A 57671-nucleotide genomic window follows, 5' to 3' on the forward strand; every position below is an offset into this window, starting at 1 on the left:
CCGTCCGGAAATTCTGGAAGCCGATCTGGCCGATTTTGTGCTGGCAACAGCACTATGGGCAGATAGCGTGGGGGAAAATGATGCCCCCCTCCCTCTGCCCGATCAGCCTTCGGGCAGCGCCGTAGCGACCGCGCGCGAACTGCTCACTATGCTTGGTGCATTGGATGACGCCGGTAAAATCACCCAACTTGGGCACAACATGGCCGCGTTGGGCACTCACCCACGTCTGGCCGCCATGATGCTGGCGGCCAACACGGAAGAAGAAGCCGCACTGGCGGCTGACCTCGCCGCCTTGCTGGAAGAACGGGACCCGCTGCGTCCGCGCGCTGCTGGTCGATCTGGGCCGCCTCCCATCCCACCGGCGGATATTTCTCTGCGGCTGGACCTGATAGCGGGGGGAGATCATCCCGATGCAGACCGAGGAGCCTTGGCCCGTATTCGGCAGGCCGCATCCCGCTTCCGCCTTCGGCTGGGATTGAAGGCCCGGCATCCGGCGGGCGGAGACCCTGCCGCCCTGCTGGCTGCTGGCTTTCCTGACCGTATTGCGCTCTCGCGCGGGGAAGCTGGAAATTTCCGCCTTTCCAGCGGCACCAACGCCCGCCTGCGCCGTGATGACCCATTGGCAGAAAAAAAACTGCTGGCCGTGGCTGGCCTGCACCTCCGCACCTCTGCCGAAATCCGGCTGGCCGCTCCGCTTGATCTCAACGCCCTGCCTCCGGCGCTGCTGGATCGCACAAAGGAGCAGGTTGAAACCTCGCTTGATTCCGTATCAGGCAATATTCTGGCCCGCCGCCGCACCCGTATTGGCTGCCTTGTCCTGCGGGACCGTACAGAAAAAGTGCAGAGTGGAGATGCCTCCGCCCTGCTTCTGGCCCAAGCCAAAGCAACCCCCGATACCGCATTGGAATGGAGCGATGCCGCGCGCCAGCTTCAGGCCCGTGTAGAACTGGCCCGCACGCTGCCCGGCGGTACCCATGGCGTGGAAGACGGTTGGCCGGTTTTCTCAACCCCGGCACTGGCCGACAGCATGGAAGACTGGCTGGCCCCGTGGCTAGAGGGGCTCTCTTCCCTCACGGACCTCAAGGAGCTGGATCTCACCACACTGCTCCGCAACCATCTGGGCTATGCCCGCACAAATTGGCTGGATACGCATCTGCCCGCCAGCCTGCCTTTCCCCGGTGGCACCGCCAAAGTGGATTACACGCAGCCTGTGCCGGTTGCAGAAGCACGGGCACAGGTGTTTTACGGCACGGATAAAACGCCCCAGCTTGCCGGTGGGCGGGTGCCTCTCCGGCTGGCTCTCCTCTCCCCCGCAGGCAGACCGCAGGCCATTACGGCGGATCTTGCAGGTTTCTGGCAAGGGGGCTGGGCGGATATGCGGCGGGACATGCGCGGCCGTTATCCCCGGCACGAATGGCCTGAAAACCCAGCCCTCGCCCCTGCAAAACCACGGGCCTCCCGCCGTTAAGGCGTTGGGTAAAGCGTGATGTTTTCATGACATTCCGCCCTGTAATGTTACAACAAGGACACATCACCATTGCGCCAGAGCAGGAAACAAGGGCAGAAGTGACCATGATTGGAAACCTGACCACGGCCCGATGAAGACACTCCTGCGCAGCCTGCCTGTTGTTGCTGCCGCCTGCCTGTCCGCAACCCAGAGCACAGCAGGCGCTGCTCAAGCGCAACCGCTGCCTACCTTTGCCCCTGCGGTCCCGTTGGTCGCCCCACCCGGCCCTACATCCTTCGCGCCATTGGTGCGCAAGGTGGTGCCCGCCGTTGTCAACATTGCCGTGACGCGGGATTCCGATTCTGACAAACGAAAAAAACTACCTTCCGCCGTAAAAGGCACCCCACTGGAACGCCGCTTCCGGGAACGGATGCGCAAACATGGCGATGAAGTTCTGGGCGCGGGCTCGGGCTTTATTCTTGATCCATCCGGCGTGATTGTCACTAACGGGCATGTGGTGGAGGATGCTGACAAAATCACCGTCGCATTGGTGGACGGTAAGGAATACACCGCCCAGCTTCTCGGCATTGACCCTCTGACAGACATTGCCGTTATCAAAATTCAGAGCAACACCCCTCTGCCTTACGTGCAATGGGGGGACAGCCGCCTTGTGCAGGTTGGAGACTGGATTGTGGCAGCGGGAAACCCCTTCGGGCTGGGGTCCTCCGTTACGGTAGGCATTGTCTCTGCTCGCGGGCGGGATATTGGCACTGGCCCGTTTGATGATTTCCTTCAGCTTGATGCCCCCATCAACCCCGGTAACTCCGGCGGCCCCACCTTCAATCTGGCAGGACAGGTGATTGCGCTGAACACCGCCATTGTCTCCCCCACCGGTGGTTCTGTGGGGCTTGGGTTTTCCATCCCGTCCGAGATTGTCATCCCCATTGTCAATTCCCTATGGCATGATGGGCATCTTGACCGGGGCTGGCTGGGCGCCACTCTGGAAGACATCATCACCCACAATGGCGCCCTTGTGGCGGAAGTGGACCGTAACGGCCCAGCTGCGCGCGGCGGTCTGAAAAAAGGCGACATCATTACGGCCATGGCAGGCGAACACATGGACACGGCCCGCAGCATGATCCGCGCCATTGCCGCCGCCCGCCCCAACACGGATTTACAAGTCACCGTGCAGCGGAAGAACCAGCCTCTGGTCTTGACCGTTCATATCGGCCGCCGCCCCCGCTCGGAAGACTGACGCGCCCCATTCCGCTTTGCATCATCGTCCGGATTCTCTGGGGGCTTCCACAATCGCCAACGCCTGGCTTGCTGGGGATGATGCCGCTCTGCCCAGTGGCGTAAGCGTAACACCGGACCAGATTGATACCCAGAACCCCGGAGGGCAGCTTCGCCCCTATATGGTGAACCTTGGCTATGTGAACACCAAAAGCCTGATGACAGATGGTGTGGACTTCAAAATCAACGCCAACACCCGTCTGCCCGGCGTCCTGCGCAATATCCGGCTGATCAGCATTGGTCAGGCCACGTATGTTCACTCTTTCAACTTGACCATGCCTAATGGGCAGGTACAGCACTGGGCTGGCACACTGGCCCCGTACAACGCCGTTGCCGCCTCTGGCACGCCGCGCTGGCGTGCAAACTGGTCCAACACGTTTATCTGGAAGAACCTGGCCGTTACACCGACTGTGTATTACACCAGCGGTTACAAGAACGTTGCTGAAGACACCAACGGTCCCGGCACCCGCAGTTGCTCGGATAGCGCCAATCTGCTGGCCGGCAGTGCTGCTGCCCCCACAACACAGTGCCATATTCGCAACTGGTGGGATGTTGACCTGAACGTGAGCTACAACATCAACCAGAAATGGCGCCTCTATGCCACGGTTTACAACCTGCTCGGGTTCCGCTCCCCGTACGATTTCGGGACTTACGGTTCCTACCTCTACAACTCTTCCTGGTCTCAGAAAGGGGCTGTTGTTCGTTCCTTCCAGTTTGGTGTGAACGTCACCCTGTAATCCTGGCAGCACGGTTTATCGCTCATGGCTAAGCCTGAACCGTGCTTTCTTCAAACCGGATTTCGGCAAAAGCCCACTTCATAAAAGAAGTGGGCTTTTGTTTTACGTCCGCTCACTCCAAGGGAAGGCGTGATCTCCCCTTGCACTCTTCCTCTCAGATCATTTCCAGAGAGACCTTCTTTTCTGGGGGCATAAAAGCACGATCCAGCTCAGCCAGATCCGCATCGTTTAGCGTGATCTCCTGTGCGGCAATGTTCTGTTTCAGATGATCAATGGAACCAGCTTTGGGAATGGCAATCATGTTGCGCTGACGCAGCACCCATGCCAGTGCAATCTGGGCTGCGGTTGCCGGGCCAGTTGAAGTCTTGTGGCGGCTGGCCACCACTTTAAGCGCCTTGTTCTGCAACAGCGCCCCGCCCTGCCCAATGGGCGAGTACGCCATTGTCACAATATTGCGGTATCTGTCAGCATCCAGCAGGTCATACTCAACCCCGCGATGTTCCAGACTGTATAAAATCTGGTTCACCTGACATTCTCCTGGCTGCACATAATTTTCCAGTTCCAGAATGTCTTCCACGTCAAAGTTTGAGACACCCCAGTTGCGGATCAGCCCTTCCTGCTTCAGTTTGCGAAAACCCTGCACCGTTTCGGCAAGCGGTACGCCACCCCGCCAATGTAGCAAATAAAGATCAATCCAGTCCGTTCCCAGCCGCCGCAGGGAATTACGGCAGGCCTTGGCCACACCGTCTTCCGATGCATTGGAAGGCAGCACCTTTGTCACCAGAAAAACCTTGTCACGCTCCCGATAAATGGCCTCGCCAACCAGACTTTCGGAGCGGCCGTTTCCATACATTTCAGCGGTATCCACCAACTTCAGTCCGGCCTCGACCCCATATTGAAGACTGGCCATTTCCGCGCGCCTGCGCTCTGCGTCTCCCTCCCCCATATTCCACGTGCCCATGCCCAATGTGGGCAAAACAGTGCCATCTGCCAGCGTGACTGTCTTTTGCATGGTATTCTGTTGTCCTTCTTCACGTAAGCCGCTCAGATCACGCTCATTTTTCTGCCCGCATCAAAAACCATCAGAACCTCCGCCAAGAGGCTGGCCTGCCGGGTATGCACGGCGTGATCTGCGCCTTCTCATTTTTCATTTCATGGTATGCCAGCGCAGACGGAAAAAGATCGTTCCCCAAAGGGAGGCTCGCATGTGCCCCACACATGGAAGAAAGCAGCCCTGATCGGCAGGGCACAACGCACGACCCCCTTCTGCCAGCCCGAAGGCTTGCTATACTCCTTCCGCCAGAGCACAGGACAATCGGGATTATGACGCAGATCGGCTTTTACCACCTTACCCGCACCAGCGTGACTGAAGCCCTGCCGCAGCTTCTTTCCCGCACGCTGGCCAGCGGCCAAAAGGCTGCGGTGTGGTGCACGAGCAAAGCCCTGCTGGATGATGTGGATAAAGCACTATGGAAAGTTTCTGACCCCACATGGCTGCCCCATGGCAGCAAGGGCGTGCTTTTACCCGAGCGTCAGCCCATCTGGCTGACCACGGAAGAGGACACCCCGAACAACGCCCCTTTCCTGTTTCTGCTGGAAAGCCGCGCCTGTGAGAACTGTGCACAGTTTGAACGGGTTTTTGATCTGTTTGACGGCCACGATGAGCAGGCCGTGGCCGCTGCCCGCACCCGCTGGTCGAGCCTGAAAACCGCAGGCCATGAACTGGCCTACTGGCGGCAGGAAGACAAAGGCTGGAAACGGGCGCGCTAGCGGGCCGTTAGTCCCTACGCATGGCCCGGCTGGCATCACGAATACCCGCAAATTCGGAAGTGTCTTTCCAGTGCGGCCATTTTTGTGAAAAGGCCAGATCATGGCCTACGCGATACAGCAGCGCCACATCCTCCGCTGCACCGCGCACATCCCATGTGGGGCTCCACGCATCACAGGCCTGATGGTAGCAGGCCATATACCCCTCCAGCCACGCCTTACCGGCAGGAACGCCCCCTTTGAGCAGATCAGGGTAGCCAGCCATATCCATCATGGCCACCACAGGCACCCCGGCCCGCGCAAATGGCAGATGGTCCGCCCGATAGAACGCGCCACGTTCCGGCATGGCTTCCGGTTTCATGGTACGCCCCTGCCGCCGCGCTGCCGCAGCCACATCCTCCTGAACCGTATTCTGCCCAGCACCCACCATGAACGCAGTGCGGGATGGTCCGGCCATCTGCAACACATCCATTGTGAAATTGGCTGCCGTTTTCTCAAGAGACACCAAGGGATGTGCAGCATACCAGACTGAACCCAGTAGCCCGCGTTCCTCGGCAGTCCATGCGGCAAACACCACCGTACGCCCGGGTGCAGGGCCAGCTTTAAACGCGCGTGCTATTTCCAGAACGCCCGCAATGCCGGAACCATCATCAATCGCGCCACGCCGCATTACCATCTGCCCCTGCGCGTTGGTGCTTGTGCCGAAGGCATCCCAATGTGCCCCAAACATCACGCTTTGATCGGGCTTTTTCGTGCCGGTTATTTTCGCCAGCACATTCTGGCTTTTCAGGTTTGCCGTCTGCACCGGCGCTTTGAGAGAAAATGCGGCATCTTTTAACGTAACAGGCGCAAAACTGGTTTGACGTGCCTTGACCCGTTCTTCCGCCAGATCAAGCCCCGCTGCCGAAAAAAGCCGTGTTGCGGCATCGCCTGAAATCCAACCCTGCATCAACACGGTCTGATCCTTGCCATTGCGCACAATGTCAAAGGATTCCCCTCCGGCTGCAATAACCGTCTGCCAACCGTAGGAGGCACCGGGCGTGTCATGCACAATCAGCGCCCCTATGGCACCTCTGCGCGCTGCTTCCTCATATTTGTAGGTCCAGCGGCCATAATAGGTCATGGCCCGCCCGGCAAAACGACCATAGGCGGCATCTTGCTGAGTCGCTTCAAAATCAGGATCATTGATCAGAAAAACGGCAATCTTGCCTTTCAGATCAACGCCTTTGAAATCATCCCATCCCCGTTCCGGCGCATGCACGCCATAGCCCACAAACACCATGGGCACATTGGCAATCTCAATCTGTTTGACCGGGCGAACAGTGGAAAAATAGAGATCCTTATTCTGCTGAAGAGTAAGTGCCTGATTAGGGAAACTCACCTTTGCAACAGAGGGTTTTCCAACCCGTGTGCGCAGCAACGGTACGGTTTGTATCCAGCCACCATTTTCTCCCGCAGGTTCCAACCCTATTTTCTGATACTGCTCAATCAGCCATGCAACAGTCCGTTCCTCTCCCTGCGTGCCGGGCGCACGCCCTTCAAAGGCATCAGACGCCAGAACGCGCATGACATCAGACATCCTCTGAGGATCAATTGGCGCATAGACAGAGGATGAAACATCCTGCACGGGGGCAGCCAGCCCCTGCGGGACAACACTACTGGCCCACACGGCAAGGCCAGCGGCCAGATACACGCCTGCACCACCACGCCGTTTCCGATGATGGACTTTTTGCCGGCGGGCTGTTTGACCGTCCACAGTGCACTCTATTCCAGCCGCGCTTCTCATCATGCCGACCCTCAGTTCTTTTTCAGATGAAATAATGCCTCAGATAAAATGAACCGTAGCATGCCCCAGCAGGATACGGGCCACCTACGCTTTCTTCTGCATGTAAACACTCCGCCAGAATTCCTCCGAGCACAAGGCTCTGGCGTTTTTTCCATAATCCTTGGAGAGCACCCCATACCGCACTGTAAACCACAGCGCTTGCCACGCAAAAGCACAGAGTTTTTCCAGAAAAGTTTTTCTGTCCAGTCGCGCCTCGAACACGTTCTGGGTCTCGTATTTTCGGTACACAACCTGCCTGCGCAAAAAAACGGACGACAACAGCCCCGGCGTATATTCTCCCACGTACGCTGGTATCTTGCGCATCAGAACATCTGGCAACAGGTGACCATTCAACGTTACTGCTCTGAGCAGTTTCCGAAACTTCATCTCAGGTGACGCTTTTTCAAGAAAAGGATGGTCCTTGAAATAAGCGGCATCTTCTCCGTGGCTTTGTTCGCGCTCAATCTCTTTCAGGCTGGGCGGATATGTCAGCGTCTGCCGCCAGAACGAAACCCCTTTGCTGACATCCCGCAACGCCAGTGTAATGGCATGTGCGCTCTGATACCGGTAAGAAAGCGCGCACCACAAAAAACTGGCGGAAAGCAGTTTAAGCGCTGCCGTCCAAGTGCCGCCGCCTTCCATAAGAAACACCGCCAAAGAGGCCCGAAACCCAAGATACCGCGTGTGGGCCGTTTCCTTTGAAAGGAAATGTTCTGAAAAACAGGCAATGCCATTCAGCGTAAACACGTTGAAGCGGTTGATAAGCCCGAACAGAGCATCATCCCCGCGTACAAAAAATGGAAATGGGTAATAGTCTATCGCGTCCAGCCGGAAAGCGAAAAACCACCATCCTCCATAAACCGGGCTTCCCTTCTCCGTTTCCAGCGCAAGCAAAGACGCAGCCGAACGGATCTCTTCATTCTGGTGCAGGGGACGAAACAGCCCCTGATGGAACTCAGCGCCTTTTTCCTGCACCAGCCATGGTTTTTGGGCGTCCAGCAGAACCCCCGCCAGGCCGATCTTGGGATCAGGACTGTATGAGAGCACGGCATACGCACGCTTGATGGATTCCACCTCGCACGAGATATCATCGTCCATGAACAGGCAGTGCGTGTAGTGTTTCTGATCTTTCAAATACAGAAGCCCACGTGCAAAGCCGCCACTCCCCCCGTAATTCTGGTTAGGGATGAGCTGCGCACCTTCCACTGTCGCTGGGTCCAGCGTGTTCGAATTATCAACAACAATAAAATCAATATGCTGCTGATCCTGGTGGGCAGACAGCAAGGCTTTCCGCACGCGTGCAATGGAGCGGGTAACATAAGCAACCCGATTGAAATGCGTAATCACCACGCCCAGTTTGGGCTGCATCAAGGGGGAAGCATCCGTGGCAAAGCACAGTTGCTCCACAACAGCCTGCCTTTTCCCTTTCAGGCGCAGAAACAGCATCCCCTCCGCCACACGCGGCCATGCTGTAATGGCAAACTCATGGGTGCGGGTTTGTGTCTCATCAAAAGTGTGGGTTTGCAGGCAGGAGGAAGCGCCCTCTGCCGCATGGTGCCAGAGTTCCAGCGTAAACTGCCCTCTACCCCGCACCTTTAGAAAAAGGCTGCTGATGCTGCCAAGACTTTTCCACTTCCCGACAGAAAAGCCATTATAAAACGTATCGGCGGAAAGCGGCAGATCATCCGGCAGTACAAAACCAGCCCCAGCGAGATCGGGTTCTGGCATTCCACCGCGAAAATACATCTCCGCGCAATGCTCAATCTCTGCTTCAGGACGAATAAGACTATGCAGAACAGTGAGCATAAAAACGCCAATCCCCTCAATCAGAACGCCTGCCGACGCACAGAAACAGGCCCGTGTTTACCACACAGCCTGAGACCCTGCTTGAAAAAGCACACAGCCAAGATTTTGAGAAAGAGGAAAGAGAGAACTGGCGCGCCCTGCTGGATTCGAACCAGCGACCCACAGCTTAGAAGGAAGTGAGCAATACTCACTCCCATGACTTTCGTCCGGTTGATTCAATCGTTCTGCATAGAAGATTCAATTAAAAAGTATATTTAATTCAATCTGTTATGATTTTTTATATTCTCAGCTAGTTGCATGACATCTCTTGCTGTCGCGCGAAAAATGTTGCACCGATGTTGCACAGAACGATCTACAGCCTCTTGGTGCAATATGAAACACCCTTCGCTAACAGCCGCAGCACTCCGTAATATTAAGGTGCCAGAAACCGGCTCAGTGTATCTGCCTGATGGTGGCTGCCCCGGTCTACGACTCCGCATAAGTTCCAATGGCCGAATGGCATGGGTGCTGAATTGCCGCGATCAAGAAGGAAAATCACGCTCCGTCGCTCTAGGCGATTTCAACGGGGCGGGGTGTATCGGGCTGGCAGAAGCTAGAGAGCGAGCTAGACGTGAACGCCAGAAACTGAAAGACGGGAAAGACCCCATAGCCGAACGTAAAGCGGCAAGAGAGGAACACCGCGCCAAGGCTAAGGCTGGCACGCTGGCGACTCTTCTCCCTTTATACGAGCAGCATGTTGTGAGTGCCCGACAGGAGACCGGAGGAGCACGGTCATGGCCAGAGGCCAAACGGGCGATTAACAGCGTGCTGTCGAAGCATCTACACACTCCCTTGCCCGACCTCTCCGGCCCCGCATTGCAACGGACTATAGACAACTGGCCTTCACGGGCACGGGCTGGAGCAACAGTACGCTTCGTTCGACCTGTTCTGAAATGGGCATCACGACGAGGGCTAATGGCTCATGGGATTGCTGAAATGCTGCAACAACCAGAAGGAGCCAACCTGCGCCGTCAACGTGTCTTGTCCGACTCTGAACTTGCCGCAATCTGGAAGCAATTGGACATTATGGGAGCATATGGACCGGCTTTCCGCTGGCTACTCTGGACAGCTTGCCGAAGGTCAGAAATGACGCGTGCTCAATGGCAAGATATAGACTTGGAAACAGGCACGTGGAGCATACCAGCAGCCAACGCCAAGAACGGCAAAGCGCATATAGTGCCGCTACCCCGACAGGCAATCAAGATGCTGGCCAAGATGCAGACAAACTGCCAGCCAACTGATCTAATTTTTCCGAATAAGGCAGGCAAACCGCTGGACAACTGGGACCGCGCGACTAAGCATCTCATGACAGTAAGCGAAACAACAGGCTGGCACCGACACGATCTGAGGCGAACATGCGCCACGATGCTGGGTGATCTGGGGATCATGCCTCATATAATTGAGCGGGTACTGGCACATACCTTATCTATCGGTGGAGATGGCAGCCGCCTTAGCCCTGTGGCGGCCACATACAATCACTCAAGCTATCAGGCAGAGCATGGTGCAGCCTTGCAAGCGCTTGCTGACCGGCTAGACGCAATTGCATACGGCAATGTGGTGACGTTGAGAGGGCAACGGGCATGAGGTGTTGTTTTAATGGACAACGCCGATGAGCGTTGGTAAAAAAGACAACACCAAGGCACTGCTTCTTTTGCGGGAAAGATCGGTTATTTCGCCTTCGGTATTTGTTGAAATTGTCATATGGCGGGTTCCGTCTCCCCTCCGGGGGAGTAGCCATACTTTCAAATATAGGCTGGCTCTTGTAACCAACGAAATCTGTGTCCTTCGGTATGACAATGAGGCAGGAAAAGGAGACCACAAACATATTGATGGAGAGGAAGTTTCTTTTCCTTTTACCACAATCGAACAGCTTGTTGATGATTTCTGGCAAGATGTAGAACTATGGAGGAAACAACAATGACTACAGTGACTCTTGGCGTCTCCTCTATTGAGGAAACTCAACGACGCACAGCAGCAGCCTTACGCGGAGAAACTGTGGGAGCTTTTATCAGTTTTGCCACGCCAGAATTGCTATGGCAGGTGCTCACGCCCAAACGATGGGAAGTTCTGCGCACACTGGCAGGCGCAGGGGAACTAGCCATAAGGGAAGTAGCCCGTCGTGTAGGCCGCGATGTAAAAGCCGTCCATAATGATCTAACCGCACTTGTGACTGCTGGCATAATAGAGCGAACGGAGGGCGGTCATGTGCATTTTCCCTACGATACAATCCATGTCGATTACATGCTTACGGCGGCTGCCTGATGTCTGCTCCTCACCAGCAATTTTATCCAGAAATACAAGTCCCTAGGATACCGGGAGCCGTTTCAATGTCGCCTTCCGATGTCGAGGAATACATTCGGGTCTGGCTGGAACAGCAAGGACAAAAAGGTGATAGACCACTATCACTGGAAATCCGTCTCGAAATCTACAAGATTACGACTAGCAGGGCTTCAGCTCTTAATGAACGAGCCAACTCTGAAAAAGTCAGAAAAATGCGGCAGAACTGTGAAGTTTTTGCCACTGCATTAAATACGATTGAACAGATGGGGCCACTACTAGCTGCATCGCTAGGAAACAAAGAACTCTCGTATAAAGACAAAGAAGAAGATGAACTAGCATTGGAGGGATTACGCAAGGCAGCTAGATGGCTAATCAACTCCCCCAATTTCTTACCTTACCGAGGCAACAGTTTAGACAGTCGCTCAGGTGGGCACTGGTTTGAAGTTAATATGCTTGAAGCCCTGGATCGGTTACTCACGCTCTTTGGGATGCCGTCAGGGATGCAGCATCCGACAGGTAAAGGGATAGACCTTGCATATCGTTTGCTAGCCTATAATCCGGAAAGACCGGAAGATGATGAGAAGTGCCCTTCCGTGGAAACACTGGTTCAAAGGTGGAAGAGAAGTCGAAAAAAATAAGGTGAAAACCACTAAGGACAAACTTTTTTATATTTGTCCGGATTAATCGTGGCCTCATGATGGTCTGCTTCCTTTTGCAATACTATGAGAAAGGAAGCAGTATATGCACACTACCCTACTCGATACCCTTATCCGCCCATCAATGATGGCACAGATACTAAGCGTCAACCGAAGCACTCTTTATCGGTGGGTTAAGCGCGGGGACTTCCCACCGCCTGTTCATGTTGGACAAAATACCTCTGGCTGGTGGAGCAGCACTATCCAGCAATGGCAGCGTGAACAAATGCTTACCTCGCAAAATGAGGTGGCAGCATGAATGTCATAACTTTCCCAATGAGGCAGAGTCATGCGGCTTTTGTTGCCAGTCGCTTAATCCCTTGCAATAAGCCGCACGATCTTCGCGCCATACGCCGTGCATGTGAAATACTAGGCAGGTATGATGGGGGATTGTGGCCAACAAGCATCACAATTCGCGAACTGTTAGATGCGTGTGAAGCGAAAGGACTGCGCGTATCCCGTGCTGATTGTGGACGGGAAGCTGTTGGGGCCAGACTCCCTGCTGATCTGGCCTGTCGTGCAGTCGCCATCTACGCGCTCAAATGGCGAGAGGGCTGGGCATTAACAGCAAGAGACTGCAAGACTTTCATCTGCCGTTTCTTGTCCCGCCTTGGCTGGTCATCAAATATAAGCGCTGCTCAAATTAAAAAACTTCTAGCCATCCATAAGCGGCAGAGCGTGTACGGCGAATGGGCAAACGACCCTATCGAAGAGCAGGTTTCTGCCCTCCTCGCCACTCTCTCAGGAGCCATGTCATGAGTACTTTGCCCAATCTTTCTGCAATCCCTCAACTTACCACTTCAATGTCAGAGGCACCACACACGCACAGTTCGAACATTACCCGTTTGCCCAGAACACCAAGAGCACCAAAAGCGCTCAATGAAAACCGCCCGAATATCTTCGTCCCTCATGTCGTCAGCGATTCCAAGCCCATGCTTGATCCTGAAACAGCTGCCAAGTTTCTTAACTTCATGAGTGGCGGAGCAGGAATCTGCAATTTACGCACCCTCACTGATTGCCCATCCAAAAAGGCCAATCCGACGGGCAGGAATAGCAGCCTGCAACTGCCAATATTACCCCAAGACCTGCTGCAACTGGAAGCCCAGAACAAGCAGGGGAGAGGCATTTTCTGGGTAGTGAATGAAGGCGGACAAAAGGCAGCAGATATATCAGCACCACGCGCCTTATATGTGGACTATGACGGCGATGATCTGGCCGGGTTCCTAAAGCGGCTGGATACCATGCCGCCGCCCCATGCAGTTGTGGAAAGCAGTCACGGCAAGCGTCACGTTTATTGGAAATGTCACGGGGTGCCGGTGGCCGAGTTTGAGGCACTCCAGCAAGGGCTAATTGCCCAGCTTGGCACGGATAAAAGCATACATGATCTGCCAAGGGTAATGCGTGTTCCGGGCTTTCTGCACCAGAAAGATAAAGCCCAGCTTGTCCGGCTTCTACACCTAAATGAAAACCTGCCAGCCTATACACTGGAACAATGCAGAGCCTTTGCAAAACCTCTGCTAGCAGAAAAGGGGAGACGCACACTACGCCAGCCAAAGCTGACTGCACAAGCCACCGCTCCGGCTGGCCGTAACGCAGACGTATTGGCCTATTTCAACAACGCAGCCCTGAACCTGCCCCCGTGGCCAGAAATAGAAGCCGAACAGCAGGCTTATGATCGAAAATGTATCACGTCAGCCGTGGCGTTTCTGGCTGAAGCAGGACATGCAGAAAATCATGATGATTGGCAGACAGTGGGGGCCGACCTCAAGGGCTGCACCCGTGGCGTTGAAGGTGCCGAGCCAGCGCTAACTGATAAAGAAGCCTTCGACCTGTTTGTGCAATTTTCAGGAGCAGCGCCAAATGGGGCAGCGGGCGACCTTGAATACAGATGGGAAAATATTGGCACAGATATTTTTGGGTGCGGTGCCCTACTGAACAGAGCAAAGCAAGCAGGATGGGAGCCGCCACCACACCCCAAGAGCCAGCGGGCAAAGCTGACCAGAGCATTGGCTGACACCTCCAACACAGTAGAAGCCGAGGCCCATAAGGTTTCTGATGATGACCTCATTACCAACGGTAAAGGCCACCCTGTGACCTGCTTGGCGAACGCCGTTTTTGTTCTAGGCCGTGCAGAGAAAACGAAAAACGCTTTTCGCTATAATGAACTGACGGGCAATATTGAGTATCGCCCCTACAATACTTGGCGTCCTTTGGCTGATGCTGACATTCCTGTTTTACAGCTTTGGATACAGCGTTCTGCAATGCCACGCATTGCCCGCGCTGACGTGGAACAAGCCATTCTGGTTAGAGGCTACGCCCACAAATACCACCCCATCCGAGAATGGATGGACGGGCTGCAATGGGATGGGGTGCCACGTGTTAATACATGGCTGCACACGTATCTGGGCGCGGCTGATAATGAATATACGCGCCTAGTCGGTAGGCTGTTCCTGATTGGTATGATTGCCCGTATCCAGCAACCCGGCTGCAAGATGGACAACATGCTTATCCTTGAAGGGCCACAAGGTGCAGGCAAATCATCCGCGCTGGCTATCTTAGCGGGCAAAGATTACTTTTCTGATGGACTGGCGGACATTAGCAGCAAGGATGCAAGTCTTGCCATGCGTGGCCGCTGGCTGATCGAAATTGCAGAACTGGCCGCTTCCAGCAAAGCCGAAGCCGAACACCTTAAAGCCTTTGTATCCCGTAACACTGAACGCTATCGGCCACCATTCGGACGGCTGGAAGTTTCAGAACCCCGCCAATGCGTATTAGCAGGCACAACCAACGTGGGCACGTATCTGAAGGATGCTTCAGGTGCACGGCGCTTCTGGCCTGTCATGGTAGGGCATATTGATCTGGAAGGACTGGAACGCGACCGCAACCAGCTATTTGCAGAAGCCCTGCACCTCTACCAGTCTGGCGCGATCTGGTGGCCCACAACAGCACAGCAGCAGGCGCTGTTTATGCTGGAACAGGACGCCCGATTTGAGGCCGACCCGTGGGAAAGCTACGTGGAACAATACTTGCAAGAAGAAAGCAAGACAGCAGCAGCAGAGGGTAAGGAGTGCCGGGTGACAGTGGCAAATGTTGCCACATGCAGAGGGATAAATCTGGAAGTATCACGCACCACTACACGCGAGAACAGGCGCATAGTCGCCATTTTGCAGCGACTGGGCTGGATACAAAAGCGCACTAAGGGCGCACGTTACTACGTTAAAAACAACGCTACCACATAACGAAAATGCAAAAAAGGGAGGGGCTATGCCTCTCCTTTTCCATATCGGTGACAGCAGTGTCGCACTGAAGCTGTCACCCGGAAAATAGTGGTTTTCTGCCATTTTTTAGAAGTCAGTGAAAAGGGCGACAGATGACGGACCATATCTCCTATACGCTGTGTATTACATACACACATGCAGGAATGAGACACTGCATGGTCTAGGTGCAATATGCTTCTTCTTGTATAAATAATAACTATCTGTCACCTCTGTCATACTGTCATTTATTAAATGTAAATGGCTGTTTTCTGCGGGCTATAGCAATGACAGCCGTTCTTTCACTTACTGTCACATCTGTCACGGTCTTCCGACTGTCTGCATGTTACCCAGACCAAATAACTATAAAAAAGGTCGTGTCCCATTATGTCGGACATACTAGTTGCAGGAATGTATTTAATAACCATGTGAAGAAGCGAACCAAGCACGCGCAGGAGAGCATCATGTCGCTTTATTTACGCAATCTATTAGCGCATAGGCAGGCAGAACGAGAGGCCGTTACCGCCGCCTCTATGCAAGCAGCATTCCAGCAGAAGCCGCCCTCACAGGCCCGTATAGAGGCCCTCCGCCGTTGGAACCAGAAAAGACAGGCAGAAGCAAAGAAAGCCACACAGGCTGCTGAAAAGAAATGTCGGGATGCCTATTGGCCGTGGTTCTGCTCACTGCCTGAAGCTGACCGTCATCGTGCATGGACGCTTGCCGAATTAGTACCAATTTTCGGTGTAAACCGTCAGACGCTCGCCCGGCACCTCCGACTAATGGGCTGGCAATGCGTCCACTGCCATGCAGGCAATGTATGGAAAGCACCTAAGAATATCTGAAAAAGCAAAGCCCTCTCTCTCCTTAGATGCTTGTCCATGAGGGGGGGATACTGTGTCTGACACCCCCTCTATAGCGAGCCGCCCCGCCCAAACGATTGTCCCATTAGGGGGGACGGCAAGAGATAGTCTCTATTTGTAACGCGCAATTAGGTAGAAAACGACGTAATACAAAACTGCAATGACGATAAAACCACCCCATCCGGCCATGTGTTCGGTGGAGCCTCCCGACATTACGAAAATACCAATTCCGAATATCGTAAACGCCATCATGCCTGCTGTCAGGATTAGAGCCGTTTTGGCTGGACTATTCTCTCGATTTTCATTCATTTTCATTTGTCTCCAATTTTCTTTTCACAAAAAACTAGAATCTGATCTTGCTTTTCCTAAATAAAGGAAAGTGAGAATTATCCACCCATTCCGGGCATACCCAAGCCGCCACCGCTTTGTTGTGTGCGGTTCATCATATAGTTGGACCGTGCTTTCTGGCATGCCTGCTGATAATCAATCGAACCGCCCATGCTGCATGTCGCAAACTGACCAGCACCGCCATCTTGATACCCACGCTGCATGTCCTGCTGCTGTTGCATTTGTCGCTGCATTTGCTGTTGCTGCTGTATCATGCGTTGCTGCTGTTCAAGCAGTTCGTTCTGCCGGGCGGCATAACTTCCATACGGTGCGCCGTAAGTATATCCCTGAGCGTGGGCTATTACAGGCAAAGCTATAAGCAGGGCGACTGCCAAAAAAAATTTCATTCTCTAACGCCTCATTTTTGTCCTGCGACGGACACGCAACCAAAGGCAACGCCCTCCGGGCGTCGGGCGGTTCGCAGCGTGTCTACATGAGGCATATGCACGCCCTGCCTATTTCCACAGACAATGAACGGCTCTCACCATTCACCGCTGGACATAGGTCCGGGTGTTGTATTCAGCAGGCCGCCCAACATAGGGGCCACCTCATGTAGAAAGGCGCTGCGACACGCCGTTTATGATTATGCCATGAAAGCTATTTTGTAGCTAGATATAGCCCTCGCCCCAATTCGAAGGAGAGAGACGGAACGACTGAAAGGCCTTATTACGCAACTCCCATGCCCAAGAAGAACAAAGTGGAAACTCTGTTATTTCTGCTCTTCAAAAAAGCAACCGTCGAAACACGTAAATTAGGAGAAGAACACAAAATGAAAGCTATTAGAGCCTGCCTTCAATGCTCCTTAGATCGCAATATTCATAATTTTTCTTCCGATAAATCAGTTAGAATACCTGATGACGGTGTAATAGAAATAAAATGCGAATACGGTCATCATACGGTAATTATTATTCAGCAAGAAAAATTTGAAATACTATCTCAAATGGCAATAAGAGCAATTGTGGATGGTTACTATCGAGATGCTATAGCATCCTTCTCCGGTTCTTTAGAAAGGCTATATGAATTTTTTGTCAGAACAATATGTCGTAAGCATCGCATTTACGATTCTCATTTCGCAACATCTTGGAAGGAAATGTCTAATCAATCAGAACGTCAGCTTGGCGCATTTATTGCGCTCCACCTTCTGGAGACTGGACAACCTCCAAAGTTACTTTCCCATAAAAATACGAATTTCCGCAATTCAATTATACATAAGGGCACCTTCCCTAGTAGAGACAAAACAGTTCAATTCGGACAGGCCGTTTTGGATTGCGCGCTACCGCTCGTAAAGCTGTTGAAATCTGAGGCTTATCTCCCCACAGTGAATGCACTCGGAATGGATAGCATTTGCGCTCGCGCGAAACCCGCGCATGACCGAGGCTTACGGACAACAACACAATGCATTTACACATTACTCAGCCTAAGCTTCGCCAGAAATCAAAGCAGCATTGAAGAAGCAATCGCTGAAGCGGAAGAACAGAAAGAGAGAGAAAAATTGGAAAGCGAATGGCTCAGAAGAGCCTGCCAAGAAAGAGGGTGAATAATGGGTTACCCTGCCCCGCCTACCCGTGGACATGTCAGGGCATGAACCTCTTAGCCACGAGCCGGAGATCACACCAACTGCTTAATGTTGCACCATTGTTGCACCACATGGTCAGAGAGGATTTTTTCTTCCCTAAATCCCATCTAAGCCATTGAAAAGAATGGCGCGCCCTGCTGGATTCGAACCAGCGACCCACAGCTTAGAAGGCTGTTGCTCTATCCAACTGAGCTAAGGGCGCGTGATGTTCGTTCCGGATACCGAGGAATACCCAGAAAATCAATGGGTCCAGTTCTGAATCCGATTGGATGCAAAATTATCTGCATAGACTTTGGGAACACGGATGCGCTCAGCAGGTTTTTCAACCTCAAAGGCAATATGTTCGCGCTGTGCGTACGCCACAGCTTCTTCACAACTGGAAAAATACAACCGCAGTTGGGCGCGCGTGTCACTGCTGCCTGTCCACCCCATCAGGCTGTCCTGATGCCGTGGGGCGCTCTGCCCATATTCAAACACCCAATCCTGCGTGCCTGCCAGTCCTGACTGACCCGCTGGCTTAGGCTGCCTGTAAATCCGTGCCGGCATCACAATGCCTCCAGATGTTATATGGTCGGGGCGCCCGGACTCGAACCGGGGGCCTCTTGTACCCAAAACAAGCGCGCTACCAGGCTGCGCCACGCCCCGAATGCAGCGGAACCTAAGCGGCATTCTTCCGGCTGGCAAGCCCATAACGGTAAAAAATCAGCTATCGCTTTCAATCGGCTTGCTGGCCAGCGGCGGCACGAACAGCGGCGCGGTATCCCACGGGAACAAAACCCAGGTTTCCTGCGGCACTTCCACCACAAACCGGTCAGTCAGCGCTTTACCGGCAGGTTTGGCATACAGGCAGGCAAAATAGGCCTTGGGCAGGCGTTCACGCACAACACGCGCCGTAACACCAGAATCTACCAGATCATCAATTACCAGAAAGCCTTCACCATCCCCGGCGGCTTCCGGTGATTTGATGATACGCGGCTCACCACGCTCTTCCTCATCATACGTCACCACGGAAATGGTTTCCACAAGGCGGCAGTTCAGTTCACGCGCGATAATGGCAGCCGGAATCAGCCCACCACGCGTTACGGCCACAATGCCTTTGATCGGCATGTTCGCCACAAGCTCTTCAGCCAGCAGGCGGGCATCCCGATGCAATTGATCCCACGTGACAGTCGCGTAATTTACGGCCATCTGGCGCTTCTTCCCTACTCAATATCAATCATGACCAAGATGATCCCGGTCCGTCCGCGGTCCTTCTGCCACTACTGGCGGCTTTGCTGCAAACCCGTTTCCGGGATGTTGCGCGTTTTTTATGCCAGCAATGCCTGTTTCAACACACCAACGGCTTTGCTCCACGGCACCGGACGGAAGCTGGCCCGAATGGCGTCTTCCTGCTCCTTCAGCGCCTGCGGATCATCCAGCCAGCAGGTGATGCGGGCCAGAAGATCCGTGCCGTTATCCGGGTCAAACGCCTCCGCCAGGCCCCCTCCGGCTTCCGGCAGGGAGGAACGGTCAGAGATAAGGCAGGCTTTGCCGCACGCCAGACTTTCTGTCACAGGTAGCCCCCATCCCTCATAAAAAGAGGGGAAAACCGTAAACAGGCAGTTCTGATAGAGATGGGCCATCAGGGTATCCGAGGGTGCATCTATCCACACAACATGTCCATTCAGCCAGGCGCTATTACGGATTTGCTGCATGAGATCATCCACCAGCCAGCCTTGGCAGCCCGCCAGCACCAGTTTGGGCACTGCTCCAGCCGGGCGTGCCTGCAACAGCCTCCGCCATGTCCGAAACAGAACCGCATGATTTTTCCGTGCTTCCAGCGTGCCTACACACAGCACATAGTTCCCCAACGCGGAGACAAGACGGGCCTCTTCCACCGCACGCGGCGCGGCATCCGCCACAAAGCCGCTGCCCATGGGCAATGTGACAACAGGCGCGCTCAGGGGTTGGCTGTGCTGGGCCGCATAGGCGAGAACATCCTGCCGCGTGGCCTCGGAGTTCGCAAAAATCACATCACATTCCGGCAGAACAGCCCCGTACCAGCGGCGAAAAACAGCAGGTAGACCAGGGCGACACCACTCCGGCCACAACAAGGGTACCAGATCATGCACCAAAACCGCGGCTCTTACCCCATAACGCTGTTTGATGCTGTGCAGGAGGGCACCATAGCTTGCATGTGTCCAGGAAGCGCCAAGTGTCAGCACAACATCGCCCGCCTGAGGGGCAAATGCAGAGCCTGCTTCCGCCGCACCGCGCCGCCGGTTGCGCCATTCAGCCTGCGCCACATCCTTCACAAACGCGCCAGAGGCCTGCCCTAGCGCACCCAAGCTCAGCCCCGCCGCCAACAGGCTGCGCACAACCTGCCCGGCAGGAACGCGCAGCGAAGTCGGCACACTTTGAGCCAGACGCCGCACGCGGGAAGCCTGCCCCCCACCCGGTTCCGCACTCGCGGTTCTCACCTGTCCCGTCTGCTGCGCTGCCGCGCCGCCCGCCAGATGGGCGTTGAGCGCTTCTACCTGCTCCCACGCTACGGGCACAAAATCCGTGCCTGTAGGCGTGTGCCGCACGAACCGAATGGCAGGCCATATCTGGGCGTCATTCCGCAGGGCGTGGCAGATTTCCAGAACCACGCGCTGAATGCCGCTAGGGCGCGTGGCGGTGCGGGCATACACAAACAGGTCTTCCACATCTATCCAGATGCGCACCGGCTCCTGCTGCATGAAACGCGCTCCTTATACTTTAGTGCGCCAGGGTCATTCTGCCCGTGCGCCAGTTCGGTTATTCTGACGATATGCCCGGCCTCAAGCCATACCGTCCGGATGGCAGGAATAAAAGCGGCACGTTCCAAGGAAGACCGGGCCCTGAAAACACCGGGAACATTTGGCAACATCATGGCGTTGTAATAGATGTATCTATTACACATCTTATGAGCCCCACATGATCCCTGAGATTTCCGCCCTTCTTACGCCGGGTTTTCCCGTCATTCAGGCCCCTATGGCAGGGGTTTCAGACAGTTCCGTGGTCATCAAGGCAACGCAGGCCGGTTTTCTGGGGGCGTTGGGGGCAGGCATGATGGAGCCTGAAACCATACAAAAGGAGAGCCGCAACATCCGGGCCGCCACTTCCGCCCCTTTCTGCATTAACCTGTTTGTGCTGGAAGAGCCTTCCTCCAACGCGCCAGATCTGGCTCCGCTGACATGGCTGACCGATCTTTACGCGTGGCACAACATCCCTTTTTCCGTTCCCGAAAAATGCGCGCCGTCCTTTCCGGCCCAGTTTGAAGCCGTTCTGGCCGAAGCCCCTGCGGTGCTAAGCTGCACATTTGGCCAGCTTTCCAAAGATCAGATAGCAGCCTGCCATGCCCGCAATATTGCCGTTGTGGGCACAGCCACCAGCACGCCAGAAGCACTGGCATGGGCGGATGCCGGGGCAGATGCCATTTGCGCGCAGGGTATTGAGGCCGGAGGCCACAGAGGCAGTTTTCTGACCGCGCAAGATCAGGGCATGGGGCTTCTGCCCCTCCTTCAGGAAATCCGGTCTGCTGTCTCGCTACCCCTTATTGCGGCAGGCGGCATTGCCACAGGGAGCGCCATACTGGCCGTGCTGGCTCTTGGCGCATGTGCCGCCCAGATGGGAACAGCCTTGCTGCCCAGCACCGACCTCTCCCTACCTTCTCCCTACCGCAAGGCCTTGCTCAACAAGCCCTTTGGCACCGATACGGAACTGACAAATGCTTTTTCAGGCCGGTATGCCCGTGGTTTGCAAAATGAGTTTCTGAGAACCAGCAGAGGCAAGGCAACCCTGCCCTATCCCATACAGAATGCGCTTACCCAACCACTGCGCAAGGTGTCTGCTCAAACGGATGGTGAGCACCTTTCCCTCTGGGCTGGGCAAGCCGTGCATCTGGGCCGAGACATAAGTCTGGCCGCGCTAGCAGAGACGCTGAAAAAAGAACTGCTGGACGCTAGTCAAACACTGAAAAAACAATGGCTTTCTGCTTTGTCATGAAACGTCTTTCAACAAATGCCCGTTATAGACGGTGAGACTTGACTGATGAGAAGCAGAGTGGCCGGAAGAGCCACCTGTACTGGCGGAACAAGGAAAAAACCATGAGAGCGATCTCAAAAAATGTCGCAACCGCTGCCATTCTGACAGCACTGATAGCCCTTGCTGGGTGTGGAGACCGTTATAATACCGGCGCACGCGCAGGCTCTGGCGCGCTGATTGGCGCAGGGGGTGGCGCCGCTATTGGGGCCATTGCTGGCGGCGGCGGTGGGGCCGCAGTTGGCGCATTGGCAGGCGGTGCTACTGGCGCTGCTGTGGGGGCAGCCACCACGCCTCAGAGGCCCTCGCACCGCCATCGCTAAGGGACGATTCGTCAGCTTTTGATCGTCTGACAAAGGAAAACGTGAGGCTGTATGGGCAGGACAAAAAGAACCACCCATACAGTCTTTTCTTTATCGAAACGGGTACATGGGGAAGTTTTGCCCCTGTACGCGGCTTTTCTGCCATAGCTTCCACCCGCATCTGCGGGTAAAAGAGCGGGCATGACAACACAGCCTTCTCCCTTTGCGTCCTCCCCTATTGTGTTGGACCATCCCCTCATCCGGCATAAACTCACCCGCCTCCGGAAGGTGGAAACCTCAACAGCAGGATTCCGTCGTCTGGTGCGGGAACTCAGCCTGCTGATGTGCTATGAAGCCACGCGGGACCTGCCCATGGAGCCGGTGGAAATCACCACCCCGCTGGAAACCATGCAGGCAGAACAGCTTGCAGGCCCGGATGTGTGCTTCATTTCTATTCTGCGGGCTGGCAATGGGCTGCTGGATGGCATGCTTGATCTGGTGCCGTTTGCCCCGGTTGGTCATATCGGCCTGTACCGTGACCCTGAATCACTGGAAGCGGTGGAATACTACCTCAAACTGCCCAGCCAGATTTCCTCCCGCCGGTGCGTGGTGGTGGACCCTATGCTGGCCACTGGTCATAGTGCGGCAGCAGCCCTCACCCGCCTGAAAGAAAAAGGGGCAAAACGGCTGCTGTTTGTCTGCTTGCTTTCCACCCCTGAAGGCATAGCCTGCCTGAAGGAGCACCACCCGGATGTGCCGGTTATTACCTGCGCCATAGACCGCGGGCTGGACGAACACGGTTATATCCGCCCCGGTCTGGGGGATGCCGGAGACCGCCTGTTCGGCACCAAATAAGACGTAACGGTTTCTCCGCCTTTCGATCTGCAATGGGGCCAAGGCGGGGTATCCGAAAGGGTGGCCGCCTACTAGTGTGGCCCATATGTCAGCCGATACACTGCCCCTGCCTTATCATCACTGATCAGCAGACTGCCATCAGGCAATGGCTGAACATCGGCTGGCCGCCCCCATGACCGTTCATTCTTCTGAAAACCGCTGACAATAGTTTGCGGAGCCAGTGGATTACCATCTTTCCCGAATGGAACGGCAACAACCTGATACCCGGCAAGTTTGCTTCTGTTCCAAGATCCGTGCTCCGCTATAAAAAGCACCCCTTTGTAAACAGAGGGAAACTGCGTTCCTTCATAAAACCGCAGCCCCAGTGCAGCCACATGAGCCCCCAGATTAACAGCGGGCGGCGTAAATTCTGAGCAGGCATGCTTTCCGCCAAACTCAGGATCAGGCACCTCCCCCTGATGGCAGAAAGGGTACCCAAAAGACTGATCCGGGGTTGTTACCGTGTTCAGTTCATCGGACGGCGTGTCATCCCCCATCATGTCGCGCCCGTTATCTGTAAACCATAACGCCTGTGTTTCTGGCCGCCAGGTGAAACCGACTGTGTTGCGGATGCCGTAAGCCACATCCTTCTGGTCCGTTCCATCGGGCTTCATGCTCATGAGCCGGCCAAACTGACGCCCCACATTACAGATATTGCATGGTGCCCCGATTGGCACATACAGCCGGTTATCCGGCCCAAAGGCTATGAATTTCCAGGAATGATCCCCTTCCTCATACGGAAGATTATCCACCGCCACCTGTGGCTCTGGCGGACTATCCAGATGGTTCTCTATATCATGCAGCACCAGAATATGAGTGATGTCAGACACATACAGGTCTCCATCATGAAACGCGACGCCCGCAGGCATACTCAGGCCGGACGCAATGGTCCGTATCTGGGTTGCTTTTCCATCCTTAAAACCGGAAAGCGCGTAAACTTTCCCTGCTGTCATGGACCCGACAAAAACCGTTCCATGTGCGCCTAAAGCCATTTCACGCGCACTTGGCACAGGAGCCGCATAGACGGAGATGTGAAAACCGGACGGCACTTCCAACCGCTCTACAGGGGGAGCCGCATGTGCCGTGGCCAATGGCATAAGTCCCATTGCACCGCACACCAAGCCTAGCCAGACAGACCGCATCCCTCTTTCTCCTCAGTCAGAAAAATGATGTTAGGATCTTGCTACTCTGAAAAACCTTTCAACACGCAACAACGGCAACGCAGAAGCGGAAAAAGAGTACACGTAAAAAATCATTCTGAGGGATAAAAAAATCTGGACACCATGGCAGGATGAGTGTGCATGCCTTCACCCTTACGCAGGCAGATACAAAACTGATATGATCTTTTTAAAAAACTCACGATTTTAAAGCTTTTTACGCATATGGGTTCTAAGGTCATTACACCGTTTGGCATACTGAGACGCCTTGGATGCCGTGAAAAAATTGATCAAAAAAGCACCCGCCAGAGAAAAAAAGGAAACAACCGTTAGAATTTCCCCAGTAGCGGAAATAACCTCTTCATAATGCAGCGCAGAATACCATAACAGACTGATGCTCAGCACTGCGCCAAAGAAACCAAATACACCCGTCGATTTCATGAGGGAGTCTTCAATGCTTTCAAATGCGGATGTCTCTTTCCACAAATCAAAAAGCTGGCGGTCCACCTCCCCCACAGCTTCTGCATGGGTAGCCTTATCTTCAACCGTGCGCTTGTGTGGATTTTTACGGTAGATATCCAACTCCTGCCTTGCCTTGGCAAATACACGCCTCCGCTCCTTGATAGCAGGCAGGCTGATATCCACAAAGCTCAGAATGGCCACGTTCAACCCGGCTGATAATTGAACAACAGCCTGAAAATCCCCCCACGTCACGGCCATGCGGAACCGCTCCCATCTCCACTTTATGCAAACCAGCCCTTTGTTTAGTGTTCACTCTCCTGGAGAGATAGAGCCACCGGACATGCCAGCCATAACACGCCATAGAGATAAGTGTGGCAACACGGCATATCCTTGAACAATGCTTCAAGAAACATAATCATGGGATGTTACGCCCGCTGTAAAACACTCTTCCGGCGAGTTAGTCCTTCCGCTCTTTGCTTGCTTTCTCTGCCTCATGGCGCAATGGTGGCGGAATTACCCCTCCCCCAACGGGAACCGGGGCACTTCAGAGAGGGAACGAGATCATGCGCACAGGAAAGAAAACCGTCTTGATGGCCCTGATCGCGCTTGCGCTCTCTGGCTGTAAAAACTTCTATCACAGCAGTTGCCCCGGCTTTTATGGCGAAAACCCTGAGGCACGAGATGGCGTGAAATCTGTCATCCAAACCTGTAACTGAAACTCTCATACCGAGCCTGTGTGAAGAACCTGCCACAATAAGTCTGGCGGGGCTTTAGTCCCTTAAGAACAAGCTCCTGCCATCTCCACACGCTTTTAAAATAACGAATGATCCAGACGAGTTCATAACACCATCCCACCGTGGCTACGCCACAGGCGTCTACCATTGCAAAAGACAATCGCAACACTGTGCAGCACAAGATAAACAGGCGGGTCGCGCAGATAACCACACCAGAGAGAACTAGAACTACCCGTCCAGAGTAGCCTCCACCCCGCCAAAAGCTGCCACACGCCCTATCCACAATGGCCTGCCCTGACGGCCAGACCATGAGAGAAGACATCGCCCATCAAACCGTCTTAACAGGTCTCGGGACACGGGCTCTAAGAGGACGACATATCTCCGCCAAGTGCTGGCCGGGGTATTGTCTTTCTGTGAAACTGACTGAGCCGATGAGCCGGCATTTCAACAAGCCAGAAAAAGACCGTAGCCACCAGAATAGCACTGACAACACTAAGCCCGGCCACTTCCAGCGGCGGCATAAACAGCCCGAACCATGCAACAACAGCCAGAAAAACCGGCAGGTGCGTAATATACAAACTGTAGGAAATTTTCCCCAACTCCTGCCAAATGCCTCCCCGCAACAGGCGTGATGACCGGGAAGCAGGATCACTGACCAGCAGGATAAGAGCGCAGGCCCCTACCAGCACCACACTGTCCCGCCCTATGGAGCATCCGGCAAACACTGCAAGCCATGCCGCAATCCGGATACCTCTCCCCTTCGGTAACCGTGCTCCAGACACCGCCAGAGCATAACCCGCCGCAAAAAAGAGAATAAAATAGAGTGTTGCGGCAAGACCGTTCAGCACCCCTCTACCCAGAGTGACATCTGGAGCGACCTCACCTGAAAAAATAAGCACCATGGACACAATGGCTGACACCAGAATGGTGGGTATCCATACCCGACGCCATATCACGGCCAGGGGTAATAAAAGGGAGATCCGCCACTCATGAGTCAGAGACCATACGGCGGCATCCAGCGGGTAGCCTTGACCTGTCACATCGCCCAGAAGAGTTGTTTCCTCAAACCAGTCTTCCCATGTGGGGTCCTGCCCCCACTGAGCACGCCAGAAAAAGGGGTTAAGCTGATGGGAAATGGGGTGATGCCGGCATATCTGGTAGAGTAGCAGGGAAAGCAGTAGTCCTGCCGCAATAGGCAGACAAAGCCTAAGAGTTCTGCGCCAGTACCAGTCCATCATTCTGAATGATTTGCGCCGTTGCACAGCAAGTGTCAGCACATAACCGCTCAGAACAAAAAAGAACAGAACAGGAGCGCGCCCCGTTGCAATCATGCGCAAAGGCGTATGCAGAAGCAGACTGTCTGGCAAAACCCATGGTGGTGGCCACATCCAATGTACATGGTGCAACAGCACAACAACAGCTGCAATACCGCGTAGGGCGTCAAGCTCCTCCCGGCGGTTACTAACCACTTTCCCACTATTTTCCATTTTAAAATACTCACACGTCCACAGTCTTTTTATTGTGCGGAATCGCCTGTTATTCTTTGTAACTTTTCTATCGAACGCGCAGTCCTGCTGCTGACAGGAATATCCTTTCAGCACAAGAGATATCAGAAGGCCGACATCAGGCTTTAACGGCAAAGATCCAACACGGATTTCCGATTGAAAAAATAAAGTTGTGATATGGGGAGAAGAGAGACCAAAGGCTTCTATGGCGTGGGAGCCATCCCTGATTTTTGCTTTCTCTCTCCCTTCCCGTGTATCCTGCTGGCTGAACGTTCTGCTTCTGCGGACTATTCTGTTTTAATGAGGAGACATGGTGTGACCCTTCTGGAAACCCTGACCCACCGGCACACAACCAAGGCGTATGATAAAAGCCGGAAAATCCCTGCTGATATCCTTTCTCAGTTATTGGAAGCCCTCCGCTACAGCCCCTCTTCTGTCAATTCCCAGCCCTGGCATTTTTTTGTAGCGGAGAATGACGTAGGCAAGGCACGCATTGCAAAAGCAACGACGGGCATCTTTTCTTTCAACGCCCCCCGTGTTCTGGATGCTTCGCATGTGATTGTACTCTGCGCCCGCAACACACTTTCGCCAGACTACCTTGAAGCCTTGGCCAAGCAGGAACAGGCTGACGGACGTTTTGCCACGGATGAAGCCCGTGAGCTGGCCCACAAATCCCGTTCCGGATTTGTAAAAATTCATGAAGAACTTGGAGATGTTCCAACTTGGGCGCAAAAGCAGACATATATTGCCCAAGGCTTTCTGCTGCTTTCTGCCGCCCTGCTTGCTGTAGATGCCACGCCGATGGAAGGTTTTGAGGCCTCTATTCTTGAAAAAGAACTGGGTTTAAAAGAAAAAAATCTGACGCCAACGGTGATTGTCTCGCTTGGATACCACTCCGATGCGGATTTCAACGCCAGACTTCCTAAATCACGCCTGCCGGAACAGTCCGTTTTTACAACCCTGTAAAAACATTGTCCGCACGGGTCAGCCCACCCGGCATGCCCCGTGCAGAACAGGGGCAAAGTAAACGGCAGGAAACAAAAAGAGGTGCTACGCCCCCCTTGTCGCTTGGTTTAGGGCTGGTGTGGGGCGGCCTCAAAAGCGCGCAGAAATCCCTCAATATCGTCGCTCATCAATTTTGACATGCGCGCCCGTATTGAAGCTTCGGGCCAATTCCACCACGCCACAGCCAGCAAACGCTCGATAATTTTTTCCGGAAACCGATATTTGATGACCCGCGCCGGATTACCGCCCACAATGGCATACGGTGGCACATCCTTCGTCACCACAGCGCCTGTCGCGACAATTGCGCCCGAGCCTATGGTGACACCAGACAGAATGGTGGCCCGCGCTCCAATCCAGACGTCGTGCTCCAGAACAATATCTCCCTTGGTGGAATGATCATCTGTTGCATCCGATGCTTCTGGCCAGAAGCGACTTAAATCCTTGAAGGGGTAAGTTGTAACCGTATCCGGGCGATGATTTCCCAGAATCATCAGCACTTCTCGGGCAATGGAACAATAATTCCCGACCTTGAGCTTGGCATACTGCGCTTCAATAACCACTGGGGAACCATTTGCACCGTAACTATGCTCTCCGATTTCCCAACCCCATTCGTCTATCTCATGCGCAAGGGAATAACGGAGAAGTAATGAAAAAACGTTCTTCCCGTAAGGCATTCAGTCTCATCCTTTTCTGTGAACACTCTAGTCTGCACGACTTCAACTCTTGCTGCCCATTATCGTTCTATAGGGCTGCTCCCATACGGATAGAGACCACTTTTCAAGCCGAGCCCCGCTAAGCAGAAATAATGAGGTTCAACACTCTGGCCGCCTCAAACTCCCGTGGGCCATACTTTGCCCGACAACCGGCAGAAGCAAAGCGCATCTGGCACAAAAGAGAAAAACACAGATAAAAGTGTTTTCCCAAGCTCTTTCAGAACACGTTGCCCCCCCATGACCACCGGCAGCAGTCTTGCACTCCATTAGCTCGCAATCTGACAGGAATTACTTCTGGTGCTCCCTCTATCGAGCGTAAGCTGTTTTATATGCAACAGCACCTGATCAAGATTGCCACCGCTGCCCGTTCGTTCCTGGAGCCAGTTTGGGTAGAATGGCACAAGGCACGAGGAGGGCCCGTTCCTCCCATTCATTCTCAATACACGTGCGGTCGGAGCAGCCTCTTTATTGTTCGGGCACTACGCCATGAAGGTATAGCGGGGACATGGAGATCTGGAGTGCCCCGCCATTCCGAAAACGGGCCAGATCTGGGACCCCTTGGATTCCATGGGAAGGACCGTTGGGAAGGTCACGCCTGGGTGGAAGCAGGCGGTTATATTCTTGACATTACAGCCGACCAGTTCGGTGCTTCCCCGGTGATCGTTGTTCCTGTTGGAGATGAACGATACTCTCCCGGCGATCTGGACACCGCCCTACCCGTCCATATCGCCAACCGCATAAAGGCAGTGGATGCCATCTGGCCACTCTGGCTCGCATGCCATGATCAGGCAATGGGCCGTTGAAACACGGTCCATTCCCCTGTGAGACGGGAGAAACACTCAAGCCCTACCCATCACGGGTTAAATGAGATGCCATGTTGCTCCCCATGCCCCATTTCTCAATTCACGCTCCAGCCCGAACGGCACAGATCATTTTGAGTGAGGGACGTATGCTCCCCTCATCTTTTAGTCTTTAATTTTATCGGAGAATTTATCATCTGATGGCGGAAGGGGTGTCCGCCAAAATGACGAGACCCCAAGGGGCCTGAAGATACATTTTCTATGTTAAAACAGTATATTAACTTGTACCCTCGCCACCTGACGCCGCATATAGACGTGTCGAACCGCATGATATAAGGTGGGACTGAAGATGGGATTAAAAGACCATGAGCAAGCTTCCGCCGAACCAGTTAACCGTGCGTAAGATCGCGAGCCTGAAAGATGGTGTTTATGGCGACGGCGGAAACCTATGGATCACGATCCGAGGGGAAACACGTGCTTGGACCTTTCGTTATAAAAGCCCTCTGACCGGGAAGCGCCGGGAAATGGGACTAGGCCCTGCCCGTGACGTCTCCCTTTCCGAAGCACGCAGCAAAGCTACCGATGCTCGACGTCTTTTACTGGAAGGACGTGATCCTCTGGAGGAACAAGCCCAAAGGAAGCGGAGCGCTACCAAGGAACGGACTTTCAAAGAGGTTGCTGAACACTATATCACGGAACAAACTCCTGCCTGGAAAGATCCGCGTTCCGCACCCATGTGGCGGAGTTCGCTCGACCGGCATGTCTACCCCCCTCTTGGGCAACCGCTCAATTGCTCTGGTCCAGACTGAGGACGTTCTGGCCGTACTCCGTCCGATCTGGGAAACCACCACGGAGACAGCCAGCCGCCTGCGCGGGCGCATTGAGCGTATTCTGGATTACGCGCAGAGTCATCATTGGCGTGAAGGCAACAACCCTGCGCGTTGGCGCGGTCATCTTGCCAACATTCTTCCCAAACCAACAGCCGTGGCAAAAGTCGTGCATCATGCGGCCGTACCTTATCGCGATCTTCCTTCTGTGTTTGCGCAACTTGAGCGACAAGATGGCGCTGCGGCTCTTGCCGCCCGTTTTCTCTGCCTGACGGCGGCTCGTTCTGGTGAAGTGCGTCATGCACGGTGGTCTGAGATTGACCTCGAAAAGCAAATCTGGGTCGTTCCAGCGGAACGCATGAAAGCGAAGCGGGAACATCGCGTGCCTTTGACGACAGGCGCCCTGAACGTGCTCCGACGAATGGAAATACTGCGCCCCCTTCCTTCTGCAGATGGTCTGATTTTCCCCGGAGGCAAAATCAGATCACCGCTTAGTGACGTCGCCATCTCCAAAGCACTGCATCGTGCAGCCGGGACTAAAGATGTAACCATTCACGGACTGCGCTCCAGCTTTCGCGACTGGGCAGCAGAAGAAACCGATTTCCCGCGGGAAGTAGCGGAAATGGCGCTGGCCCACGCCATTGGAAACAAGGTTGAAGCCGCTTATCGGCGGGGGGATCTACTCAACAAGCGGCAGGAGATGATGAAGCAATGGGAGCAATTCTGCGCAGATCGCGCATAGAAATCGTGGGCTGCTTTGGGGGGCAAGCGGAGTGTCCGGTTCCAGCGGAGAAATTAAAATACCGGACATACATCCCAAAGTATGCTGCCATATACAGCTAGATTACTCGATTAGGTCTACAGCCTCCGGTTCTTCGAGCAGAATTAGCCGGCGCAGCCGCATCAGCATGTCGACGTTGTTCGATACATCGATACTCGCGGTCTCTAGGATAGTGTCGTGTCCCGTGATCCGATGACGAGCGTGAACCAGGTCTTCGGGACCGAGGCCGGGGTGATGAGGATAGAGTAGCGTCAAGCGTGGTGTATGATAAAGCTGTGCATACGCCATCATCTGATAGACATCGGCCTGCGAAACCCCTTGCTTGGGGTCGTCGATGCGAGAGGAAATCCGCTTCCACTTGGTGTCGATGACGTGCGTGATCGCGCCGCCACGGCGGATCAGGATGTCGGGCTTGGTCTGGAAGAGCCCTCGTTCGCTATCCTGTGCGCTCAGGCAGAACAGGCGCCCGCCTTGCAACGAGACGGTAAGCCCTGTTCCCGCCAGCGCCTGGGCAATCAGCCGCCCGACATATTCTTCGAACAGCGCGTTCATCTCGAACAGCATCGCCATGCCCTGACCCGCACCGCCCATGGTCGTCTGATAGCGGTCCTGCAAAAACAGTCGGGCCATGGCGAAGAGTTCCTGCCAGGACCGGTTGGTGCGATCGATGACGACATCATCCCATCGCAGTGCGGAAACCGGTACATCGGTAATGTCGGCATATACGAAGGCCAACTCGCGCAAACGTTGTTGATTGGCACTGCGCTGCGAGACGCTGAGAAGACGCACCGCGGCCGCCTTCATGATCCGGTTGAGCGCGATGTCTTCGGACAACAGGTCGAACCGGCAGGCAAGGCGCGAGGGGTTGACCGTATGGCGTGTGAACTGGCGGGGGATGTCGAGCTGGCCGCGCAAGGTTGGCAAGTCTTCCTCGCGTTCGACATACCGACGCGGCATCCCCTTGCGCAGGGTCATGGTCAGTTTGTCGCAAAAGATGCGGATCAGGATTTCGAGCAGAGTCTCGCGCTGCCAGGCAAGATCGGTGATGACGCCCGTGTCGATCCTAAGATTGAGTGCGACGGCCAGCATATGGACCAGGCGTTTGCGGATCGCTGCGTTCTGATGATCGGGCGTTTTACCGGGCGCCATATCGATTTTTGGCACTATCTCCAAGCTCGCATCGCCCGAAGTCAGAATCCCGACCACGCCGCGTGCGCGCAATGCATGTCGGCCATGTTCGAGCACCCCGCTGCCGCCACGGCCTGCAAAAGCCGAGCTCCTCGCTAAGGCCGCGAACCGGTCAGCATACTGGGCTGGGATCTGCTCTTGGCCGTCGCCATAGGCAAGCTTGTCCCATTCTCGAACCGTATAGGCAGGCATCAGGCCGCAAAATCCGAGAAATCGAAAGCGGCCTTCACGCTCCAGCGCCTCTTGTCTGCACCTAGTTCATCGTCAGTAAATCCGGCAGGAACTGGCAACTTCTTTGACTCGAGGAAATGGGCACCATTGGTGCCGTCACCATCACCGAGCACTGCGGCAACCTTAGACCAATCCTCATAAAAATACTCGGCCAAAAGCGGAATGATCTTGTGACGTATGACGTTCTCAACATCGGCGCGAGTGCTGCAGCTGGTGAAGTAGGCGTGACCGATTTGATGTTCGCGATCAAAGAGATATTCGATCCGCTCGTTGATAGTCTGCAGTAGCTTACACAAATTAATCCCGTCGAGATTATCAGCATTTAGCTTCCGTGCGGCTAGAGCCTGGCGAAGTTCTGTAACGTCTGGCATCAGTTCACGGAAAGTGAAGCGACGACGCAGCGCGGTATCAAGCAGAGCAATCGAGCGATCCGCAGTGTTCATTGTGCCAATGATGTGCAGGTTGGCAGGGACGCCAAACTCATCGCCTGAATAGGGGAGATGCACCTTGATGGCGTTGGGCTGCCCCAGACGCTTTTCTGCTTCCAAGAGCGTGATCAACTCCCCAAAGACCTTGGAAATGTTGGCCCGATTGATTTCGTCGATGATCAGCACGAAGGCCTCTCGCTCAGTATCAGTATCGGCTTCCTTGAAGCCGCTATTCATGTAGCGCTCTAAGGCTGGAATATTGAGGCGTTCCTTCTTCAGCTCATAAAGCGACCGCATTGTGAAGTTGCTGTCATAGATCTCAGTGACTGGCACGCCGGCAGCATCATGCCACAACCAACGAACGGCACGCCGGTGATTATAGTCCCCTTCTGGTCTTGGTTGATATTCGTAATTGCCAATTATTTCGCCGATAGCACGGACCAATCGGTTTCCTTTCGATGCAATAATAATATCGCCTATTTTAAGGCGATTCCGAAAGGCATCCGTGATTGATACTTGGCCAGACTGTAAGGTAACCGGCCCTTCGAACCTTCCATGCTCTTGACACGCTTTCAAAATTTCTTCGATGTTTTCGTACTTCGGGTCACTCCAGTCGATATGTTCCCAATCTAGTAGCGTGTATCCCCCCTCGATCACGTCTTCGAAGAATTGTTGATCACCAGGATCCCTACTAAAACCAACTGACATTTTGAAAAACTGGCGACCGTCGACCGTCATCCGATGATTCATCGCGGTCTTTCCCAACCCGGTCTCGGCCCGCTTCGCAATACGACGGAAGATCCCGGGCACCGTTTCCAGTCGGAAGCCTGATGACGATACACCGTCATCGTCATCAGCTCCGGTCATGGGCTGACGACCCTCAACAAAATCTTCGTAGGCCATCGACTGATGAAAAGTGACAAATTCAATTCGTCCTTCGTCGGAAAGGCGGCGATATTCGGTCATTAGCGTATCACGATTATCACGCAACGCTTCAGCTGCGTCGTCACCTAGGCAGAGCCTTACCGCTTCCCAAGCCGTGGTGTAGGTCTTGCCAGTTCCTGGTGGCCCGTAAAGGATCAGATTAGTCGAAGGGGGGAAAGCAGTGGATGCAGACTTCATGACTGAGGATTCTTTCGCCGAAATTAGTCGATAAGTAAAAATTACGGAGCTACTGGGGTTTGGTTCAGTGTGCGTCGGGGGCGGAACCTGGGCGCATCGCTGGAACTCTGCACTCCCGAGCGCGCTGCAAATCGCTGGATTCCGATCGCGCACCCCCATCTCGCGCCCGAGATCACCTGCACAGATCGCAACATCTACTGCACCTTTCTCCCGGGCTGGCTCGATATAGTAGTTACGGGCGCAGAGCCGGATGCGGTCGTTACCAGCTATTAGGTGTTCATACTGTGACGGCGGTGTAATTGGCACATCATTCTCATCAACAATGATATAACCGGCGTTATGAAGCTGGGCAGCAGCATCGGCTTTCTGTCCCCAGCCGGCATTGAGCTGGGTCTTACCTCTAAGGAAACCAACGATCGGCTTGGAAGGATAAACCCGGTTTGGCCGCTCGTGCGTCGAGCGCACCCAATACTCGCGGGGCTCTCCAAACGCATCGAAAATGGTGTTGTATTCTTTCGACTGGCGATAGCTATCATAGGCGTCCATCGCAGCTTCTACGTCTAAACGTTTAAGTGATGCTGCTGAATTCTCTTTCCAGTGATCGCCGTTACTATTCCCGTCGATCACAATACCTGCTGCCAGACTTCGACTGCTAAATTCGTAGTCCGTACGAAAACGAAACAGCGCAGGGTTTTCATCGGGCACTAGGACACCATCCCGAACAAGCCGATCCCGCTCTGCGCGATTTCGTTTCTTGATCGGAGACCCATCGCGCATCGCAGTCGAGCCAGCCCGGACGAGAAAACCCGATGGAACTGGTTTTCCAACTGCAAACGCCAACTCTTTCTTAATTACCAGCCAGCCGTCATCTTTCTCAGCAGTCAATACTATCTCCTGTTTTTCGGCTTTTTAACGCAAAAAGTGTGTTTACCAAGGGTATCGGTTCGACAGTGTGAACCGCGCCGGGAGTGGCGGAGACGGCGGCTCACGCATCGTTGAGTGAGGTTCGCTTTGAGAAAACACAGATTAACCCGTTAACGTCCGCAAAGTGGGCGGCTGCCGCCTGTCTGCTTACGCTGCGCTAAGCGGACCTCCTGCTTCCGCCTCATGAGAGACATAGTTTTAGGGTGTGGTAGCTTCGGAAAGTAGACATCAGCTACCCGAAAAACAAACGGGTCCTGACATCCTCGCAAATGCCATCCATACCGGGGAACATAGAAGAAGCTGTTACACCCATAATCCGTAAATCATTTAGAACATTACTACGTTCGCTCCATGGTATATCAAACGCCTGTAGGAACGAATCATGTTTTCCATTTTGAGTGCTTATGAATTTTATATAATCTTCGATGTTTTTCAGATTGGTCAGCATCGCCACGGCTTGCTGCGGTAACGCACGTGTGTTGGCAATCGGAAGAAGGTCAAGAATGGTGACGTAAGGCTCGGTATTGATAAGGTAGGCCTGATTAGTTTGGTTTGGAGACCACGCTTGGCAATTAAAAAGAAAAATCCTTGCTGAGCTTTTCTCCAAGCATTCCGTGCTTGGAGGAAGTCCACGAAATGCAAAGAAAGCTGCCACGTAGGGTGAACGCGTCCAATCTAATAAAGGTGTAGGGAATCCATGATGTTGAGCAAGGTTATATAACCCCCCCAGAACATCGGAGCGATCTATGTCATAAAAAAATGGGAATTGAGACGACAATTCTCGTCTAAGTGCTGGAATATCTTCATGGCGGTACCGCTGTAAATCGCATCGTCCAGTTCTATGGAATGACGTTTGCAAAGGCCATGCTTCTCGTTGTCCCCGAAATACATAATCCGATACCCTAAGATTAGAAATATATTCTTTAAATTCCTTCCAAGTTGAGACAGACGGATCTGCCTGCCAAATAGATTGTTTCGATAGCGGGGATTGGTGTAATTTTCCTTGTCCGCTACTGACTTCCGTTGTGAAGCTCACGCATAATGCTCCGGACTGATTGAGCTCTATTTCGACACTTGCAATGACTGGGTGTTGAAAACGATCTGAATACACCTTCAGTTCATCTTCTGACATTGGTTGTTTTGTCGTATTGTTGAAGGCGAGAACTGGAATATTTTCACTATATTTGGTTAACCCATTGGGAATGATTATTTCTGGTATAAGAGTGGAAGGCAGGTTCGGATCTGTCGGCCGAAAAATTGCCGATCCCGAGTAATGGTCCAAGCGTAATTCCAAATCGAATATAACTTGGCCAGATGGCTCACCATTTAGCTTTCCGATCCATTGTCCTGCTAATGAATTCACTCTGTAATCTCCAATCTTGGTAATAAAATAATTTATATGCAGTTATAGCAGATAAACAGGACACGCCTTCATTGCTGTCGCACTAGGTACTGTGCCTTGTTCCCGAAAACGGCCATCGCCGAACTCAAAGCTATCACTCTAGATCAAGAAAAATCGAAATAGTCAGCTAGAATACGTATATTTCCCGGCTCTGCTGAGTGACTGCTGCGACGTGCGTCGATTGCGAGCACTTCAACGTCAAGGGCTCGCAAACCATCGACTTCACTATCGGTGAGCGCAGAAGAGGTTTCACCCCATTGGTCAGGTGATAATTGCACAACCCTGATCCGCTCTGGCTTAAACTCCGTGTGTAGGCCGGCGCAAACATCCACGATACCCGGCATGTGATTTCGAGGATGAGGTTGGATCGCGCTCACATAATTAATGCGCCAGAAATGTATCCAGGCGTTTACGCAAGCGTCGTCGATTTTTTTATGAAAATCGGCGCGAGTCTCTCCAGCCTCATGAGGAGAAGTGGCTCGTCCAGCAAGACATCTCTCACGTGACAGCGCGCGGCGGGGAAGTGGGCCGACAGGAGGAACGTCGCCACCGAGCCTGGCATCGCCAAACATATACCTGATGAGCCGACTCTTGCCCGCATTTGGCAGTCCACACACCAGAAGGATGCGTTCGAGATGTGCTCGGCTTCGTGTCGCCTGTTCCATTCAACCTACCCTGCAATATAATGTAATTATTAACGCCTTACACAACGGGTACAGTGGAGCAAGATCTCCTTCAACCCCTCGCTTAACTCACTGTCTGTTCCGCAAGTCTGAAGCAGACAGGCAACTGTCGCCTCATCCCGGACGCTGTTTGGGCCCCAGGGGATGGCTGAAAGCAGACGTTTCCGCAGCCAGAATTTCCTACCCATCCTGACAGGCATTGCTTAACGGATACTAGGGTGTGTCGTCAGTTAATTCCAATGATGGCGGAGACGAATTGCACGGCTGCGAGGAAAGTTGACTTCAGCTTGTCATATCGTGTTGCAATACCCCTGAACTGTTTAAGTCTGGCGAAGAAGCGTTCGATGATGTTTCGTTTTTTATAAAACGAGAAGAGGATTTTCCGTGGATTGCGTCGGTTTTTCTTTGACGGAATAACCGGTGTGATCCCCCGCTCTTCAAGCTTTTCGATGAGGGGATCGGCATCATAAGCCTTGTCGGCGATGAAGACCTCGGGATCGACTTCATCGAGCAATGGCTCTGCTTCTGTGATGTCGGCCCTTTGTCCGGGCGTCAGGGAAAGAGCCGCAGCCTTTCCCGCGGCATCGACAATGGCATGGATTTTCGTGGTCAGTCCGCCACGGGACCGCCCGGTGGCCTGATCCGCCCCCCTTTTTTACGGGCGCCCGCGCTATGCTGGTGAGCACGGACAATGGTGCTGTCGATCATCATGTATTCGTTGTCATGGTCAGCAGCCAGATGCCGGAAAATCCGCTCGATCACGCCGCCTTCGCACCAGCGACGCAGCCGCCGGTGCACGTTCTTCCAGTCCCCGAACCGGGCAGGCAGATCACGCCAGGGAATGCCTGCACGGTAACGATACAGCACGGCTTCGATAAACAGACGGTTATCCTCAGCCGTCCCACCGACATGACCTTCGCGACCCGGGAGAAGATCTTTTATTCGCTCCCACTGACCATCGCTCAAACCATACCGTCGCATTCACACTCTCCCCGTTCCAGAAACAGGAAGAAAACATCACAGATCAAACGGGAGTACAAGCTTCATAATCCCCCCGTTTAACTGACGACACGCCCTAGGCCCGAACCCTGCAATCAGTTAGTAAAGGGAAACGCTTGTTCACCGACAGCAAAATGAGGACCATACATGACGCAATTACAAGACATGGACCTGTGCAGTGATCTTTATGATGTTCTTGAGAATTGCACAAATGAGGAACTTGATCCGATTGTAGATGTCCTTAGGCAATCACAGCAAAGCGTTCTTAAAATCAGTCGTGCATTCGAAAATTACTTCCCTGACCACATGCATTACGCAGGCCGGATAGGCGACGAGATTTACCGGCTTGGCTTGCAGGCTCTTGGCCGCAACGATGGAAAGCGCCCCTCCTACACCGAGATCATTGGTGGCTTGTGCAAACAGGTCGGGTTTCCTTCAACATTGACAGGTGAAGACGAAGCGACTCTGTTGAACTTGTTTTCAAAGCAATATCTATCCCTCCGCCCATCAGCAGTCGACCAGCAGGCTCTGGTCAATGAGGCAGCCACGGCCGCGGCTGCTGCCGTGCGGGGCATATTGAGTTCGGATGCCTGGCCGCCCTTTGCAGCAGTTATGCTGCAGATAATATACCTGCGCCGTAAAATGATTGCGGAAGGACGGATCCAGGCCGCCTCCATCACGGGAACAGAAATCCGTAGTAGTTCTGCTAGCATCGATAATGCGGTGAACTCTGTTATCATTCAGACCGAAAATGGCGACCGGGTTCTCTCTCTTGCGACAATTCCCGATACGGACACAATCGGGTGGCGGGACACGGACTACAGTCGCAACTTGCTGAATGTTCTAACGCCGATACTGAAAGCTGCCCAACCATTTATTTCAACCGAGCAATTATTAAAAAATGGGAACTACTATCGCGCGGAAATGGTGCTTTCGTACAGCGAAAAGCTGGGTCACTATGTAGGTACTGCTAAGGGCCACCAGGGTATGGTCCGCCTCGATCCGGCATCCTTGGTCAGTCTAGCTACTCCTGCCGGGTTGCTTACATTGGCTGCCGCCATGGCAGAGCAGAAAAAACTGGAAGCTATTGAAAAGAGCCTCGACGAAATCAAAGCTTCGATCAAAGATGTGTCGAAATTTCAGCAAAATGAACGTCGCTCCATAATAACTGCGTCCATTCGTTATTTTCAGCAAGTTGCGCCTTCTGTCTTGACAGGGGAACTTCCTAACGAAGTCTTGCAGGTAATCGAACGGCATGAAGTTGATCTTGTCCGAGTGCAGGAGCACCTGATCAGCGACATCAGAGCTCAGGTTGTGGCCTTCAACGCCATCAAGAAAGAAGGTTGGGGATCAAGCAAGTACGCAACTGCGATCAAGGAAGCCCAGACTAGTATTGAGAGAATGTGCGATGAAATCCTCTTGTGCATTCGGGCACGGGCTTGCGGCTATCAGCTCCTGTGTGCATTTCCCGGTCGCGATACAGGAAAAAAGGTGCGCCTACAGGATATTGCCAATGCATTAAGCACCCTGTCGTCTATGGGCGAGATCGGTCTATTAATAGACAAAGCATTTCGGGAGAAAATCCAAGGTATATCATCATATGAAATTAAGGCTTCCGTGCTTGCCTATGAGAACGCCCTTTTTGACAAGGTTACAATTGAAAGTACTGGCATAATCAAAGGGTTAAATGATGCGACCAAAGAAATATCGGAACAAACTGAAGCGCTGTCGGTTGACATCAAGGTCCAGGACGGTGTGCCCGTAGCCATCCGGATGGCCTGAACTACCAAGTATGCGTTTTTATCGTTCTGACGTGGCGTGCGCGAATCATCCGCGCGCGCCAAAGCCGCCCTCAAGTCGGACATTCTACGCGTGTCTTTGCTTTTCGCATAGAGGACATGAGCAGCTTGTCTCATCCTCGCGACCGAATAAATCGATTTCGACATGGCAAATTCCGGGCAGCGACACGGAATAGCTACCCTTCGTCGGCGCACGATACCGCGGGCCGATGCCGACCAGATACCGGCAATCCCCGATTGCAGTGGCAACTTCCGGTCCGGCAAAGCGAACGATCAGGATTACATCATGTCTTGACCTAGGGCGTGTCGTCAGTTAAACGGGGGGATTATGAAGCTTGTACTCCCGTTTGATCTGTGATGTTTTCTTCCTGTTTCTGGAACGGGGAGAGTGTGAATGCGACGGTATGGTTTGAGCGATGGTCAGTGGGAGCGAATAAAAGATCTTCTCCCGGGTCGCGAAGGTCATGTCGGTGGGACGGCTGAGGATAACCGTCTGTTTATCGAAGCCGTGCTGTATCGTTACCGTGCAGGCATTCCCTGGCGTGATCTGCCTGCCCGGTTCGGGGACTGGAAGAACGTGCACCGGCGGCTGCGTCGCTGGTGCGAAGGCGGCGTGATCGAGCGGATTTTCCGGCATCTGGCTGCTGACCATGACAACGAATACATGATGATCGACAGCACCATTGTCCGTGCTCACCAGCATAGCGCGGGCGCCCGTAAAAAAGGGGGGCGGATCAGGCCACCGGGCGGTCCCGTGGCGGACTGACCACGAAAATCCATGCCATTGTCGATGCCGCGGGAAAGGCTGCGGCTCTTTCCCTGACGCCCGGACAAAGGGCCGACATCACAGAAGCAGAGCCATTGCTCGATGAAGTCGATCCCGAGGTCTTCATCGCCGACAAGGCTTATGATGCCGATCCCCTCATCGAAAAGCTTGAAGAGCGGGGGATCACACCGGTTATTCCGTCAAAGAAAAACCGACGCAATCCACGGAAAATCCTCTTCTCGCTTTATAAAAAACGAAACATCATCGAACGCTTCTTCGCCAGACTTAAACAGTTCAGGGGTATTGCAACACGATATGACAAGCTGAAGTCAACTTTCCTCGCAGCCGTGCAATTCGTCTCCGCCATCATTGGAATTAACTGACGACACACCCTAGTTATCTGGCTCTTCCGAGCTTTGTTCCTCTGCCATTAACGCGGGAGGAATCTTTGTGAGATAGGGTCGCAATCTTAATCGATTGAGGCCGCTCTCTGCGGCTATACGCTGCAGCGATGCTGCCATCTGTCGTGCAAATTCGATCTTGTTAGTAGCGCTTGTATCTAATCGACCGAAGTCAAGCGCAAGATAGATTGCATTATTGAGGTCGTGGCCTTGCCAGTCCTTCAGCATCTTATCATAGCACTCGGACGGGAGGGTTGCGAGATAGGCAAGTTCGTCAGGTCCCCAATCTTGCGAAAACACGATCTTGCGCAGGATTTCGGTAGGATCCCGGTCGACGGGCATACCGGCCAGTATGGCGTCAAAGGCAGTGACGATATGCGGGTCCAGACGTCCCCGGTTACATGTGTAGAGAGCAAAGAATTCGCGGGGCTTATCCTTCTGGGTGTCCACGTACATCGGCAGAAACCGCTCGGCTTCCTCGGTGCGGCCAAGTTCACGCAGAAATTGAAGAGCATCAGATGCGTCGGTTGGGCTCATTGCATTACTATATCGCTCGAAAGCGGTGCATATAGCCTCTATGAACTTATCTTGATCGTTGCCCAATCCATCATGGAAGATTTTCCATGGCTTGCTAATTACTTCCCGGGCCTCTTCACTGGCGAGCTTCTTAGACTCATCTTCGAGAAGCTTCTGCAGCGCCTGGCGATCAAACGCGCCAGCTTGAAGCCCATCTGACAACACCTGATCGATTTGATCGAAATCACCGAAATCATAGGCCTTCAAAAGCTGGTCCAAATTCAGCTCGTTAGCAGAACAATTCTCGTTTGAGAGGTTGATCCTGAACTTGGCGTAGCGGCAGACAAGCGCTAGGTCTGGAGCGAGTGTCGGCTCGAAGACGCACCACCCGAGCAAAGCAATGGACTTGATCACCCGCTCGGTAACCCCACTGTGGAGGTCCGTGAGTTCAGACTCGAGATGCTGAAGAAAACGCCGTATCCGGCGGATGACGCGGATGTTCTTAATTCCGAGCGCGACGGTTTGCTTCGCCAACTGTTGACCCAGCACGTCCTCTGCAGAGATGGCGGCGACAGCGGACTCTTCGGGCGTCGGCTCAAATCTTACCGCTTGATCGACAACTTTCTCAATGTATGAACGATATTTGGTGCCCTGTTCCCCCAGCGCATCCTCATTAAGTAGTAGTACGACTTTACAGCCCTTATGCTCACATAGCGAGGACACCATACCTAGAACGTCGGCCATGTCTAGCCCCTGTCCAGCGCGTTCGATGTCGTCGATGCAGATGATTTGTTTACTGATTAGCAATGCTGCGCCTGGCGCGAATAGATCGGCAAGTTTGCCAACATAGGGAAGGGTAGACGCCGCCTTGCTGGCTACTGTCGTGCTCTTTCGAGCGGCCCGCTTAGTGAGCGCAATCACCCCGGGGAAACTACTTAGGTGTTCGAGGTAAGAATCAAATGTAGGCTCGAGTTCGGGTCCTTCGAGTGAGACTGTCGATTGCACGATTGCGGTCGTGAGCGCGTCGAGGCTTCGCATGCCAAAAAGCGATACATACGCATAATTGCGAAGCTTAGCCGTTGCGCGGTTCGCTTTGAGGGTTTCGTTCCACAAGTGTGTCTTGCCGACACCCCAGCGCCCACTCACACTGAGTACCTCCGGGTTTTCAGTGGAAAGGAAACGCTCGATCTGCTCAAATACATTTTTCTGCGACATTTTCAGCCTCGTCATAACATGACTGTCTCAGAATTTTACTATAAAAGTCTGGTAATATGAAGTTGTGGACAGTAGAAAAAATCCATCATATTTTCCATAAAAGATAGTTGCTTTCTCATCCGTTCCCGATAGCCGACTTTCCGCTTACCCCCCTGATCGGCCTGTCTGTTCAATGATACAGGAGCAGACAGGCAGCAGTCGCTATCATCTCGGATGCTTAACAGATTAAACAGTGACACCCAAAATCAGGTGTCATCATACCGTCATACAGCCCCCCATCAGGCAGCTGTTCGCAACCCGTCCTCTGCGACTGCCGCAATCGCCTGCCTGAGGGCCGCCATAACCTGTTCAGGATCACAGACCATATCCTTGAAAATAAGGATCGGGCGCTGACTGGATGGATAGCGATGCAGTCGCCTTAAGGTCTCGTCCTTTCGCGCCTTTTGTGTTGACGAGTAAGCCGTGAATGTCCGGTCAAACAGACCGACGACTTCGATAAAACAGCTTTTGCCGGACTGGGTCGAACTCACTTTAAAATCGGCGAAAGCCGCTTCCTCAAAAATGCATCCTTTTACAACAGGATGAATGTCGAGCTTTAACGTCGAAGGCAGGGTGGACTTGAGGCGTCGGTATACGGCCAATTCGTAAAGGGAATCAAACTCAAGACCGTCCTGTGCGAGCTTTTCCTCGACAGGTAGGTGCGGATGGCACTGATGCACAGCCTCACGAAAGGCCACCCATGCCCCCTCCCCTGGCTGCCAGTATTTCTTGCGCAGATCCCAGGCCTTTCGCCCAAGGTCCGCCAACATAAAGCCATTGACACAGACGCCAACGCGGGCTGAAAGCTCGGCGTAGAGGTCAATATCCCGGCGCGGAAAAAGACCGGCCCCGCCGGCCATCGGAAACTGAAGGGGATCGAAACGATAGTCCAGTGTCATGAGGAAGTATCCTAAAAAAATGGCTCCGATCACGCAGCGTGATACGGAGCCATGAAAAGATTGTCTGGGATAGAGATAGAGCGTGACTGAAGAGGTCAGGCTGCCTGCTTCATCGTCACCGGAGCCGCCAGAAGCTGTTCCAGGCGGCCGTAACGACGTTCCATGTCGCGATGCAATATGACCAGGCCCTCAAGAGCCTCAAAAGCGGCTTCGCTGCCTCCAAGGATCTCGAGCTGCAGAACGCCCTCGAGCACATGAAGAGCTTTGAGTTCCATCGTTGAATGCACAACGTCATCGGTAACAGGAAACAGATCAGACAGTGGGTAATGAGACATGATTTTTGTCCTTGTCGTCCAAAAAAGGGAGAAAAAGACCACACACATCCCGTCCCTCTTCCTCTGGGGCATTGACGGATATGCACAGTCACCAGAACACACTGGAAAAGCGTCTCCATCCCACCCCGGTCAGAAAAGCCCTTTTCTAGAAAATTCATTTCAAAACAATGAGTTGAGAGAGAGCATTTTTAAATGCGATAGAACGAGAGAAAAGAAGAAAAAACCCAGCAATTTCATATGCATCCCGTAGGGTGCATATGAAATTGCGGTAGCGTGCCTTCATTTGGGACGAAAAAGTGCCTCTGGAGAGCGAAAACAACCGCATCTCAGGGGGTAGAAAGTCGGAATTACGCCCTGCCTAAAAAGGCCTCTCAACAATGACGTCCCGTTCTTGTCCCGCTTTGAGGCCGAAACCGTCTGGCTTTTTCAGAAGCCTGATGTCAGACTGAAAACGGCCAGAACCCTACAGAAGAAGGGATGAACATGAAATACGACCAACATGGCCCGCTGGCGGCCATGCTTTCAGAAGCGGCAAAAGAGAGTGGGCAAGGCTCATTAATGGCATGGATGGAGTACCGTCATGACGAGTTGCTGGTCGAACTCGGCTCGAAGCGTGTTCGGTGGCCGATATGGCTTGCGCTTTTTCGGCAACTCGACTTGCGTGATGCCAACGGAAATCATCCGACGCTTGAGACCGCCCGGAAAGCATGGCAGCGGGTCCGCGCCCAGAAAAAGGTCGCTCAGGTAGCGCTGCGTCCGGCCCAGCATCACCGCCCGCAACCCGACCGTTGGACCGTTCCGGCAACACCACCGCGCCCAGCGAAAGAAGATCGGTCTTCGAGTGCTGATCTCCACCCCGACCTGCAGCGCATTCGGAAGAATCTCTCCCGGACGACTGTCCAACGCCCCCGTCCCCTCACCGAGGACGATATCACTTAAATGTGACTCTATGACCATTCTGTCAGGTTCTGCATTTTTCTGAAAATTCCTTCTAAAAATCTTGCGTCTTTCTGCGTCGCCCTGCGTCCTCAGGCGTCTATGATTTTCACCAATGGATCATATATCATTTGTTTTAATCTGATAAAAAACTCATTTATCATCTAGGACAATGCGAAATAAGAAGATGGACTCGCGGCATAAATAATGCACCCTCTACCAAATCGGAGGGAAGCCATGAAAACGCTTAAACCAGTTCCAGACCATGAAGAGCCTGTCACACTAAAAACCAGTCTCGCCCAGAAGAGTGCCATCACCCCCTGCTGCCTGATCTTTGCGGGGCGGGGAGGAACCGGCAAAAGCACACATGCACGACTGCATGCAGAGTGGATCGAAAGATCTGGATTATCTCTGAAAATAGCTGATCTAGACAGAACAAATGCCACACTGACGGCATTCTATCCTAATCTGGTTGAAGCACCTCGAACCGCAGATGACAGGGATGTCATGACATTCCTGGAGGATATTCTAGAACGTCAAATTGAAGAAAAATATCATCTGATTCTGGATTTTGGTGGTGGAGACCTCATTTTAAAAAATATCGCTCTCCGTCTTGATCTTGTCGCATTTTTTCGCGAGCACGCTATCCAGCCTGTCTTTTTCCATCATTTAGGGGCCGATCTGGATTACTTGGCTTACCTCGTAAGCCTTGAGGAAGATGCTCTTTTCCGACCGCAGCGAACAATTGTTGTTCTAAATGAATTCATAAAACCTTCCTCCCAGTCGGTTGAAGTCGCCTTTGAAACGATCATGGGCAGTAGACAACTGGGAGACGTTCTGAAACGTGGAGCACGTATGATCTCGCTCCCAGACCTATTGCCGGCACCGGATATCGACCGAAAACGTCTGCGATTTTATGAGGCCGTTCAGAACCGGCAATCTGTCGACATACCACCTCTGGGCCCCATCAAACGTCAGATGCTGGTTCAGTGGCTTCGCACCGTTGCCGAACGCTTCTGGGAAGCAAACGTCGATCTGCCCTGGATTCCAACGGAAGAGTAGTTTCCATGACATCGCCCATCACCCCCCGCAACACTCAAATCCCTCACTCGGAACTCTCTGCCGCACTTGAAGCGTATCGCCGCAAGGCGGAACAAGCCGGCATTAGACCCGGGGATCCACTTCATGGCTGGATCGAAGCAACAGATCGCCTGTTCGAAGCGCTGGCGGCCCGTTTCGAAGAGAACGAAAGTCGGCAAGATGAGACGGTAGAGAGGCTGCAGGAAGCCGTCTACCGAATCACTCAGATCTCTGTTCTTCTTACGAAACATTCTCCCACGCCCCCTCCTCCGCCAAAGACCCTCGAAGGTCACGTCGTGGGAGCCCCGCATGGAATGCTCGCGGCCTTCTTCGAACTGGCTGCCGATGTACTTCCATTCCTCAGACGACCAGGATATCGGCTGCTGCTTTCTGGTGGACTGATTTTCTCTTCGTTTTTGTTGGGCGTTATAATGGAACAGGACACCATGAGTCGCCAGATGGCCCAGACCGTAAGCGCAGCAAGCGTCCAGATTGATCAGGAGAGGGAAGAAGCCCAAAACAAGGTCGGACAGGCTGAGAAGCATGCAACCGAAGTCGTCATCGCGGCCCATGAGCATGATGCTGCAGTCGCGGAGTTCCAGAGTGCCATGACGCAGGCACCGCCCTCCATTATTTCATGGGCTGCCGTGATAAAAAGCAATCCATTCACTGAGAACATGCGCGATCAATGCCGTGAGACGATCCGCATGAGCCAACGGCCGCCCTATTGGCGTTCCTGTTCAATTGAAATAACTCTCGGATCGCAAGACGCTATCAACGCGATTGCAGGGAACTGACCTCAGCAATCTTTAATAGTCTAAGCTGATAAGAACTTGCCGCACGGAGGATACAAACGAGTCACTCCACACGCCTGCTGATTTTTAGACTATTTTTTCAAGTATAGGGAATTCAAACAGAATTTTATGAGATCCTATGCTTGTTTCAACGCAAAAAATCCTGAGTATTTTAACTACTCTTATTTTCTCAGGCAATGTCCAAAATTTCCTCGCGTGATGCATTTAACAGAATAGTTCTCACCTCACACGCAACTATGGGGACATACATAAAGAAGCGTCCCCATTTCGCTACAAAGCTATCTCGCTAATGAATGAGAAAGAACGTTGCCCACAGAATGGCAACGCTCGAGACTATGAAGGTCACCATACCCCAAGACAGAAAAGGAACACACGCCCGTCCACGGCCGGAGGTGGACGGCAAAACACCCACAGGCTTTATAAGCGCCAAAACATCCGCCAGTAAAAACAGTGTTTTGCGCCCGAATTTGTATTTGGTGAGCGCACCCGCGGCGACATAACGATCAATTGTTTTTACGTGGCAATGGAGGTGAATTTCCGCCGCCTCCTTCCGGGTAACAAACGCCCCTTTTGGGACCGATATGTCTGTACCGTGCATGATACGCACTCCTCAAGCCTGACGGCTGACGGCCAGCCGTCTTGTCGAAACCACCATGCTGAGGAGCATCAGGTGATCGGAGCTGTCTTGGGGAGATGTCGTATTATGACAAAGTTATCTTCGTTGGGAAGGTATGAGGATGACGTGGAAGGATAGTTAAAGATAAAGCTCCTCAGCAGAATCTCGTTTTGTTCTATCAGAACCCGAACCCTATTGCCAACATAAATTATTAGGAGCGCTTCTTACGCCGCCCGACGCCGCAGGAAACCTCAAACCATAAGATGGGATGCATGATGGGACCAACGAGAAGATGGTCTACAACTATTTGTTTTTACTGGGAAATTTATCACCTGATGGCGGAAGGGGTGGGATTCGAACCCACGGTACGGTTACCCGCACGCCAGTTTTCAAGACTGGAGCCTTCAACCACTCGGCCACCCTTCCTGCATCAGGTCGAACGTCTTATAAACACGCCTTCTTTTTCTGTCTAGCGGGGGTGTGAGCAGAAACTGTTTGTAGGGTTTCAGTGCCCTCACGCTTGCTCTTACGGGGTTGGAGTTGTAGAACGCCGTTCTTTAATACCCAATCCATTCAGGGACGAGTTATGAAACAGCAGGCGAACCTGATCCGGGCCGGACAGGTTATCGAGCATGATGGCCGTCGCTGGACGGTGCTGAAACAGCAGATCATCACCCCCGGCAAAGGCGGCGCATTCATCCAGGTGGAAATGCGCGACCTTAAAACCGGGAACAAAACCAACGAACGCTGGCGTACCGCTGACAGCGTTGAACGGCTGATGACCGAGGACAAGGAATATCTGTATTCCTACACCGATGGTGAAACGCTTGTGCTGATGGACCCGGAAACGTTCGAGCAGTACATGATCCCGGTTGATCTGCTGGGTGACCAGGCACCGTTCCTTCAGGACAACATGACCATCAACCTCCACCTTGTTGAAGGTGACCCGGTTGGCGTGGATCTGCCCCCGCAGGTCACGCTGGAAATTGTAGAAGCTGACCCCGTTGTCAAAGGGCAGACGGCAAGCTCCTCCTACAAACCGGCCAAACTTTCCAATGGTGTTAAAACCATGGTGCCCCCCTTCATTGAAGCGGGCGAACGGGTTGTCGTCAGAACAGAAGACGGCTCTTACGTAGAACGCGCCAAAGACTGATCTTTCAGCACCACTCCAGAGCAGGACAAAACACAGTGGCCATGCGTCTTTCCCCCGTCATGATGGTGATGCAGACAGCTGCCCAAAAGGCAGCCAAGCGTCTCCTGCGCGATTTCAATGAAGTCGAGCAGCTTCAGGTAAGCATCAAAGGCCCCGGTGACTTTGTCTCTCAGGCAGATCTTCGGGCAGAGCAGACCATACGCGAAGAACTGGAACGGGCCCGCCCGGGCTACGCTTTCCTGATGGAAGAATCCGGCGCTTCAGGCGGTGATAACTGGACGTGGCGCTGGATTGTGGACCCGCTGGACGGCACCACAAACTTCCTGCACGGCATTCCGCACTGGGCCATTTCCATTGGTCTGCAACGCCGCCTGCCCGATGGAAAGATCGAACTTGCAGCCGGGCTGGTGTACAACCCGGCCGCAGGTGAAATGTTCTGGGCGGAAAAAGGCAGCGGGGCTTACCTGAACGAACGGCGCATTCGTGTTTCGGCACGCCGGGACATGCATGAATCCGTGTTTGCAACAGGCATCCCCTTCGCCAAGGTGCCCGCACGGCAGCGCCTGCCCTTCGCCCGCGTGATGGGCCACCTGATGCCGCGTGTGGCCGGTGTCCGCCGCTTTGGTGCCGCGGCTCTGGACCTCACATGGGTTGCGGCTGGCCGGTACGAAGGTTACTGGGAATTTGGCATCAAACCGTGGGATTGCGCTGCAGGCATCCTGATCGTGCGTGAAGCAGGCGGTCAGGTAACTGACCCCGCCGGGCAGGATCTGGATGATATGCCGGACGATGTGATGATTGTGGCTGGCAACGCCAACATGCACAGCAAGCTGCTTGAAGTGGTTGCGGAAAGCCTTCAGGACGCCTGAAGCCACTTTTCCCACTTTCAGTTTTAAAGAAGGTCGCCTTCACATTTACTGTGGGCGGCCTTCTTTTTTAGGTGCTTCCATCTAGCGTTAAAAAAACACGCCAGACTGGCCTGATGGACTTTTCAAACAGCCCATCAGGAAACGCAGTACGGTTTAACAGATCAGCCTGACCATTTTATTCGACCTCTCCGGGTAAAGCGTCTAGAAGCCGATGTATGGCTGAAGGCCGTGTTTGCGCCAACCTTCCCCGCTTGCCACTCAACACCGTCCTTCGGCCTCCCATTACTTTGCTCTCCATGAGACTGCGCCAGAACTTCTGAGACTTTCTCTCACGCCGTTTCTGGCAGGGACGCCATATCAATCACAAACCGGTATTTTACATCAGAGCGCAGGACGCGTTCATAAGCCACATTGATCTGATCCATTTTGATCATTTCAATATCGGCCGTGATGTTGTGTTTGCCGCAGAAATCAAGCATTTCCTGCGTTTCCTGAATACCACCAATGGCTGACCCGGCCAGACTGCGGCGCTTGCCCACCAGTGTGAACGCCCCCACAGACATGGGTTTTTCCGGCAGCCCCACCAGCACCATGTGCCCATCCTGCCGCAACAGGCCCAGATATTCGTTCACGTCGTGCTCGGCAGAAACCGCATCCAGAATGAAGTCAAAGCGATTGGCTTCCGCTTGCATGGCCTCGGCATCTCGGGAAATCACCACGCGATGCGCGCCCAGCCGCTTGCCGTCTTCCACCTTATTGGGGGATGTCGTGAACAACGTGACTTCCGCCCCAAGTGCCACAGCAAACTTGACTGCCATGTGACCCAGGCCGCCCAGCCCGACAACACCAACACGGTGCCCTTTGCCCACCTTCCAGTGCGCCAGCGGAGACCACGTGGTAATCCCCGCACACAGAAGCGGCGCAGCGGCGGCAGGATCAAGATTTTCAGGCACGCGCAGCACAAAATGGTCATCCACCACAATGCTGCGGGAATAACCCCCATAGGTATGGGCCCCTTCTTTCGGGAAAGCCGGGTCCGGGCTGTTGTATGTCCAGGTCGGCAGGGCATCACAATATTGTTCCAGCCCGGCTTCACAGGAATGGCAATGGCGGCAGGAATTGACCATGCAGCCCACGCCCACCAGATCACCTTTTTTAAAGCGGGTGACATCTCCGCCTGTCTGGACCACACGCCCAATAATTTCATGGCCGGGCACGCAGGGGTAAAAGCTCGGCCCCCATTCACTGCGCACCGTGTGGATATCGGAGTGGCAAACACCACAATAGGCAATATCTATCTGCACATCACGCGGGCCGCAGTCCCGCCGTTCAAACGTAATGGCTTCCAAGGGAGCCGTAGCACTGGAAGCAGCATAACCAACACAGGAAAACACGTGTCTGTCCTTTTCCACTGAGAGCAAAAGCAGGCAGGCGATATCCATCCCTTCCCGCACAAAATACTGGGGTGATCATACGGTATCAGGCCCGCTTCAGAAACAGCGCTCTGTGGGCATCAGGCTTTCACCATATGGAATAGCCTCTGGTTCGCACGCCCCAACTTGCGTAGAGTAAGGCTTCCATGCAGTCATCCTTCCCCTCTGCGCATGATGCGCCCGCGCTCACAGCGCATCATCGCGGCATTTCCGTGCTGACGGAGGACGGGGAATTTCTCACCCTTTCCATCGCGGAAATACGTGAGCGGCTGCAAACCATGCCCTGCCCGCTGGTGGTGCATGCGCCTGCCTTCGCCCGCAAACTGGGTCTGCATGCACTAGGCCAACCCTGCCCGTGGCTGGACCTGCTGGAACTGTTCGCCTTTGTCTATCCGGCCCGTTCCGTCGCCCCAACACCGCGTGGGCTGGCCCTCGCCCTTGGGGTAGAAGAGGAACGAATTGGGCAGGCGGAAGCAGATCTACTCCCTCTTCTGACCTCCCTGATGCTGGCGGAACTCGCGCGCCTCAAAAGTGGCCCGGAAGCAGAGTTTCTTGCCGCGCTAACCGTCCGGCTGGGGCAAGCAGGCTGGCCCTGGGCGGGAACTGTGGCGGAAACCCTCGGCCTGCATGAAAAACTTGGACCACGCGGACAGTTGCCAGAAGACGCCATGCAGCCGGGAGACGCCCTGCGCGTGTGGCGCGTGCTGCCCAAATGGGAGGATGTTGCCCCACGCCCGCCTCCGGCATCTCATCCCATCACGTCAGCCGAAGCCCGCGCCCGCCTGACCATGCTGCTGGGCGAAGGGGCTGAAAGCCGCGCAGGACAGGCAGATTTTGCCAGTGTCTCCACCGCTGCGTTCGAACCTCGCACCATGCGCGGCAATCCCGCCGTGGTGCTGGCGGAAGCCGGAACGGGAACGGGCAAGACGCTGGGGTATATCGCACCCGCCAGCGTGTGGGCCGAACGCAATGGCGGCAGCGTGTGGATCAGCACCTACACGCGCCACCTGCAACGCCAGATTGAGCAGGAAACACACCGCCTGTTTCCGGATGACGCCACACGCCGCCGGCATGTGGTGCTGCGCAAAGGGCGCGAGAATTACCTCTGCCTGCTGAATATGGAAGAAGCCGTCAACAGTGCGGCCTCCCGCCCCGCAGGCGTGACCATTGCGCTGGCGATGCTCGCCCGCTGGGCCCGCGCCACCGCTGATGGTGATCTGACAGGCGGAGACCTGCCCGGCTGGTTTGGAGACCTGTTTGGCCACGGCAACATTACCGGCGTTGCGGACAGGCGCGGCGAATGTATTCACGGTGCCTGCCCGCATTATCAGCGCTGCTTTGTGGAACATACCATCCGCCGGGCGCGGGAGGCAGATCTGGTCATTGCCAATCATGCGCTGGTGATGGCGCAGGCGGCCTATTCTGAAAACGCCATGGCGGATGATTCGGAAGAAGGTGAAGAAGACAGCACGCCCTCCCGCTATGTTTTTGATGAAGGCCATCATCTGGCGGATGCGGCAGATGGTGCCTTTTCCGCCGAACTTTCGGGGCTGGAAGCTGCGGAACTGCGGCGCTGGCTGTTGGGCGCGGAAGGCCGCCGTTCCCGCGCACGCGGCCTCAAGCGGCGGCTGGATGATCTGGTGGTCGGCCTGCCCAAGCTGGAAACACCGCTGGACGCTGCCCTGATGGCGGCCCACGCCCTGCCCGCCCCCGGCTGGTCCACGCGGCTGGCCGGAACAGACGGTGAGAACGAACCACCGCCTCATCCCGCCGAAGACGTGCCTGCACAGGGAGAAGATGGCCTTTTCCCCATGGTGCAGAATGCCGTTGAGCCCGTGCTTGAGAACCCGACCGAGATGTTTCTCAAACTGCTGCGCCAACAGGTTCTGGCGCGCAGTCAGGAACGTGGCCGTGCAGACCATGCCTATGGCGCGCTGGAATGTGACCTGCACCCTTTATTGCCCGACCTTGCACAGGCCGGGCAGGCGCTGGCGCGGGCATTGGGGCGGCTGGCGGAACCACTCCGCACACTAGCGGAACGCCTGCACGCCCGTTTGCAGGATGAAGCAGAAAGTCTGGACAGCGTCACCCGAGGGCGAATTGAGGCTATGGTGCGCGCCTTGCGCCGCCGGGCCATTACCCGGCTGGACGCCTGGATCGCCATGCTGGACGCGCTGGATCACCCACCGCCAGCAGATGCCACCCCAACCCACATTCATTTCATCCGGCTGGATCGTCGGGAAAAACAACGCATGGGCGAGCAGGATGTAGGCCTGCACCGCCACTGGCTGGACCCCACCGTGCCTTTTGCTGCGGTTATGGCCATGCCTGCACAGGGCATGCTGATTACGTCCGCCACCCTGCGCGATCAGTCTGACACCCCGCGCAAACCCCCAACAGAAGAGGGACAGACGGAAGACCTTTACTCGGAAGAATCGGAACGTGCGTGGGAAGCGGCTGAAGCCCGAACCGGAGCAAACCACTTTCCGGCCCCCGCCATTCGGGCCAGCCTAAGTAGTCCTTTCGACTACGCCCGGCAGACGCGCACGTTTATTGTTAATGACATAGACCATGGAAGTATTGCCGATCTGGCAGCCGCCTATCGCACCCTGTTTCAGGCCTCTGGCGGCGGAGGGCTCGGGCTGTTCACCGCCATATCGCGCCTGCGCGGCGTTCACTCCCGCATTGCGCCTGCGCTGGAGGAAAGCGGCCTGCCTCTTTATGCGCAGCATGTCGATGCAATGGATAACGCAACGCTGGTGGATATTTTCCGCACGGAAGAACATGCCTGCCTGCTGGGTACGGATGCCATGCGTGATGGTGTGGATGTGCCGGGAAATGCCCTGCGACTGGTGGTTTTTGAACGCGTTCCGTGGCCCCGGCCTGATATTCTGCACCGTGAACGGCGCATTCATCTCTCTGGCGGTGATACAACCGGATATGATGACCGGATTGCCCGGCTCAGACTGCGTCAGGCGTTTGGGCGACTTATCCGCAGCCAGTCAGATCGGGGTGTTTTTGTGCTGTTGGATCGCAGAACACCTTCGCGCCTGCTCTCTGCTTTCCCACCGGGGGCTGAAGTGCGACGGATGGGGCTGGCGGATACAGCACGGGAAATTGAAAGCTTTCTGCCACGCACGCCTCAAAACTGAACGGCGATGGCCCATCGCGCTCGGGGCATGACAAGATGCCTTACGCGGCGGCTTTACATGCTGAAGTCAAAAAACTGCGTCTAAACCCTCAGCAATCGGAAACAGCGTGCGTTTCCACCTGTGCTGAAAGCAGAATAGAAAAGCTCAACGCAAGGATATTGGCTTAAAAACACCAACATCATCCAACGCAGAAAAACTGCCGCACAAAACTGACAGGCTTTTCAAATAATTTTTGGAATAATCAAAATGTGTCGCAGAGACAAACAGGAACCACCAAGAATAACCGCGTAGCGTTTTCTTGCCAGATCGTGCCACAGGTGTCAGTTGGCATGGCTTTAGCGAAACCAACAGACAGTCTCTGCAGAGAGTGCGGAGCAGGTTGCGTAAACGCCCTCGCCCCGCAGGCAGCCTTAGAGAGGCTTGAGCTCTGTAGCAGCCACTTTGCCGCGCTCTGTCACGAGTTCATAAGAAATCTTCTCATTCTCATTCAGACCACGCAGGCCAGCAGCCTGAACAGCGGTGATGTGAACAAAAACGTCTTTGCCTCCATCATCAGGAGCGATGAAGCCAAAGCCTTTGGTGGCATTGAACCATTTTACTGTACCGGTCGGCATAGGCGGGTAACTTTCCCTGATAGTCTCCTGCCGGGCAACCATATGCCGGCTACAGGACCCCTCTATCCGCTCATGAAGCGGCGGGAATGTCAATCAAAATACCCCGCCTATGCGCGATTCCGGCAGTTTCAGCCCTTCAGATGCGCTTCCAGAAACGCCACACTGCGCTGCTGCGCCAGAAGGTAGGCCTCCGCGTTGAAAGACGAGCGTTCCGCGCAGCCAAAGCCATGCCCTGCCTCGTCATACACGAAAATTTCAATTCCCGGCTGCGCCTCCCTGATGGCGGTCACATCCATGTGAGGAATACTGCTATCCTGCCCGCCAAAATGCATTTCCACCGGGCAATGCGGAGTCTCGTTGCGGCTGGCGGCAATACCACCACCATACCAACAGACAGCGGCTGCAAAATCATGCGTATGGGTTGCGGCCTGCCATGCCAGCGTGCCGCCCCAACAATAGCCGATAATGCCCGGTTTGCTGCGACCGCTGCCACGTTTATGCGCCAGTGCCGCCGCACTTGCCCGCAGATCCAACAAGGTTTTTTCCTGGGGAATCTGGGCACGGAGAGCCAGGCCCTGATCAATTCCGGCCTTGTCATACCCCAGTTCCGTCCCCGGCTGGGCGCGATCAAACAGAGCGGGCGAAATCACATGAAAACCGCGAGCCGCAAAATCATCACACACATGGCGGATATGATCGTTCACGCCAAAAATTTCCTGCACCACAACAAGCGCATAGGGCAGATCTGCTCCGCCTACCTCATAGGCTGAAAAGCTGTGTCCGTCCTCAGCCTGTAGTGTGATTGCATGCCCCATGGCGGCGACTCCTTTTGCGTGAAGTGTTAAAACTGGAAGAAAGTTTTCCACATTTCTTGACTCTCGGGGAGGACAAACCTATCTCCTGTTCTGGCACTCCCGGGGTGGGAGTGCTAACGCAACGCGGCGTTCGTTACGCGCGGTAAAAGCAGGTGGTGTCGCTTCCAGACAAGGGCGCCACCGCAGCAAAAATGAATGTGGAGCGATCCATAATGACGAAGTTTCGTCCTTTACACGACCGAGTAGTCGTCCGTCGTCTCGAAAGCGAAGAGAAGACAGTTGGCGGCATTATTATCCCTGACACGGCCAAAGAAAAGCCGATGGAAGGCAAAGTGGTCGCAGTTGGTCCGGGTGCCCGTAATGAGCAGGGGCAGATCGTAGCGCTTGATGTCAAGGCTGGCGACAAGATCCTGTTCGGTAAATGGTCCGGCACAGAAGTGAAGATCGACGGTGAAGAGCTGCTGATCATGAAAGAAAGCGACATTCTGGGCATTATTTCCGCCTGAGTGACGCCCTGATCCGCTTTTCAATATTTAACTGATCCTCACAGGAGAATTTCAATGGCTGCCAAAGACGTAAAGTTTGGTGGTGACGCACGCCAGCGTATGCTGCGCGGTGTCGACATCCTTGCAGACGCTGTTAAGGTCACGCTCGGTCCCAAAGGCCGTAACGTTGTGCTGGACAAGAGCTTCGGCGCTCCCCGCATCACGAAGGACGGTGTGTCCGTCGCCAAGGAAATCGAACTTGCTGACAAGTTCGAAAACATGGGCGCACAGATGCTGCGCGAAGTGGCTTCCAAAACCAACGATATCGCTGGTGACGGCACGACCACTGCAACCGTTCTGGCTCAGGCCATTGTGCGTGAAGGCCACAAGGCCGTTGCCGCTGGCATGAACCCTATGGACCTCAAGCGCGGTATCGACAAGGCCGTTGCTGCGGTTGTTGAAGAACTGAAAAAGAACACCAAGAAGATCACCACCCCGGCTGAAACAGCCCAGGTTGGCACGATCTCCGCTAACGGTGAATCTGAAATCGGTCAGATGATCTCCGAAGCCATGCAGAAAGTTGGCTCCGAAGGCGTGATCACGGTTGAAGAAGCCAAGCACTTCCAGACAGAACTGGACGTGGTTGAAGGCATGCAGTTCGACCGCGGCTACATCTCTCCCTACTTCGTGACGAACACGGAGAAGATGACGGCTGATCTGGAAAACCCCTACATCCTGATCCATGAAAAGAAGCTGTCTTCTCTTCAGCCGATGCTGCCGCTGCTTGAAGCCGTTGTGCAGTCTGGCCGTCCGCTGCTGATCATTGCAGAAGACGTTGATGGTGAAGCGCTGGCAACCCTGGTTGTCAACAAGCTGCGCGGTGGCCTGAAAATTGCTGCTGTCAAGGCTCCTGGCTTTGGTGACCGTCGTAAAGCCATGCTGGAAGATATCGCTATCCTGACCGGTGGCCAGGTGATCAGCGAAGATCTGGGCATCAAGCTGGAAACCGTTACCCTGCCGATGCTGGGCACCGCCAAGAAGGTGCGTATCGACAAGGAAAACACCACCATTGTTGATGGTGCTGGCAAGTCTGACGACATCAAGGGCCGTTGCAAGCAGATCCGTGCGCAGATCGAGGAAACCACCTCTGACTACGACCGTGAAAAGCTGCAGGAACGTCTGGCCAAGCTGGCTGGCGGTGTTGCCGTGATCCGCGTTGGTGGCTCCACGGAAGTGGAAGTCAAGGAACGCAAGGACCGCGTTGATGACGCCCTGCACGCAACCCGCGCTGCAGTGGAAGAAGGCATTGTTCCTGGTGGTGGCACGGCTCTGGCTCGCGCTTCTGCCAACCTGTCTCACCTGCACTACCACAATGACGATCAGCGCGTTGGTGGTGACATCATCCGCAAGGCTCTGCAGGCTCCGCTGCGCCAGATCGCTCACAACGCTGGTGAAGATGGTGCGGTTATCGCCAACAAGGTGCTTGAATCCAAAGAATACGCTTTCGGGTTCGATGCACAGGCTGGCGAATACAAGAACCTGGTTGATGCCGGTATTATCGACCCG

54 protein-coding genes and 3 tRNA genes (2 of these 57 only partly in view) are annotated in these 57671 nt (G+C 54.1%); 30 read left to right on the forward strand and 27 right to left on the reverse strand.

Annotated features, from left to right (window positions below; all coding sequences use genetic code 11):
* From hrpB to QWU00_RS02555, 3 genes are all read left to right on the forward strand, one after another.
* A protein-coding gene (gene hrpB, locus QWU00_RS02545) for an ATP-dependent helicase HrpB (RefSeq protein WP_035379496.1) crosses the window boundary here: on the forward strand, window positions 1-1468 show its 3' portion. Its footprint begins 1100 nt before the window's first position; the window shows 1468 of its 2568 coding nt (coding positions 1101-2568); its start codon lies beyond the left edge, outside the window; its stop codon occupies window positions 1466-1468.
* Window positions 1469-1598: 130 nt separating this feature from the next.
* Window positions 1599-2702 (forward strand): S1C family serine protease, encoded by a 1104-nt coding sequence (locus tag QWU00_RS02550; RefSeq protein ID WP_035379404.1) that lies wholly within the window; start codon window positions 1599-1601, stop codon window positions 2700-2702.
* Window positions 2703-2718: 16 nt separating this feature from the next.
* Window positions 2719-3477, forward strand: coding sequence for a TonB-dependent receptor (locus tag QWU00_RS02555; protein WP_035379406.1), 759 nt, complete (start codon window positions 2719-2721; stop codon window positions 3475-3477).
* 154 nt (window positions 3478-3631) lie between these two features.
* Here QWU00_RS02555 and QWU00_RS02560 read toward each other — a convergent pair whose 3' ends face one another.
* A complete protein-coding gene (locus tag QWU00_RS02560; RefSeq protein ID WP_035379408.1) occupies window positions 3632-4489 on the reverse strand; it encodes an aldo/keto reductase in 858 nt (285 codons plus the stop codon).
* A 311-nt stretch (window positions 4490-4800) separates the two neighbouring features.
* On the opposite strand from QWU00_RS02560, the gene QWU00_RS02565 reads away from it, so the two are divergent.
* Window positions 4801-5247 carry a DNA polymerase III subunit chi gene (locus tag QWU00_RS02565; RefSeq protein ID WP_035379410.1) on the forward strand — a complete coding sequence of 149 codons (447 nt, stop codon included), beginning with the start codon at window positions 4801-4803 and terminating at the stop codon, window positions 5245-5247.
* A gap of 7 nt (window positions 5248-5254) precedes the next feature.
* On the opposite strand, the gene QWU00_RS02570 is transcribed toward QWU00_RS02565, so the two are convergent.
* Window positions 5255-7033, reverse strand: a complete 1779-nt coding sequence (locus QWU00_RS02570; RefSeq protein WP_081939014.1) for a M28 family metallopeptidase — start codon at window positions 7031-7033, stop codon at window positions 5255-5257.
* Between the two features lie 81 nt (window positions 7034-7114).
* On the reverse strand, window positions 7115-8875 hold the full coding sequence (locus QWU00_RS02575; RefSeq protein ID WP_035379412.1) for a glycosyltransferase family 2 protein: 1761 nt from the start codon (window positions 8873-8875) through the stop codon (window positions 7115-7117).
* A 372-nt stretch (window positions 8876-9247) separates the two neighbouring features.
* Here QWU00_RS02575 and QWU00_RS02580 point away from each other — a divergent pair, with 372 nt between their 5' ends.
* The 7 genes from QWU00_RS02580 to QWU00_RS02610 all read left to right on the forward strand — a co-directional run bounded on the left by QWU00_RS02580 (window position 9248) and on the right by QWU00_RS02610 (window position 15985).
* Window positions 9248-10498, forward strand: a complete 1251-nt coding sequence (locus QWU00_RS02580; protein WP_166443750.1) for a tyrosine-type recombinase/integrase — start codon at window positions 9248-9250, stop codon at window positions 10496-10498.
* A gap of 25 nt (window positions 10499-10523) precedes the next feature.
* Entirely contained in the window at window positions 10524-10835 is a 312-nt protein-coding gene (locus QWU00_RS02585) for a toxin-antitoxin system TumE family protein (RefSeq protein WP_035379414.1), read from the forward strand.
* Window positions 10832-11176 (forward strand): HVO_A0114 family putative DNA-binding protein, encoded by a 345-nt coding sequence (locus tag QWU00_RS02590; RefSeq protein ID WP_035379416.1) that lies wholly within the window; start codon window positions 10832-10834, stop codon window positions 11174-11176. Before QWU00_RS02585 ends, QWU00_RS02590 begins: the two co-directional genes overlap by 4 nt.
* Window positions 11177-11241: 65 nt before the next feature.
* The gene (locus QWU00_RS02595) at window positions 11242-11832 is read left to right on the forward strand and encodes a hypothetical protein (protein WP_096884295.1); all 591 of its coding nucleotides are present in this window, start codon (window positions 11242-11244) and stop codon (window positions 11830-11832) included.
* 103 nt (window positions 11833-11935) lie between these two features.
* Entirely contained in the window at window positions 11936-12148 is a 213-nt protein-coding gene (locus QWU00_RS02600; protein WP_081939016.1) for a helix-turn-helix transcriptional regulator, read from the forward strand.
* Between the two features lie 496 nt (window positions 12149-12644).
* Window positions 12645-15128 carry a VapE domain-containing protein gene (locus QWU00_RS02605; RefSeq protein ID WP_166443751.1) on the forward strand — a complete coding sequence of 828 codons (2484 nt, stop codon included), beginning with the start codon at window positions 12645-12647 and terminating at the stop codon, window positions 15126-15128.
* Window positions 15129-15607: 479 nt separating this feature from the next.
* A complete protein-coding gene (locus tag QWU00_RS02610; RefSeq protein ID WP_150395526.1) occupies window positions 15608-15985 on the forward strand; it encodes a hypothetical protein in 378 nt (125 codons plus the stop codon).
* 129 nt (window positions 15986-16114) lie between these two features.
* Here the strand turns inward: QWU00_RS02610 and QWU00_RS02615 are convergent, their stop codons facing one another.
* Window positions 16115-16318 carry a hypothetical protein gene (locus QWU00_RS02615; RefSeq protein WP_035379426.1) on the reverse strand — a complete coding sequence of 68 codons (204 nt, stop codon included), beginning with the start codon at window positions 16316-16318 and terminating at the stop codon, window positions 16115-16117.
* A 71-nt stretch (window positions 16319-16389) separates the two neighbouring features.
* Complete coding sequence (locus QWU00_RS02620) at window positions 16390-16737, reverse strand: hypothetical protein (RefSeq protein ID WP_035379428.1); 348 nt, start codon at window positions 16735-16737, stop codon at window positions 16390-16392.
* A gap of 332 nt (window positions 16738-17069) precedes the next feature.
* On the opposite strand from QWU00_RS02620, the gene QWU00_RS02625 reads away from it, so the two are divergent.
* Window positions 17070-17927, forward strand: a complete 858-nt coding sequence (locus QWU00_RS02625) for a hypothetical protein (protein WP_096884294.1) — start codon at window positions 17070-17072, stop codon at window positions 17925-17927.
* Window positions 17928-18091: 164 nt separating this feature from the next.
* Here QWU00_RS02625 and QWU00_RS02630 read toward each other — a convergent pair.
* The 5 genes from QWU00_RS02630 to QWU00_RS02650 form a co-directional block, all read right to left on the reverse strand.
* Window positions 18092-18168 (reverse strand) — tRNA-Arg (locus tag QWU00_RS02630).
* Window positions 18169-18206: 38 nt separating this feature from the next.
* The gene (locus QWU00_RS02635; RefSeq protein WP_035379506.1) at window positions 18207-18512 is read right to left on the reverse strand and encodes an ETC complex I subunit; all 306 of its coding nucleotides are present in this window, start codon (window positions 18510-18512) and stop codon (window positions 18207-18209) included.
* Between the two features lie 22 nt (window positions 18513-18534).
* Window positions 18535-18611, reverse strand: a tRNA-Pro gene (locus QWU00_RS02640).
* Between the two features lie 57 nt (window positions 18612-18668).
* Window positions 18669-19154 carry a xanthine phosphoribosyltransferase gene (gpt, locus tag QWU00_RS02645; protein WP_035379430.1) on the reverse strand — a complete coding sequence of 162 codons (486 nt, stop codon included), beginning with the start codon at window positions 19152-19154 and terminating at the stop codon, window positions 18669-18671.
* Between the two features lie 119 nt (window positions 19155-19273).
* Complete coding sequence (locus QWU00_RS02650) at window positions 19274-20686, reverse strand: glycosyltransferase family 4 protein (protein WP_035379432.1); 1413 nt, start codon at window positions 20684-20686, stop codon at window positions 19274-19276.
* 217 nt (window positions 20687-20903) lie between these two features.
* Between QWU00_RS02650 and QWU00_RS02655 the strand changes: the two genes are divergently transcribed.
* From QWU00_RS02655 to upp, 3 genes are all read left to right on the forward strand, one after another.
* A complete protein-coding gene (locus tag QWU00_RS02655; protein ID WP_052051286.1) occupies window positions 20904-21974 on the forward strand; it encodes an NAD(P)H-dependent flavin oxidoreductase in 1071 nt (356 codons plus the stop codon).
* Window positions 21975-22075: 101 nt separating this feature from the next.
* On the forward strand, window positions 22076-22333 hold the full coding sequence (locus QWU00_RS02660) for a hypothetical protein (RefSeq protein WP_035379510.1): 258 nt from the start codon (window positions 22076-22078) through the stop codon (window positions 22331-22333).
* A 180-nt stretch (window positions 22334-22513) separates the two neighbouring features.
* A complete protein-coding gene (gene upp, locus QWU00_RS02665) occupies window positions 22514-23167 on the forward strand; it encodes a uracil phosphoribosyltransferase (RefSeq protein WP_035379434.1) in 654 nt (217 codons plus the stop codon).
* 71 nt (window positions 23168-23238) lie between these two features.
* On the opposite strand, the gene QWU00_RS02670 is transcribed toward upp, so the two are convergent.
* Both QWU00_RS02670 and QWU00_RS02675 read right to left on the reverse strand, forming a co-directional pair.
* Window positions 23239-24348, reverse strand: coding sequence for a PQQ-dependent sugar dehydrogenase (locus tag QWU00_RS02670; protein ID WP_035379436.1), 1110 nt, complete (start codon window positions 24346-24348; stop codon window positions 23239-23241).
* A 222-nt stretch (window positions 24349-24570) separates the two neighbouring features.
* Window positions 24571-25083 (reverse strand): hypothetical protein, encoded by a 513-nt coding sequence (locus QWU00_RS02675; RefSeq protein WP_035379438.1) that lies wholly within the window; start codon window positions 25081-25083, stop codon window positions 24571-24573.
* Between the two features lie 305 nt (window positions 25084-25388).
* Between QWU00_RS02675 and QWU00_RS02680 the strand changes: the two genes are divergently transcribed.
* A complete protein-coding gene (locus tag QWU00_RS02680) occupies window positions 25389-25541 on the forward strand; it encodes a hypothetical protein (protein ID WP_156105408.1) in 153 nt (50 codons plus the stop codon).
* Between the two features lie 380 nt (window positions 25542-25921).
* Here the strand turns inward: QWU00_RS02680 and QWU00_RS02685 are convergent, their stop codons facing one another.
* On the reverse strand, window positions 25922-27028 hold the full coding sequence (locus QWU00_RS02685; protein WP_166443752.1) for an acyltransferase family protein: 1107 nt from the start codon (window positions 27026-27028) through the stop codon (window positions 25922-25924).
* Between the two features lie 351 nt (window positions 27029-27379).
* On the opposite strand from QWU00_RS02685, the gene QWU00_RS02690 reads away from it, so the two are divergent.
* Window positions 27380-28030, forward strand: a complete 651-nt coding sequence (locus QWU00_RS02690) for an oxygen-insensitive NAD(P)H-dependent nitroreductase NfsB (protein ID WP_035379442.1) — start codon at window positions 27380-27382, stop codon at window positions 28028-28030.
* A gap of 107 nt (window positions 28031-28137) precedes the next feature.
* Here the strand turns inward: QWU00_RS02690 and QWU00_RS02695 are convergent, their stop codons facing one another.
* A complete protein-coding gene (locus QWU00_RS02695) occupies window positions 28138-28743 on the reverse strand; it encodes a CatB-related O-acetyltransferase (RefSeq protein WP_035379444.1) in 606 nt (201 codons plus the stop codon).
* A gap of 557 nt (window positions 28744-29300) precedes the next feature.
* Here QWU00_RS02695 and QWU00_RS16830 point away from each other — a divergent pair.
* From QWU00_RS16830 to QWU00_RS02705, 3 genes are all read left to right on the forward strand, one after another.
* Complete coding sequence (locus QWU00_RS16830) at window positions 29301-29585, forward strand: hypothetical protein (RefSeq protein WP_035379446.1); 285 nt, start codon at window positions 29301-29303, stop codon at window positions 29583-29585.
* A gap of 362 nt (window positions 29586-29947) precedes the next feature.
* Window positions 29948-30391, forward strand: coding sequence for an integrase arm-type DNA-binding domain-containing protein (locus tag QWU00_RS16835; protein WP_316248919.1), 444 nt, complete (start codon window positions 29948-29950; stop codon window positions 30389-30391).
* Window positions 30342-31151, forward strand: a complete 810-nt coding sequence (locus tag QWU00_RS02705) for a tyrosine-type recombinase/integrase (protein ID WP_316248918.1) — start codon at window positions 30342-30344, stop codon at window positions 31149-31151. Before QWU00_RS16835 ends, QWU00_RS02705 begins: the two co-directional genes overlap by 50 nt.
* 102 nt (window positions 31152-31253) lie before the next feature.
* Here the strand turns inward: QWU00_RS02705 and QWU00_RS02710 are convergent, their stop codons facing one another.
* From QWU00_RS02710 to QWU00_RS02730, 5 genes are all read right to left on the reverse strand, one after another.
* Window positions 31254-32570, reverse strand: a complete 1317-nt coding sequence (locus QWU00_RS02710; protein ID WP_035379448.1) for an McrC family protein — start codon at window positions 32568-32570, stop codon at window positions 31254-31256.
* On the reverse strand, window positions 32570-35044 hold the full coding sequence (locus QWU00_RS02715) for an AAA family ATPase (RefSeq protein ID WP_197056314.1): 2475 nt from the start codon (window positions 35042-35044) through the stop codon (window positions 32570-32572). The genes QWU00_RS02710 and QWU00_RS02715 overlap by 1 nt, the downstream gene beginning before the upstream one ends.
* 271 nt (window positions 35045-35315) lie before the next feature.
* A complete protein-coding gene (locus QWU00_RS02720) occupies window positions 35316-36446 on the reverse strand; it encodes an FRG domain-containing protein (protein WP_150395528.1) in 1131 nt (376 codons plus the stop codon).
* A 143-nt stretch (window positions 36447-36589) separates the two neighbouring features.
* Window positions 36590-37150 (reverse strand): hypothetical protein, encoded by a 561-nt coding sequence (locus QWU00_RS02725; protein ID WP_150395529.1) that lies wholly within the window; start codon window positions 37148-37150, stop codon window positions 36590-36592.
* A gap of 244 nt (window positions 37151-37394) precedes the next feature.
* Window positions 37395-38149, reverse strand: a protein-coding gene (locus tag QWU00_RS02730; protein ID WP_304651020.1) for an IS5 family transposase whose coding sequence is annotated in 2 segments (ribosomal slippage) — window positions 37395-37810 and window positions 37810-38149 — 756 coding nt in all. Because the reading frame shifts where the segments join, the coding sequence is not laid out codon by codon here.
* A gap of 165 nt (window positions 38150-38314) precedes the next feature.
* Here QWU00_RS02730 and QWU00_RS02735 point away from each other — a divergent pair.
* Both QWU00_RS02735 and QWU00_RS02740 read left to right on the forward strand, forming a co-directional pair.
* Window positions 38315-39949, forward strand: coding sequence for a hypothetical protein (locus QWU00_RS02735; protein ID WP_035381420.1), 1635 nt, complete (start codon window positions 38315-38317; stop codon window positions 39947-39949).
* A gap of 411 nt (window positions 39950-40360) precedes the next feature.
* Window positions 40361-41115 (forward strand): IS5 family transposase gene (locus QWU00_RS02740; protein WP_304651021.1). Its coding sequence is split into 2 segments (ribosomal slippage): window positions 40361-40700 and window positions 40700-41115, totalling 756 coding nucleotides; the frame shifts between segments, so codons are not numbered across the junction.
* Between the two features lie 9 nt (window positions 41116-41124).
* Here QWU00_RS02740 and QWU00_RS02745 read toward each other — a convergent pair.
* From QWU00_RS02745 to QWU00_RS02755, 3 genes are all read right to left on the reverse strand, one after another.
* Entirely contained in the window at window positions 41125-42879 is a 1755-nt protein-coding gene (locus tag QWU00_RS02745) for a hypothetical protein (protein WP_035379592.1), read from the reverse strand.
* A 263-nt stretch (window positions 42880-43142) separates the two neighbouring features.
* A complete protein-coding gene (locus QWU00_RS02750) occupies window positions 43143-43802 on the reverse strand; it encodes a hypothetical protein (protein ID WP_035379589.1) in 660 nt (219 codons plus the stop codon).
* Window positions 43803-43897: 95 nt separating this feature from the next.
* Window positions 43898-44137, reverse strand: a complete 240-nt coding sequence (locus QWU00_RS02755; protein WP_035379587.1) for a hypothetical protein — start codon at window positions 44135-44137, stop codon at window positions 43898-43900.
* A 483-nt stretch (window positions 44138-44620) separates the two neighbouring features.
* On the opposite strand from QWU00_RS02755, the gene QWU00_RS02760 reads away from it, so the two are divergent.
* The 3 genes from QWU00_RS02760 (at window position 44621) to QWU00_RS02770 (ending at window position 46950) form a co-directional block, all read left to right on the forward strand.
* Window positions 44621-45076, forward strand: coding sequence for a hypothetical protein (locus tag QWU00_RS02760; RefSeq protein ID WP_150395646.1), 456 nt, complete (start codon window positions 44621-44623; stop codon window positions 45074-45076).
* A 234-nt stretch (window positions 45077-45310) separates the two neighbouring features.
* A complete protein-coding gene (locus QWU00_RS02765) occupies window positions 45311-46135 on the forward strand; it encodes a P-loop NTPase family protein (protein WP_035379581.1) in 825 nt (274 codons plus the stop codon).
* A gap of 5 nt (window positions 46136-46140) precedes the next feature.
* Window positions 46141-46950, forward strand: a complete 810-nt coding sequence (locus QWU00_RS02770) for a hypothetical protein (protein ID WP_035379579.1) — start codon at window positions 46141-46143, stop codon at window positions 46948-46950.
* A gap of 304 nt (window positions 46951-47254) precedes the next feature.
* On the opposite strand, the gene QWU00_RS02775 is transcribed toward QWU00_RS02770, so the two are convergent.
* Window positions 47255-47566, reverse strand: coding sequence for a helix-turn-helix domain-containing protein (locus QWU00_RS02775; RefSeq protein WP_035379577.1), 312 nt, complete (start codon window positions 47564-47566; stop codon window positions 47255-47257).
* A 354-nt stretch (window positions 47567-47920) separates the two neighbouring features.
* Window positions 47921-48010 (reverse strand) — tRNA-Ser (locus tag QWU00_RS02780).
* Window positions 48011-48170: 160 nt separating this feature from the next.
* Here QWU00_RS02780 and efp point away from each other — a divergent pair.
* Together efp and QWU00_RS02790 are read left to right on the forward strand one after the other, a co-directional pair.
* Window positions 48171-48737 carry an elongation factor P gene (gene efp, locus QWU00_RS02785; RefSeq protein ID WP_006557949.1) on the forward strand — a complete coding sequence of 189 codons (567 nt, stop codon included), beginning with the start codon at window positions 48171-48173 and terminating at the stop codon, window positions 48735-48737.
* Window positions 48738-48778: 41 nt separating this feature from the next.
* Complete coding sequence (locus QWU00_RS02790) at window positions 48779-49606, forward strand: inositol monophosphatase family protein (RefSeq protein WP_035379620.1); 828 nt, start codon at window positions 48779-48781, stop codon at window positions 49604-49606.
* A 329-nt stretch (window positions 49607-49935) separates the two neighbouring features.
* On the opposite strand, the gene QWU00_RS02795 is transcribed toward QWU00_RS02790, so the two are convergent.
* The gene (locus tag QWU00_RS02795) at window positions 49936-51000 is read right to left on the reverse strand and encodes an NAD(P)-dependent alcohol dehydrogenase (protein WP_035379619.1); all 1065 of its coding nucleotides are present in this window, start codon (window positions 50998-51000) and stop codon (window positions 49936-49938) included.
* A gap of 185 nt (window positions 51001-51185) precedes the next feature.
* Between QWU00_RS02795 and QWU00_RS02800 the strand changes: the two genes are divergently transcribed.
* Complete coding sequence (locus QWU00_RS02800) at window positions 51186-54191, forward strand: ATP-dependent DNA helicase (protein WP_035379575.1); 3006 nt, start codon at window positions 51186-51188, stop codon at window positions 54189-54191.
* Window positions 54192-54601: 410 nt separating this feature from the next.
* On the opposite strand, the gene QWU00_RS02805 is transcribed toward QWU00_RS02800, so the two are convergent.
* The gene (locus QWU00_RS02805) at window positions 54602-54805 is read right to left on the reverse strand and encodes a cold-shock protein (RefSeq protein ID WP_006557943.1); all 204 of its coding nucleotides are present in this window, start codon (window positions 54803-54805) and stop codon (window positions 54602-54604) included.
* A 128-nt stretch (window positions 54806-54933) separates the two neighbouring features.
* A complete protein-coding gene (locus QWU00_RS02810) occupies window positions 54934-55620 on the reverse strand; it encodes a dienelactone hydrolase family protein (protein WP_035379573.1) in 687 nt (228 codons plus the stop codon).
* Window positions 55621-55832: 212 nt separating this feature from the next.
* Between QWU00_RS02810 and groES the strand changes: the two genes are divergently transcribed.
* Together groES and groL are read left to right on the forward strand one after the other, a co-directional pair.
* On the forward strand, window positions 55833-56126 hold the full coding sequence (groES, locus tag QWU00_RS02815; RefSeq protein WP_035379617.1) for a co-chaperone GroES: 294 nt from the start codon (window positions 55833-55835) through the stop codon (window positions 56124-56126).
* A gap of 54 nt (window positions 56127-56180) precedes the next feature.
* Window positions 56181-57671, forward strand: the 5' portion of a protein-coding gene (gene groL / locus QWU00_RS02820; protein ID WP_006557940.1) for a chaperonin GroEL. 150 nt of this gene lie beyond the right edge of the window; the window shows 1491 of its 1641 coding nt (coding positions 1-1491); its start codon is at window positions 56181-56183; the stop codon falls past the right edge of the window.

The organism is Acetobacter tropicalis (assembly GCF_030644465.1).
Taxonomy (GTDB): Bacteria; Pseudomonadota; Alphaproteobacteria; order Acetobacterales; family Acetobacteraceae; genus Acetobacter; species Acetobacter tropicalis.

Bases quoted from the DNA above. Each gene is read 5' to 3' on its own strand.
- QWU00_RS02760 (WP_150395646.1), top strand. From the start codon at position 44,621: ATGAAATACGACCAACATGGCCCGCTGGCGGCCATGCTTTCAGAAGCG.
- QWU00_RS02600 (WP_081939016.1), top strand. From the start codon at position 11,936: ATGCACACTACCCTACTCGATACCCTTATCCGCCCATCAATGATGGCA.
- QWU00_RS02560 (WP_035379408.1), bottom strand. From the start codon at position 4,489: ATGCAAAAGACAGTCACGCTGGCAGATGGCACTGTTTTGCCCACATTG.
- QWU00_RS02620 (WP_035379428.1), bottom strand. From the start codon at position 16,737: ATGAAATTTTTTTTGGCAGTCGCCCTGCTTATAGCTTTGCCTGTAATA.
- QWU00_RS02595 (WP_096884295.1), top strand. From the start codon at position 11,242: ATGTCGCCTTCCGATGTCGAGGAATACATTCGGGTCTGGCTGGAACAG.
- upp (WP_035379434.1), top strand. From the start codon at position 22,514: ATGACAACACAGCCTTCTCCCTTTGCGTCCTCCCCTATTGTGTTGGAC.
- QWU00_RS02605 (WP_166443751.1), top strand. From the start codon at position 12,645: ATGAGTACTTTGCCCAATCTTTCTGCAATCCCTCAACTTACCACTTCA.
- QWU00_RS02580 (WP_166443750.1), top strand. From the start codon at position 9,248: ATGAAACACCCTTCGCTAACAGCCGCAGCACTCCGTAATATTAAGGTG.
- QWU00_RS02650 (WP_035379432.1), bottom strand. From the start codon at position 20,686: ATGCAGCAGGAGCCGGTGCGCATCTGGATAGATGTGGAAGACCTGTTT.
- gpt (WP_035379430.1), bottom strand. From the start codon at position 19,154: ATGGCCGTAAATTACGCGACTGTCACGTGGGATCAATTGCATCGGGAT.
- QWU00_RS02800 (WP_035379575.1), top strand. From the start codon at position 51,186: ATGCAGTCATCCTTCCCCTCTGCGCATGATGCGCCCGCGCTCACAGCG.
- QWU00_RS02660 (WP_035379510.1), top strand. From the start codon at position 22,076: ATGAGAGCGATCTCAAAAAATGTCGCAACCGCTGCCATTCTGACAGCA.
- QWU00_RS02590 (WP_035379416.1), top strand. From the start codon at position 10,832: ATGACTACAGTGACTCTTGGCGTCTCCTCTATTGAGGAAACTCAACGA.
- QWU00_RS02725 (WP_150395529.1), bottom strand. From the start codon at position 37,150: ATGGAACAGGCGACACGAAGCCGAGCACATCTCGAACGCATCCTTCTG.
- QWU00_RS02670 (WP_035379436.1), bottom strand. From the start codon at position 24,348: ATGCGGTCTGTCTGGCTAGGCTTGGTGTGCGGTGCAATGGGACTTATG.
- QWU00_RS02675 (WP_035379438.1), bottom strand. From the start codon at position 25,083: ATGGCCGTGACGTGGGGGGATTTTCAGGCTGTTGTTCAATTATCAGCC.
- QWU00_RS16835 (WP_316248919.1), top strand. From the start codon at position 29,948: ATGAGCAAGCTTCCGCCGAACCAGTTAACCGTGCGTAAGATCGCGAGC.
- QWU00_RS02585 (WP_035379414.1), top strand. From the start codon at position 10,524: ATGAGCGTTGGTAAAAAAGACAACACCAAGGCACTGCTTCTTTTGCGG.
- QWU00_RS02550 (WP_035379404.1), top strand. From the start codon at position 1,599: ATGAAGACACTCCTGCGCAGCCTGCCTGTTGTTGCTGCCGCCTGCCTG.
- QWU00_RS02775 (WP_035379577.1), bottom strand. From the start codon at position 47,566: ATGCACGGTACAGACATATCGGTCCCAAAAGGGGCGTTTGTTACCCGG.
- QWU00_RS02805 (WP_006557943.1), bottom strand. From the start codon at position 54,805: ATGCCGACCGGTACAGTAAAATGGTTCAATGCCACCAAAGGCTTTGGC.
- QWU00_RS02710 (WP_035379448.1), bottom strand. From the start codon at position 32,570: ATGCCTGCCTATACGGTTCGAGAATGGGACAAGCTTGCCTATGGCGAC.
- groES (WP_035379617.1), top strand. From the start codon at position 55,833: ATGACGAAGTTTCGTCCTTTACACGACCGAGTAGTCGTCCGTCGTCTC.
- QWU00_RS02615 (WP_035379426.1), bottom strand. From the start codon at position 16,318: ATGAAAATGAATGAAAATCGAGAGAATAGTCCAGCCAAAACGGCTCTA.
- QWU00_RS02655 (WP_052051286.1), top strand. From the start codon at position 20,904: ATGATCCCTGAGATTTCCGCCCTTCTTACGCCGGGTTTTCCCGTCATT.
- QWU00_RS02695 (WP_035379444.1), bottom strand. From the start codon at position 28,743: ATGCCTTACGGGAAGAACGTTTTTTCATTACTTCTCCGTTATTCCCTT.
- QWU00_RS02770 (WP_035379579.1), top strand. From the start codon at position 46,141: ATGACATCGCCCATCACCCCCCGCAACACTCAAATCCCTCACTCGGAA.
- efp (WP_006557949.1), top strand. From the start codon at position 48,171: ATGAAACAGCAGGCGAACCTGATCCGGGCCGGACAGGTTATCGAGCAT.
- QWU00_RS02575 (WP_035379412.1), bottom strand. From the start codon at position 8,875: ATGCTCACTGTTCTGCATAGTCTTATTCGTCCTGAAGCAGAGATTGAG.
- QWU00_RS02610 (WP_150395526.1), top strand. From the start codon at position 15,608: ATGTCGCTTTATTTACGCAATCTATTAGCGCATAGGCAGGCAGAACGA.
- QWU00_RS02680 (WP_156105408.1), top strand. From the start codon at position 25,389: ATGCGCACAGGAAAGAAAACCGTCTTGATGGCCCTGATCGCGCTTGCG.
- QWU00_RS02625 (WP_096884294.1), top strand. From the start codon at position 17,070: ATGCCCAAGAAGAACAAAGTGGAAACTCTGTTATTTCTGCTCTTCAAA.
- QWU00_RS02810 (WP_035379573.1), bottom strand. From the start codon at position 55,620: ATGGGGCATGCAATCACACTACAGGCTGAGGACGGACACAGCTTTTCA.
- QWU00_RS02765 (WP_035379581.1), top strand. From the start codon at position 45,311: ATGAAAACGCTTAAACCAGTTCCAGACCATGAAGAGCCTGTCACACTA.
- QWU00_RS02755 (WP_035379587.1), bottom strand. From the start codon at position 44,137: ATGTCTCATTACCCACTGTCTGATCTGTTTCCTGTTACCGATGACGTT.
- QWU00_RS02565 (WP_035379410.1), top strand. From the start codon at position 4,801: ATGACGCAGATCGGCTTTTACCACCTTACCCGCACCAGCGTGACTGAA.
- QWU00_RS02570 (WP_081939014.1), bottom strand. From the start codon at position 7,033: ATGATGAGAAGCGCGGCTGGAATAGAGTGCACTGTGGACGGTCAAACA.
- QWU00_RS02635 (WP_035379506.1), bottom strand. From the start codon at position 18,512: ATGCCGGCACGGATTTACAGGCAGCCTAAGCCAGCGGGTCAGTCAGGA.
- QWU00_RS02750 (WP_035379589.1), bottom strand. From the start codon at position 43,802: ATGACACTGGACTATCGTTTCGATCCCCTTCAGTTTCCGATGGCCGGC.
- QWU00_RS02745 (WP_035379592.1), bottom strand. From the start codon at position 42,879: ATGACGAGGCTGAAAATGTCGCAGAAAAATGTATTTGAGCAGATCGAG.
- QWU00_RS02705 (WP_316248918.1), top strand. From the start codon at position 30,342: ATGTCTACCCCCCTCTTGGGCAACCGCTCAATTGCTCTGGTCCAGACT.
- QWU00_RS02790 (WP_035379620.1), top strand. From the start codon at position 48,779: ATGCGTCTTTCCCCCGTCATGATGGTGATGCAGACAGCTGCCCAAAAG.
- QWU00_RS02735 (WP_035381420.1), top strand. From the start codon at position 38,315: ATGACGCAATTACAAGACATGGACCTGTGCAGTGATCTTTATGATGTT.